Raw genomic sequence first — 40,895 nt, forward strand, 5'->3', positions numbered from 1 at the left:
CGATGGTCGCCTTGCTGAGCGGCGATATTGCAGTGGCGATGATGCTGCCAGTCTCTAGGGCTGGACGGGAGGCACAGGTCTTGCATGCGGCATCCGCCGATTCGAACATACCCATGTTGTAATGGAACTCTCCGGATCTCACCTTCTCAGGCAATGGCACCATGCCGAGTGCGGATGCGCCTACCGGGCAGGCCTGCTTGGCGGCCGGGACCACCAATTTCTCTCCCTTCCTCGCCCTCATGATCGATTGGCAATGCCGGAGCGGCGTTTCGGTGACCAAATAACCTTCGGGTATGGATTGGCCCTTCTTGATCAGGGTGACCGCCACCGGTTCGGTCTTCAAACCGAGAATATCTACCAACTTCCTAGAAAGCTCAGCGTAGTCGCTCATTCTTAACCCCTCTTAACATTCAGAGCATTCTTGATTTATTTAACCATGTCGTTATTCAAACATCAATATTCTTATCGATAATATTGACGAACATTTACCGATTTTCCGGCGAACCTGCGTAACGTAATCTTAACGATCGAAATGATAAAAATGTCGATTACAAAGAGAATCGATTGTGCCATACAATTTCGCACAGCAGGCTGATGAGTGTTCCGGAGATCGGGACGGACCAGACCTGTTCGATCAAGAGATGGAACAGACCCATCTGTCATAGAACGCGTCGCGGTTGTTCTCGAACAGATCTACCTTGCGGCCATTGGTGACGCACCAACCCTTTACCCTCTCCGCTTCATCCTTGGTCTCCACGGTCATAAGGGTCTCAACGGTCAGCTTGAGGGTCTCTTCGATGATCGCCCTCCATACGTACTCGTTGAAGTTGTTGATGGAACCCGCCATCAGGACCAGACCGAGCGGGGCTTTGGGAGCCAGTATGCCAGCCCTGGTCGCATCGATGCACATCGTACCCTCTGGCATAAGACGGCCCTTCATCATGCCCAGGGCCAGAAGGCCGGGATCGTTGTCGTAGGCGATCGGGATCAAGCCCAATTGTCGAAGTGCGGCGGAACCAAGACCAGACCCGCAGGCCACATCCAGGCAGCCTTGGCCGATCCTTTCTCCCCACACCTCGTTGATCAGTTCCTGCACCATCGTGCACCGCTCGGGTGAAAAGTCCTCGATCGCCGGAGGAACTTGCTGGAGAAGCTTCTCGGAGAAATGTTCCCGCATCGCGGCGGCGAACTCCGCCTTGTCGGTCTGGAATATCTCGCCGCCCAAGGCCTCGTACCGTTCGACGATCTCCACCTTCGGTCTCCTGAGGAGAAAACTGGTCGCACGCCATCCCTTCGGGGTCTTTACGGCGAAGGACAGAGGCCATTCCTCCTCGTCGATCAGCATACGGCTCTCGATGGCCTCGATGATCCTGACCTCTTCGGTGAATCGGTCATCGAGCATTTGCTCATATGATTGCTCAAGGAAGTCCATGCCATCGAAGAGCTCGAAAAGATCGGATGCCCAGGTCATTCTTGATCGGACCCTGGAAGCTTTGCGCCCCTATAAGCCCATCGAATTATCCTTGTCTTCAAAGATATGGCAACTGCCTTCTTTCATATTCGTCTATAAGGGCCATGCGGTACTCCTTTTCAAGGGCCTCGTTGATCCCGTTGTTCTCCAGGAACCTGGTCATCAGCTCATCGGTGATCCTGTTCCTGTCCTTGAGGTGCAAACGGAACACATCCTCCATTATGTCGTCGATGCCCAACGCATCGACAAAACGGTCCTTGACCCACAGTTTGTACGAAGTCAGACCGATCCCGGGATCCCCACATTCTGCGCATTCCAGCTTCTTTTCTTCCTCTGCCATCAGCTCACCTCGGTCGTTGGTTAGAGACGTCCCATTCTGGTCCTATATCTATACCATTCACGTACGTTGAAGATATACTGTTCGATTGATGGACCGATCAGATCCCGTCCAAGGCATCCATCGAACGCATGAACCTGATCCCGACCTGATGCAGCTCAACCATCCATTCCATCAAGCGGGGGTCGCCAACGGAAGGGGTCAGGTCGAAGAGTCTTGCCTCATCGATCCGGTCGCTATCCAGGGGGTCAAGATCTGATGTTGCCGTTTCTGCCACGACCACGAAATACCATCTCAGGCAGGTCATATCATTGTATAGACAGGTGATCCTTTGACATTGGGGGACCCCTAAAGGTATGATCTTTACCCCGGCCTCCTCCATCGCCACCCGGATTGCGGCTTCGATGATCCCTTCGCTCGATCCTATCCGACCCATGGGGAGAAGCCAATCTGACGCTTCTTTTCTTTTGACGAAAACGCAGGATCCGGCCAAATTGAAAATGAGGAGGACTACCGTGCCTGAGGAATTGAGGGAACCGGTTCTCTCTGCAGGCCCCTCAATGGGCCAGACCCGGTCCACGAACGACGGATTGCCGTAAACAGCGACCAGTTCCTGCCACCGTTCATCGTCTGGCTTTTCCTCTATCATGCCGCATGGATGTTGGTCGGAACGAGGATAAAAAGGCTCGGTCCGAGAGAACGGATTCAGATGGTGATCTCACTGCCGGAAGGCAGCATGTCGAACCCGACGAACCGGTCGGACATCATCTTCAGTGCCTCGAAACCGGTGCAATGGGTTGGGGCGATCCGATCCACTCCCAGCGCCTTCAGCCCATCCATCGTCTTGAGGATGCGGTCCTTGCCGGCGGAGCTCAGGTGGAACCCGCCTATGACCATGTATATCCGCTTGTCGAAGGACTTCTTTGCCTGGGTGACCACGTTCACTATGCCCGGATGGCCGCATCCGGAAACGATCACCAGGCCCTTCTTGGTCTGGATGAAGAGCGCCTGCTCCTCGTAGACCTCGTCGTTGACCGGACAACCGGGCTCTTCCTCCCTGAGGAACCGGTCCTGGACCTCGAACTTCGATTCCCGCACGATCTGGCCGGACGTCTTCACTCCCGGGACGATCTCCACGCTGGAAGAGGACAGGTTGAGCTTTGCTCGGGGCAATGCGTCGATCAGCTCTTTAGGGGCGCTTATGTCCCTCTTGGTGCCGTCTATGGCGACGGCGAAGCGCTTCGAGGTGAACAGTTTGGGATCGCCATATATCGGCACTCCGGCCTCTATCATTGATACAAGACCGCCCATGTGATCATAGTGGCCATGGGAGATGAAGACGGCGTCGATGTCGCTTGGCCTGAAACCTAAAAGGTTGAGGTTGTGCGCGAAGACCATCTGTGATGCACCGGTATCGACCAGCACCCTCTTCCCTTCGTCGGTCTCGACGAGGATCGACAGCCCATGCTCGGAAAGGAAGTGTCGGTCAGGCCGGTCAAGGCGCTTGACCACCTTGGAATAGTTGAACGACGTGCCCGAAGTGTTGTCAACGACTGATATTATCCGCACTTAATGGTCATCTCCTCTTCTTACCACCGCGAGTTTGCTGAACTGATAAACGTTCTCTGGACAGACTGTCTCACAATGCTTGCAGGCGGTGCCCAGACAGTACTCGGTCGCGATCCGGACCTTGAACTTGTCCTCACCCATCGGCAATATCTTCAGTGCGCGCTCCGGACACTCAAGCTCGCATTTCTTGCATCCGATACAGCCCTCGAAGGACCCGATGAGATAGACCCCGACATCTTCCAATGTCTTGAGGCCCCCTTCCCCGATGACCGGGATATCGCTGCTCACTATGCGCAGCATCTCCTTCGGACGAACTATATCTGGCATGGGTCGATATCCTCCTTGTTCCAGCAAGGTGTTGAACAGTTCGAAGGGCATGCCCTCATCCCAGTAGGCCAGCTCATTGACGTAATGATCCTCGAAAACCTTGCTGGTCGCGAACATTATGTGTTTGGAGGCGATGGAGTTGGCCACGTCCTGCATATGGTCCAGTCCGTTGTCGTCGACCAGGATCTCATACGCCATCATCAGGGAGGTGTTTCCCGCCTGCACCGTTCTTTCCAGCACCCGCGGCACCAGGCCCACGGTCTGCGCCTTGAGCGGGTCCACGTAGGTGCCCGATGCCCCTGCCAGGTACATGGTCTTGACCTCCGCATCATCTATGCCGACGTCTTGGATGAGCGTCCGGTGACCGGCTCGGATGGCGCCCATCGCCTTTCCCGCCTCCTTTAGGTCGTGCTCCGTGAAGGTTATCCCATTCATCATGTGGATCATATGGTCCGGAGTGTCGATCCGAGGCAGTTTGATGATGCCGGTTTCCAGACCGACCGCCACAGCGGCCACGACCCCTGTGCCGGTGATGCCCCGCGCCCTCAGGTTCTCGATGATCTTGACCTGGTTGTTCCTTGGCCCCACCAGCGCCGCCTTGCGCGGATGGAGGTGCTCGTCCAGCACATAGTTGTACCACATGTCGTCCGGCCCGATGGCCAGGTCAGAGACCGCTTCTGGTGCCGCCAGCATTCCGAACTTGATCGACTGGCCCTCCATGGCCGGTCCTGCCGCGGCCGAACCCGTGTAAAGCTCCCCATTATGGTAAAGGCCCATCTCGGCGTTGGTGCCGTAATCAGTGACCATACAGGTCTCCTTCTTCTCCAGGAGCTTGGTCTTGATGATCATCGCCAGGGCATCGGCCCCGATCTCGTGACGGATCGAGGGCGGGATCCGAACATCCGCGGTCTGCCTCACTGACTTGAGGCCTAATTCCTCTGCCTTGATGACGTGGGCCCGACGTTCCGGGACCTTGATCTTGAGCCGACTGAGAAGAGATTGTCCGGCGAATGCCAGGTCCCTGATCTCAATGTTCTCGAACATGGACAGCTGGGCGGGATTGCCACAGACCGCGATCCTTTCGATATCCTCCGGCCTCGCCCCATGCAGTTCGATCAGATGGTCGACCGTCTCCATGATGATGCTGTGCCCGACCTCATTACCGTTCTCCATCCAGAAATGCAGATGGTCCATGATGTTGGCCCCAGGGAGCGGGTGCCTCATGGTGATGGAGGTGGAAACGATCTTGCCTTTCTTTGAAAGATCCACCAGGTGCGAACGGTAGCCGCTTGTTCCCAGGTCTAGAGCTACACCGTATGCCATGGAATCATGGCAGGAATTGTATACTGTCTATTTATCAACTATCTCGAAATTGCCTACTTCCCGGAATGACTGGATATATCAACAATCGTTCCATCGGTGAAGGCCACAATAGACTTTTATCGGCCACACTGCGTAGGTCTGTCCATGAGCCCGAAACAAAGGTTCCATGCGGCCCTGGATCTTCGACCGGCAGACCGGGTCCCTGTATTCTATCAGCACCTCGGCGCAGCCAAATGGATCCTGGAATCCTCTGGGCTCAGGATATATGATGGTTTTCATGATCCGGAGGTCTTCTCCAGGCTGGCCCTGGAAGCCTACCGCCTGTATGGCTATGACACGGTGATGGCCGGTTGGGGGGACCTCTTGGTGGAGGCACAAGCTCATGGTATGGAGTGGAAATTCCCGGAGAAGGACTTCTATCCGCGGGCGGTCAAGTACCGTTCTCTCACAGAAGCGGATGGATTGGCTCCGGTCGAACCCCTGAAGGACAGGTTCTGGTCCGTGCCGATCAAGGCCGCGAGCAGGATGGTGGAGAAGGTGGGGGAGGAGGTTGCCGTCGTCGGGTGCACCAACGCCCCGATGCTGGTCGTCTATGAGACATTTGGAATGGAAACGGTCCTGATGGCGATGTTCTCGGACCCTGGACCGATCGACAAAGCTCTGGGTACGGTCACTGATTCCTTGCGCCTTTACGGAGATGCGATCCGTGCGGCCGGAGTTGATTCGGTCTTTATCGACTCCAGCTCGGCCGGCATGGAGATGGTGAGCAAGGAGATGTATGAGGCCCATGACCGCCCTTGTCTCGGCTCGCTGATGGAAACGTTCCATCGACAGGGGTTGAGGACGATCCTGCATAACGATTCATCGATGCCGCTTTGGCTGTCGCAGATGGACCTTCTTCCGGACGCTCTGCATCTGCACTTGAAGAACGTCGATCTCCAGACCCTGATAGACAAGGTCAAAGGACGGACCTGCCTGTTCGCCGGGATCGATCACCAGGAACTGCTGTTCAAACGCACTCCCGAGGAGATATCAGGGGCGGTGGAGGGTTTCCTAAGCATGTGGGGCGATACGCCAGGCGTGGTCATAGCGCCGGGTTGCGAGCTGCCATACAAGACGCCGAAGGAGAACATAAAAGCCCTGAAGGACGCGGCGATCAAGTTCAGCCACCGCAAAAGTCCCTGATTGATATTCGAGTCGTTCAAGAAGTTAAAAAAATCGTTGATAGGGGGATCTCTCCCCCTTAAGAATTTACTCTTTGGCGCCCTTGACCATCGCCTGGATATTGGCCAGAGGCACACGTGCCGCCAGTCCGCATCCCGGTGCGATCAGGTTGAAGCCGGCTTCCTTGCAACGCTTCCCTGCAGCCTCGCACTCTTCCGGTGTGCCCTGCAGCAACGGCCTGACCACTCCGACGTTTCCGACGAGAGCGACCCTTCCGCCTACGAGCCTGACCGCTTCTTCCGGCTCGACCTTCTCCTCGATCGACAATCCGTTCACGCCGGTGTCGATCATGTGGTCCAGCAGGACGGTGGTGTTGCCGCAGATGTGCAGGACGGTCTTGGTCTCCCCGACGTCTTCGAAGCATGCCTTGATGGACGGCTTGCTGTACTGGTCGAACAGTTCGGCGGACATCATGTCAGTTGACGACGACGGGTCGCTCATGACTATGACATCTGCGCCGGCGGCTGCCAGTGCGGTACAGTAGGCCTTCTCGATCTTGGTCGCGATGTCCACGAACTTCTGCACGGCGTCCGGGTTGACGATCATCCACAACAGCAGGTTCTCGGTTCCGACCAGGTGTCCGGCGATTGTGACCGGTCCGGTGGTACCGACAACGATCGGGTATTCCTTTCCGACCTTTGCCTTGGCGATCTTTACTGCCTCGATGACGGTCTTCATCCTGCCCAGTGAGGTTATGTTGTCCGGGATCACTACCTCGGAGTCCTCATTGAACGCGTGCTTCTTGACCATCGGGGTCCTGTCCTGGCCACCCAGGTTTACGACACAACCCATGATCTCAGCCTCGACGGTAAGGCAGTATGGCATCCTGACGGACTCTAGACCCAATACCTTCGGGACACCCATGGCCAGTTCGGCCATCTTATGGGCGTCGGTGTGGGCTTCGGGCCAGTATACCTTGACCGCGTCCATCACATCAACAGTTGCGCTCTGCGTGAAGCATACAACTGGAGGCCTGTCAACTTCCTTCAAATCAAGAGCGGCGAGAACGCGCTCCCTCGGAGTCATTTTGCTAGCCACTAAATTCCCTCCAATAACATCTTAAATAAGATATTCGTCCGCATTATCTAGATTATATTACTTCAATGTTTCTCCGGGTCAGATTGGGTCCCCGGTGGCCCTGGCCCGAATCTCCGTCCAGTTGGAAGTGGGGGTGGTGGTATTTGAGCCCGGCGCGAAACGCTTCTCATCGACGTCGACCATGACCTCGACGTTCTTCGCTCCTGCGGCCACCGCCCTTCCTTTGACATACTCGCATGCCACCTCTTTGGCCTTCTCGATCGCCTCCTCCCGATGGTGGAACTCCAACGGATCGGCGAACGGTGTGAAGACCCAGTATTTGAAGTCCCTGGGATAGACCTGGATGGATATCATCTCCGACACCTTGCTGCATACCGCTCCGACTGCGTTCCCCACATCGTGGTTCGGAGGGATGATGACCTTTACGTTCATCCTCTTCTCCAGTTCGGGTACGAACACGTAGGCTGGCGCCCCGAGCCCCACTATGGGCCGGTCAAGGGAGGCCTGTATGGACATGGTACGGAAACCGGCCGCCCCCAAGGTCGCCTTGATGAGATAGTCCAGGGCCCGCGACGGCACGATGTCGCCCGCCTCGTCAGAGATTATCTTCTTGATCACCTCGCCTCCGATCATGGTGACCATGACATCCATGAAGTTCTCGATGAAATGGTCCACCGTGACCCCTGCCAGGTTGGAGAATATCTCCACTCCCTCTCTGGAGGCCTGTACGTCACCTGGGGTGTAGATCCCTTTCACATGCATGACATCGGTCGGAGTGAGCCCGGTCTGAACGATGAAACCCTTGGCCTTTAAAGATTTGAGAGTCTCGAGCACATAGTATAGCTCGGGCAGGCCTTCGTTCGCCTCGTTCAATGTGCTTACCTTGTTCTCCTTTAGGAAATTATACACCAGGCGGTCCTCATGGCTCAGCTTGGAAGTGTCCCTTTCATAGACCATATAATAGGTGGTCTGCCTGCTGAGCCGCAGCTTGTCCAGGATAGCGGGGCTCATCTTGGAAGCAACTGCCAGGGGCATGACCCGTTCAGGCCCTATATCCAGATGACCATAGCGATCCACCTGCATATCGGAATCCCCTCCAAGACCGCTGGTCCAGATATCGATGGCCCGCACCCTGGTCCTCCAATTCCCGACCGAGGCGCCTTCCCGGTTGATTCGGGGAAATCCCTTGTCCAGATATGCTATGTCGGTGGATGTGCCGCCTATGTCCAGCACGATGCAGTTCTCCTGCTTGGACAGCAGCCTTCCTCCCATCAGGCTGGCCGCCGGACCGGACAGAATGGTGTCCACCGGTCTTCCCCGGGCGACCGAGATGTTCATCAGCGATCCGTCACCTTTGTACACCATTATCTGACCCTTGATCCCCCGCTTCTCCATGGAAAGTTCCACGCTGCTCAGGAAATCCCCGATGATCGGTATCAGCTTGGCGTTCAATACCGCAGTGATCGTCCTTTCCTTGATGCCGAGGGAGGTGGTAAGGTCATGGCCGGTCACGGTGAGCATGTTCGCCTTCTCCAAGATCGCCTTCCGGGCGCGTTCCTCGTGATCCGGATTGTATACGCTGAAAATACTGGATATGGCTATGGCATCGACCTTGTTGGCCATCGATGCTATCGCCTTGTCCAAGGCCGCCACGTCCAGAGGCTGGTGCTCATACCCCCTTACGGTGTGACCGCCCTCGACCGTCTCGATTATGGTTGTCCCCATGTCCCATTCCCGATCCGGGGACCAGCCAATGCAGATAAGACCCACCTGACCGCCTTTGCCGGTCAGGATCGAGTTGGTGGCCAGCGTGGTGGAAAGCCCCACTATCTTGATCTCGTCCACTTCAAACTTGCCCGAAGCGATGACCCCGTCGACCGCCCCCAATAGACCTATGGATAGATCCTGATAGGTTGTGGGAGACTTCGCCTTCGTCAGGACCTCCATGGTATCCATGTCGATGACCGCCGCATCGGTGAACGTTCCTCCGGTGTCGATCCCCAGCCCCAAGGTCCTTTTTTCTCCAGGTTCCATAGAAGAATACTCCCTGTTATGATGAGGGTAAAAAGGAGCAAGAAGGTCAATAAGGTTTCTAGAACGATTCACGAACCCTCATAGTGATTGCTGGCGGGATGAGGGGATCAGTAATAAGGCCGCCATGCAGGACCCGCGCCTCATCCTGTCCGCTATCCCCCCCGGAAGGCCCACATCGAGACCATGGCAGGACCACGAGTATCGGCTGGACGCGTGCGCGGCCGAACTTCGCCGGATTGCTGCCGACCCCTGACCTGACCACCCTGGCGGACAATGCAGACATGATCGCGCTCCGATACCGGTTATCAGGCCGAAGACCGTCACGAAGCCGTCCAACCTCATCATCGATATAAAAAAATCTATCTAATTCAATTCATGATGGATTTGTATGGGTCGATCTTTCCTCGCTGCATAATTGATTCGGTTCTCCTTTTATAGCTCGCTACGGATTGCCATCGCCATGCTCCTGATGTGCCATCTTTTCATAGGCCTGGTGATAGGGATGGTCATCTTCCATTTCCTGGAGTATCGGATGGTCATCATCCTTTCTGCCTTGGGCAGCATATTACCGGACCTGATAGACAAGCCGTTGGGGCACATCATCCTGACCGGCTCCATTGACTTCGGCAGGATCTACGCCCACAGCGGACTGTTCTTCACCGCCATATTGGTCCTGGGGGTTGCATATCGAAGGAAGAAGGGTTCGTGGATCATGATGGCATTGGGGGCAGGCCTTCTTTCCCATCTCGTTCTGGACTCCATGTGGGAGTTGCCGGTGACCGTATTCTATCCGTTCTTGGGCGATTTTGGTCTGCATCACTTTCCAAACTATGTCGGGGATTCGTTCACAAAGGAGATCGAGAGCACCTATGAATGGACTTTCGGGGTCACTGCACTTGCGATGCTGATGTTCATCTGCCAAGACCGGCTGGGTCGAATGAGGGTGACGGCTGTGAAGTATATTCCCCAGGTGGTGAAGAGCCTGTCATTGCTCCTGATGTTGATGGGGATGGTGGCGATCATCTATGCGGCAATGTCCGCATACAATCCGTTTTCAGGGGACTCCGCACCGGACCAGAACCTCATTCTCGGACTATCTGCCTCGGTGGGAGGGATGATAGCATATCTTGTTTGGAGAGACATGAGAAAACCGGTAGGTACAGAGCACTTGCTGGATCAATGACCTTATAAAAAAAGGAAGAGATTTGGAAAGTGAAGGATTATTGCTTCAACAGTTCCGTAACGACCTTGACCGCTTCGTTGGCGTCGTACGCCCAACCGTCGCAATGGATCTGGTTGGCGAATTCCCTGGAGGTAGCGCCGCCGCCGATTATGGTCTTGATCTTCGGCTTCAGGTTGCCTTCCTTGGCCATCCTCTCGATCTCCTTCATTCCAGCCAGGGTAGGCGTCATGAGGGTGGAGGTCGCGATGATGTTTACGTTCTCGGCCTTGGCCTTCTCGACGATGTTCTTGACCGGGATATCCCTTCCCAGATCGAAGATCGTGAGCCCTGAGCCGGTCAACATCGCCTTCACGATGTTCTTGCCGATGTCATGAACGTCTCCTTCAACGACGGCCATGACTACCCTTCCCTGAGCTCCAGCGGAGGTCTTGTCTAGCTTCGGCAGGGCAACATCGAGCGCCTGATATAGGGTCTGAGCAGAGAGAAGAACTTGGGGTAGGAAGTACTCCTTCTTCTCGTACTTTTGCCCAACGATCTCCATCGCCTTGTTCAATCCTTCGAAGATGATTACCTTGGCGGTTATTCCTTCTGCAAGGGCCTTCTCTGCCAATGGCTTGGCCTCTTTTATCTTGCCCTTTACAACAACATCAATCAAATTCTGCAGTGTCTCACTCATGCACTATCCTCCCAAACGGAGAAAGAATTGAAACATCCGATGCCTATGGTTTATATTAAAAGCCTTTTATGGATGGATGTACCATCCACAATTCGTATGATACAATCGTTAAGTCTTCCCAGATAGCTCTTACACCTGAATCGGTAAGGACTTACCACATCGAGGACAGCATCCATCGACCGTCAGATTCTGTACCTTAGCGAAGGTCGGACAGAAACGACTTACCTGCTCCTTCTTTATGAATATCTTCTCCGTCGTCTCTTCTGACCTGCGTGAGACCACCAGGGCGCCACAGCTTGGACACAGGGTATCCTGGCCCTCTCCTGTCACTCCCCCTAGGTAAACGTATCTCAAACCTAATCCATGCAGAAGACGACGGACCTCATGCAAACAGGAGATCTCCGGAGGGTTCAGTTCCGACAATCGATATGCCGGTTGGAATCGGAAGAGGTGGACCGGCGTGTCCCTCCCCAGCTCATTCACCACCCAATCCCCGAAATTAACCAGCATTGTCCGGTCATCGGTCCATTCGGGTATCAATGGATAGGCAAGCTCGAGGTGTATACCCCTTTCTTTGACATCCTTGCATGTTTCCAACACTGGAGCCAGTTCTGCTCCGCAAAGTTTACGATAGATCCTCTCGTCGAATCCCTTGATGTCCACCTTGACGACATCCACATTCTCAAGAAGCTCTTCCCTGGCCTTGGGTTCGATGTATCCGTTGGTGTTCAACAGGTTGAACAGTCCCTTCGAATGAGCCAGGCCTGACACGTCGATTATATATTCTGACCATACCACTGGATCGTTGAACGTCCATCCGATTCCGTTGACCTTCTTTTCCAATGCGATATGGACCAGTTCCTCTGGCGGGACATATTGTGAGGGGATGTCGTCGGATCTAGAACGGGCCATCACCGCATTCTGGCAGAACCCGCAGTCAAGGTTGCATCCGAAGGTGCCTATCGAATAAAGCATCGCTCCGGGACGATAGTGGAAAATCGGTTTCTTTTCGACCGGATCGACCGCTGTGGCGCATATACGACCGTAGGTCAAGGTCACCAGTTTGCCAGAACGGTTGGCCCGCGCGTTACAGAATCCGACCGATCCATCTGGTATGCGGCACCGGCGCGGACATAGCGAACATTCTACGATCTTGCCGTCCCCATGCCACCATCTTGCCTGATGGACTTGTGACGATACGTCAGTAGTCGTCATCCTCATCCTGCGATGCGCCGCAGTTTGGGCACTTTTTCTGATTCTTTTTCATGACCGAACCGCACACGATGCATTCTGACACTCCATGACCTCGTTCCTCCATCGCATTATGGTCTAATTAGACTTACGACAAGGTTATTTTACCGACCACGGTTCTGGCCAGCAGAATTGAATCACGGTCTTCGATGACAAGAATAATATGTGTGGGACTGGAATGGTGTTCCGGTTGACATGCAGGTCCCTACCTTGTACCTATTCCTTTTGATCACGGTCCCTACCTTGGGGGGCCTGTTGTGCATGACCCGAAGGCGGGGGACCTCACCCTGGGTGCTCGTGGCTGGGACATCGATGATCACGGTGGTGCTGGCGCTCGGCCTTCTGCTGTACATGGCGACCAAAGGCTTGGAATCTATCGCGGTTAACGCAGACGAACTGTTCCCCATGGAATGGGCCATAATAGCTCTGGACCTTATGCTGATGGCATATTTCGTCTACGTGGGGGTCAGGGACAAGAGCCGTTGGATCGTGGCTTTCTCATTCTTGCAGATCGTTCCGATGGTCATCTTCCAATCGATGGTGATGGGGAAAACCGCGGATCCGGTCATTTTCGCCGATTATCTGAGCGTCGTGATGATGCTCATCACCTCACTGGTCGGATCGGTCATCATCCTTTACGCGGTCAGGTACATGAAGGGCGATGGAAACCAGCCCCGTTTCTTCGCCGTCATGCTGATCTTCGTGGGTGCCATGAACGGCGCCGTCTTCAGCAATGATCTTCTGTGGCTCTTCTTCTTCTGGGAGGTCACCACGCTGACCTCCTTCCTGCTGATCGGACACAATAAGACCGATGAGGCAAAACGGTCCGCCCGGATAGCCGCCGAGATCACTCTAGGCGGAGGCGTGCTCCTGCTCGCATCCATCATCCTGTCCTATTACTACTTCAACACCCTGACCATCTCTGCTCTCCCGTCGGGAACCAGCATCGTGGGGCTGCAGTTATTGCCGTTTGCCCTGATGGCTGTAGCGGCTTTCACCAAATCGGCCCAGGTCCCGTTCCAGAGATGGTTGCTGGGAGCCATGGTCGCGCCTACACCAGTTTCCGCACTGCTTCATTCCGCCACGATGGTTAATCTGGGAGTGTATTTCCTATTGCGGCTCTCGCCAAATCTCGTGGGCCAGGATATCATTTCCTGGATCGTCGGTATCATAGGGGCCACCTCGTTCCTCGCAACCTCCTTGCTGGCCATCGCCCAAAGCAACTCAAAACGCGTTCTGGCCTACTCTACCATCGGAAATCTGGGCCTGATCATCGTCTGTGTAGGATTGAATACGCCGCTGTCGATCACCGCGGGGATAATCATCCTCATCTTCCATGCCATCTCAAAGGCCATCCTATTCATGTCCGTCGGTGTGGTCAAAGAGGAGACCGGTTCCGAGGACCTTGACGTTATGGCATATCTACGGGACAGGATGCCTTTCATTACCGTTTCGATCTTCGTTGGGGTGTTCATGCTCATGCTTCCGCCCTTCGGACTTTTCGCAGGCAAGTGGATCGTCTCGGAAGCAGCTGCCGGTTTTCCGTTCATCTCTATCCTACTTGGTGTGGGCTTCGCCGGTACAATTGTCTATTATGGTAAGTGGCTAGGCCGCCTTTTCGAAACAGGTCCTAGGGTCTCTAGATTACCGGCATTGAGTCAGAAGTTGCCGGTTCTATACAAGTACACCATCGGCGCGCTTCTCGGGGCAGGCATAGTCCTTTCCCTGGCCATAGGCCAGGTGATAACATATCTAATTGACCCATATCTCTCGCTCCACTATGCTCCGGCAGTGAGCGGCTCTTCACTGGGCTTGAACACGGAATTTGGGTCATTCCCCGCATTCTACTTCCTATTGATCATAGGGGTCTTGTTCTTGGGATTCGGTTTCCTGCTCAAATTAGACAAAAAGGAGCTCACCCAGGCATATGCCGGCGGTGAGGATCCGGTATTTGACCTGGGAGGTTTCTATTATCTGGACGAAAAGGTGGAAGGGCACTGGAACAAGATAATTCTGGCCCTTGCCTCGGTACTGCTCGCCGTGCTATTATTGATGCCTGTGGCATTGGAGGTGTTCAGTTGAGCGATCTCGAACTGATGGTCCTTACCATTCTGGTTGGGATATTGACACCATTCGCCATAGGTCTGTTGATCGGTATCGACCGGAAGATCACGGCCAGAATGCAGAACCGAGTAGGGCCGCCTGTGCTACAACCATATTATGACCTGATCAAGCTGTTCGGAAAGGAACGCAGGGCGATGAATAGCTCCCAGACCGTATTCGCCATCGCCTGTATGTTCCTGCAGCTGGCCGCGTTCGTCCTCCTGGTCACGGGAGGAGACCTGCTGGTGGTGTTCTTTGTTTCAAGCACGGGTTCCTTTTCGCTGGCTCTGGGCGCCTTCAGTGCACATTCGCCCTTCTCCTATTTCGGGGCACAGAGGGAATTACTTCAGATACTGGCCTACGAGCCTATCGTTTTCATGGTGATCGTGGCAATAGGGTTCAGGGAGAGGACCTTCCTCGCGGGAAGCGTCGCCCATGACCTACTGTTCGTATTGCCCCTGGCGTTGATTGCACTGTTACCTGTACTTGTGATAAAGATGGAAAAATCCCCATATGATATTGCCACGGCACATACGGAACTCATCTCGGGTCCATATGTGGAATATTCCGGTACCTACCTGGCGATCACCAAAATAGCCCATTGGTTTGACTTGGCCATCCTCTTCGGCATCATGACCCTTTTCTTCTGGGACCAGAATATCTGGATATCCATCGGGATTAAGTTGCTCATAATACTGGCCTTCTTCTTCACCGCCATCGTTATCGACAACACCACGGCAAGGCTGACTCGAAACCGGATGGTGAAGTTTACCCTGGCCTTTGGTCTAGCGCTGACGGCAGGTAATATGCTGATCCTTTTCCTGGCGGACCAGGGGGTGTTCAGATGGCCTTGATGGAGAACATGAGGGTGAGATCCCCATGGATACTGCATTTCGACACTGGCAGCTGCAACGGATGTGACCTCGAGGTCTGGGCCCTACTGACCCCGAAATACGATGTGGAAAGGTTCGGCATGGTCAACAAGGCTAACCCAAAGCATGCGGACATTCTGTTGCTGACCGGACCGGTCACAAAGAAGTCGGAGGATCGGCTCATGACCCTGTACAATCAGACCCCAGGACCTAAGGTCGTGGTGGCATGCGGTAATTGTGCCACGAACGGAGTACCGTTCTTCGACTGCTACAACGTGGAAGGGGGCATAGACCGGGTGATCCCGGTCGACGTCTATGTTCCTGGATGCGCCTGCCGTCCCGAGGCGATCATCGACGGCGTGGTGCTGGCCATATCCAAATGGAAGGAGAAGGTGGCTGCCGAAGTGCCCATATCGGCATCGGAGGCAGGGCCGAAAGAGGAGCAGGAGACGGTCGAAGCTCCGGAGGCGAAGCCATGAACGACGAACCAACCCACAAGGAAGCGAAACCGGTCAATGATATCAAGTCCAAGATAGACCGGATGGACTTGAAGTACCCCAAACCGAGGTTGATCACCATCATCGCCATCGACAATGCTGACGGGACCTTCGAATTGATCTATGGGTTTCATTACAACAACCAGTATACCGATGTCCGTTACACTGTCAAGGCCGATGACGAACTTGAAAGCCTCTCGTCATACTATGCCGGCGCGGTGAACATGGAACGGGAGATAGTGGACATGATGGGACTGCATTTCAAGGGGATAGAAGGAGGCTTGCTGCTGACGCCGGAAAAGGGCATAGTCACGCCTCTCAGGAAACCGCTCAAGCCGGCCGTAACGGCCCCGCCAGCGAGCGCCGCTGCAGTGTCAACGGCAACACCGGCACCACAGGCTGAACCAAAAGAGGTGAAACTTTGAGCCGCACCAGCGTGATACCGTTCGGTCCTCAGCATTCCAGTTTCCTGGAACCGATGAACCTCAAGCTCGTCCTGGAAGAGGAGAAGGTGGTAGGGGCCACCATAAACATCGGCTATAACCACCGGGGCATGGAACATGCCATGGCCCAGGATTACAAACGAACGGTCTTCCTGTGCGAGCGTGTCTGCGGGATCTGCTCCTTCCATCATTCCTCGGCATATGTCCAGGCGATGGAGAACGTATACAACATAAAGGTCAGCGACCGGGCCAATCTGGTCCGCACCATCATGATGGAATGCCAAAGGCTGACCTCTCACCTGCTGGCCCTAGGCCACACGGCAGAAGCGTTGGGCTATGAGAACCTGTTCATGCAGTTCTTCCGGGAAAGGGAGGACATCATGATGCTGGTGAACCGGGTCTCGGGGAACCGGGTCCACTACAGCATGAATGCGATAGGTGGATTGAGGAAGGACGTGACCTATGAGCAGCTCAGGGACATCGAGAAGACCATGGACATCATGGAGCCTAAGTTCCTGGAGCTGCAGAAGGTGATCCGCAGGGACAGCACTTTCCGTAAAAGGACCAGGGGGGTTGGCGTCCTCAAGAAATCAGATGCGGAGGACTACTGCGTGGTGGGGCCGGTGGGGCGCGGAAGCGGCATGCCCCATGACATCCGTCTGACCGGATTCGCCGGGTACGGAGTGGACGGAATGAAGTTTCAGCCGGTCTTTTATGAGGAGGGCGATGTGTATGCGCGCAACATGGTCCGCATGGACGAGGTCATCCAGTCCGTCGACCTGATCCGTCAGGCCTTGAACCTGATCAGGGACGAACCGTTCCTTACGCCGGTCAAAGGGAACCCGACCGGGGAAGGGGTGGGCAGAGTGGAAGCGCCCAGAGGGGAGCTTTTCTATTTCGTCAAGGCCAAGGGAGAGGTGAGGCTCGACCGGATCAAGCTCCGTACACCGGCCTTCATGAACATACCAGCCATCGCCGCGATGATAGGCGGGGCACAGCTGGCGGACGTGGCGCCGATAGCGGTGTCGGTCGATCCATGCATATGCTGCTGTGACAGGTGATCCATATGTCGATGTTGAAGAGCACCCTGAAGAATCTGTTCTCCCGACCGGTCACCGTCCTCTATCCCACCGAAAAGGCGGACATCCCCGATACCAACCGGGGCCGGGTGGTGTGGGAAATGAAGAAATGCATCTGGTGCCGCCTGTGCGAGAAGAACTGCCCCACGATGGCGATCACCACCGACAAGGCTCTCAAAACCCAGACCATAGTGCGGGCCCGGTGCATCGCCTGCAACACCTGTGTGGAAGTCTGCCCGACGAACACCATCTCCATGGAGCCTAAGTACTCCGAGGCGGTGTACCTACGGGAAACGCACGTCTATGATCTGGCCCTGAAACCGTTCGAGTACCGGGTCATACAGACGCTTCCGAGCGAGAGGGTGATACTGAGGAAGAGGCCGGGCGAACCTGAGGTCGCGGAAGAGGCTTCCCCTCCTCCTTCCGAGAAACCGGTCCAAGGTTCCGGCTCGACCTAGGTGCTTCGATGGCGATCACATTCACACCACTGACGGATATCACGAACTACCTCACCCTGATCTTCAGCGCAATCGGCGTGGTGATAGTGGCGATCGGTGGGTTCTGGGCGGCCGGCAGGCTGCTCAACAACGCCCTGCGAAAAAGGTCCATGGACTACACCGCTGTCAAGCGTGATTTCACTCAACTGATCGTGCTGGGCCTGGACTTCTTCATCGCCGGGGACATCCTGACCTCGTTCGTGGCCCCGACCTTCAATGACCTGATCCTGCTGGCCGTGGTGGTTGGGATCAGGACGGTGTTGAGCGTTTTCCTGGCATGGGAAGTAAGGACCGCTTCCAAGGGAGAGGCCGTCTGATGGCCTGGATGGTGCCGGTCAGAACGTTCTGATCCGTCCGAGATCGCGGATAGTGCCTAGAGCAAGCAGACCTATCTCTGTGCAGGCATAGACCTTAGCATCCTCGATGTCAGCCTCCTCCAGGACCGGGGACATCGTATCGGCGCGACCCAAGTTCGTGAAGTCTGTGCCGGCCGCCAACGGCGAGAATGCCGGCAGCACCAATATCTGCTCATCACTGAAATGGAGGAAGCAGGGGAGCTTCAGGAACGCCCCGACCCGGTCGAATATGCGCACCGATGGATGTTCATGCCCTATGACCAGGGGCCGATGCGTGCTTTGTGCATGCCCATGCATGAAGGCGATCCCATCGATCTCGAAGCTGTCGGCCACCTCGATCCCAAGCCTTTGGGAGATGTTCGCCAAATAGTTGTCATGGTTCCCTTTCGCCACCTTGACCGTGGCGGTGTCCCTCAGCATCGAAAGTATGTCCCGGACATCCTTCCATTCCTGGTCCAGATTGCCGGAGAACTCGTGCTTCAGATCTCCCAATATCAGGACGGTGTCGGGATCATATCGGTCCATGATGCGGATCAAGGATTCCTTCATGGTGGCGGACTGGATCCTCGGAAGATGCACTCCGGTCTGTTCCAGCGCCGCCTCCAGACCGATATGCAGATCGGCCATTGCCAGGGTTCCCCGTTCCTCCATCCAAAGACAGAGGTCGTTGGTGACCTTGACCCCGGGAAAAATCTGGACGTTGAACATCGGCACCCCTTTTGGCACGGAACGAACGAACGTTCAGGACTTGAACCTTTTGAACATCGAAGGACCGGTTCCGGTTCGATCGGATCGGTCATTTTCGTGTGACCTATCGAAAACGATTTGACTAGGCAGAGCGTCCGCCAAGATATGATACGCCGTTCCTTTGTGTTCCTGCCTAGCGTCGGCAAGACCACCGAAAGGCGGATATGGAGCAGGGGCGCGACTACCTGGAGCGAGTTCCTTTCGGCGAGCACGATACCGGGTTTCTCCCGGAAAAGGAAAGAGGACCTTGACATCCGCCTCAACGAGGCTGAGGATTTCCTCAACCAGGAACGCGCTGAGTATTTTTGCGGCCTGCTGCCCTCAACGGAACAATGGCGCCTCTTCGATGAGCTGAAGCAGGGCGCCGCCTACCTGGACATAGAGTCGGATGGGATCGGACCGGGGCATGTGGTGACCATGGTGGGCATTCTCCGCAACGGCAAGATGACCACCCTGGTTCGAGGGCAAGGCCTCGATCAGACAGCGATCAAGGATGCGCTTGACGGGGTGAAGATGCTGGTCACTTTCAACGGCAGCTCTTTCGATCTGCCGATGATCGAACATGAATTCCCCTTCAGCGTCCCCCGGGTGCCTCATTACGACCTGCGCCACGTCTGCCCGAAAGCGGGTTACCACGGCGGCCTGAAATCGGTGGAACAGCAGATCGGGATATCCAGACCGCAGGAGGTGGAGTATGTCACCGGAGAACAGGCGGTGTATCTGTGGCATCTCTGGAGCAGGAAAGGCAATCAGAATGCCCTGAACCTGCTTACCAGGTACAACGCCGAGGATGTCAAGAACATGGAACCTCTGGCCGACCTCGTGTACGACATCATGAAAGAGAAGATGATGAGGGACATCAATGCCGGATACGAACGAAGAACATAGAGACCTGGCAGGATTCGACGGTCAGGCCAAGGAGATCGCGGACTTCCTTCTCACCTGCAAGAAGGTCACGGTGGTGGGCCACATCGATGCGGACGGCATCACGGCGACCTCCATAGCGTTCAAGTCGCTGCAGGACCAGCGCATGGACGTCAAATACAATTTCATCAAGAAGATAGACGAGAACGAGATCAAGCGGATCAACAAGATCGATTCTGACGGGGTGCTGCTGGTGGACCTAGGCAGCGGCTACGCGTCAAGGCTCGAACATCCAGGACTTTGCATCGCCGATCATCACGAGGTGGATCCTGTCGGGCCATCGCGTTCAAGGAGGAAAGGACAGGTGAGCCTGCTGGACTTCGACAATGAGGGCAGCAGGCACCTGAACCCGCATCTGTTCGGTTTCGACGGTTCAAAGGAACTGAGCGGGGCCGGGGCGGCGTACGCGATCGCCAAGGCCATGGACGGCAGGAACCGAAACCTGGCCCACCTGGCCATAGTGGGAGCGGTGGGAGATTTTCAGGATTCATCGGAATGCCGGCTCATCGGGCTGAACCGCAGGATCCTGGAGGACGCGGAAACGGTCGGTTCGGTGCGGTCCGCGACGGACGTGCGCTATTTTGGCCGCGAGACCAGGCCGCTGGTGAACTTCCTCAGATACTCCTCGGACCCGAGGCTCCCCCGCCTCACCAACGAAGAGGACATGTGCTACGAGTTCCTGAGGGAGCAGGGAATTCCGCTCAAAGAGGATGGCCACTGGAGATGCTGGGCAGACCTCAGGCAGGAAGAGAAGGATCGGATCGTAGCGGTCCTCAAGAAGATCCTGGCCGGATCCGATCAGGGACCAGAGGCGGCGTCACGCCTTATGGGGGAGGTATATTCCCTGGTCCGGGAAGAACCCAGGACGGTCATGCACGATGCCAAGGAGTTTGCCACCCTGCTCAACTCATGCGGCCGTTATGAAAAGGCACCCACCGGGCTGGAGGTGTGCATCAAAGGGCCACAGCTGAAGCGGGAGAAGATGAACGCCCTGCGCAACCTGCAGAACCACCGGGACAATCTGAAAGGCGCCATTGAGATGGTCAAGGGAAAGGACCGGGTCGTGCTTGGCTCGGTCCAGTATCTGAGGAACGGGGAAGGCTCCTTCTGCCTGCCGGTCGAGGACACCGTGGTGGGCATAGTGGCCGGCATGCTGCTCGGTTCTGGGGACATTCCTTGCGACCGCCCGCTGATAGCGTTCGCGCTGAGCGTAGACGAGAACAACGTCGAGATGACCAAGGTCTCCGCCCGGGGGACCAAGGAACTAGTGGAGAAAGGTCTGGACCTGTCCTCGGCGATGCGGCGCGCCTCCGAATCGGTGGGAGGCACCGGGGGCGGGCATAACATCGCCGCCGGCGCGACCATCCCCCAGGGAAGGGAGGACGATTTCCTGGCCGAGATCGACCGGATCATCGGCGCTCAGCTGGGCTGACCGATCAAGGTCAGGATTATCGCCTTCTGTGCATGCAGGCGGTTCTCCGCCTCGTCGAAGACGACGCTCCTCTCGCCATCGAACACTTCGGCGGTGATCTCCATGCCGCGGTGCGCGGGCATGCAATGCATGACGATGGAGTCGTCCTTGGTCAGCGAGACCAGGTCGGCATTGATCTGATAGGGTTTGAACACCCTCTCCCTCTGGGCCGCTTCGTCCTCCTCGCCCATGGATACCCAGACATCGGTGTAGAGCACGTCCGCATCCTTGACGGCGACCTTGGGGTCCTCAACCACTGATACGGTACGACCCTTCTCGCCGGCGATCTCCTTCGCCTTCCTGGTGAGTTCCTGGTTAGGCTGATATCCCTTCGGGCAGGCGGCCGCAAAATCCATGCCGGTCATCGCGGCGCCGAGCATCAGGGAGTTACAGACATTATTGCCGTCGCCCACGTATGTGATCTTTAGACCGTCCAGCTTACCTTTCCGTTCCATGACGGTCTGCAGATCGGCAGTTATCTGGCACGGGTGCTCGAGATCGTCGAGCGCATTGACCACTGGGACCCTGGAGTGCTCGGCAAGCTCCATCATGATCTCGTGCTTGAAGGCGCGGTACATGATCACATCGACATAGCGGCTCAATACCTTGGCCGTGTCCGCCACGGTCTCCCCCCTTCCGAGCTGCATGTCCTTTGGATTCAGGAAAATGGCATGTCCGCCAAGCTGCGTCATGCCCGCTTCGAAAGAGACCCGGGTGCGTGTGCTCGCCTTCTCGAATATCATGGCCATTGTCATATTCTTGAGGGGCTCGGCGTTGCGATACTTCCCTTTCTTGAGCTGCGCTGCCAGTTCAAGGACGTCCTCCAGATCGTCCTTAAGGTCCATCATCGAGATGACGTCACGTTTCTTTACCACCATTAGTATTACCTTCGAATCATCATGGCCATTGGTATGGCCGAGAGGTAGTGTCAATGCCAGGAAATTATTATAATAACTGACACCAGGGAGACAGAAGTCCTCGGTTGTGTCGTTTCGGAAACTAAACAGCCATTCCGGCCACTCGATGGACGGCCTAGGTAAATATCGTCCATCCATTGGGCAGGAACGAGAACAGGAAGAAGTTCAGGATCCCGTGGATCAGGGCGACGAAGACCAGGCTCCGGGTCTTCCAGAACAGTGATGCCAGTATCAATCCGACAAAGAACACGTAGATCATGTAGGGAATGCTGTGGTAAGGGGAGTGCATTATGGCGAATGTGGAGGCCGAAACGAGCATCGCCAATCCGGATCCCCAGTGACGTTCGATCCTGGCCTGAAGGAAGCCTCTGAAGATCAGCTCCTCTCCAAAACCGACGAACACCACCATGACCACCGCCAGAAGGGTCAGATTGTACAGGCTAATGTCCGGGATGAGCGAGATGCGGCCTAGCACGATGTACTCGGTGTTCGCCAGAATGAGTCCGATTACGATCGCGGCCGGCACATACAGACTATTCCACTTGGATGCCTGTTCCATTCCACCCCTGTTGATGAACTCCCAGGTCCTGCGCGCCTGGACCGATAGGAACGCCTTGAAATCCCTGATTCCTCCGGCGTTCTTGGCGATCGTGTTGTAGGTCAGCCTCCACAGGATGTACCCAGCGAGAATGGTTGGGCCATACATGAAAGGCATCGAGTATAGCGTATAGGTGAAGAACGTCGGCATCCCGATGTTCAATACCCGGAGCAATGAAATGAGCATGACTGCCTGGAATATGTCCGAGTAGCGCTCTATAAAGATGGCCAACAGCACGCATACGAAGATGTTCAGGAGATGCAGCGAGAGAGTGGTGGAGGGGTCGCTGAAGAAGGAGAACGTCTCAGCTGAGACCAACAGAATGAATGGGATCAACACCGAGGCCTTATCCCGCATCCCCCTAGGATTCGAATGTCTTTATTAAACCGTTCGCTCGGTAGAATAAATATGTAGAAAAAATGGTCAATGGACCGAACAGCATATCTGTCATCAAAGGCCAGGAACTGATCTCTTGGTCACGTGGGGAGTTGGAAAGCATCGGGAATCCATCCTTGGTTGGCGGAATCACGCCATTTCCGGCTCCTTGGAGCGGACAAGGATCGTGACCATCGACGAAGCACCATTGAATGAAGCGAACATACAAGGAAGGTTAATATGAGGGGTCTGAAAGGAAAAAATCTTCACCGTGCATTCGGTGTTCCCTTATGAATGAGACACGCAACATTTATTAATTGAAACGCGTTCCACAACTTCCAGCATGGCCGCGTTGGGGTAGCCTGGCATCCTGTGGGACTGTGGATCCTTTGACCCGTGTTCAAATCACGGACGCGGCCCTTCTTATCATCTTCTGACCACCTCGAAGTCCCTTTCGAAGAACGCTAGCTCCTTTTCATCGAGGATCTTGGGGTTCAAGGTAACGATCATGCGGGATTGGTTCATTAGGATCTCATCCCTCAGACCGTATAGCAAGCGCAATACCTTAGGTGAACCGTTGTTCGATATCAGATACTCGATCCCATCGATGGCCACCACCGTGTTGTGACCCACTTTGAGGAACTCGGTGATGGTATGCTCCAGGATCGAGAGGTTGGTGGGATCGATCCAATCCTGACCTGGATGGGATGACAGCCATATCACCGGGGTGCGCTTGAGCCCGTGCCGCTCTCGCAGATCGTCCGGGTAGGTACGGGTCACGATCAGACCCTCCACTCCGTTTGAGATCTGAGAGAGCAAGGTCTCGTACATGCCGTCCGCCCTGGTCTCCTCAAAAAGCAGGTAGCTTCCAGGCGCAAGCACCTCCTCCTCTCTGGCACCGATCATGCTGGTCAGGTCCTCCGATACCGGCATCACGGTGAACAGCCGCTGCCGGTATACGGAGAACGCCATCATCACTATGGAGGCAAAGAATCCGGGGGAGAGCTCGCTTGGCACCTTGATGTCATAAAGGTCCAATATGAAAAGGACCAGACCCCATAGATAAGGCATCAGCACCGCCAGCGAAAGCAGGAAACACTCTCTTCGCATCTGTTCGTCGTCTGACTGGCGCCAACGACGGACAAGCAGGGCTAGGGTCATAGCGGTAAAGGCTGCGGCGACCATCAACACTATCAGAGAGGCCAAGGAGGCCGGCAATCCATACCCGAACTGGTTGAAATCGACACTGCTCAGATTGTAAGCGATCAACAGGCCGATCAGCAACGAAAACACCGTGTAAAGTACCCGGTTCTTCTCCAACCATTTGCTGAGGGGGATAAAGGCCAGATTGGTGGACACGTATAGGAAACCGGCAAAGATCAAGACCACGAAAAGGACAAGGCCACGGGCGAAGAGCAGAGCCGAGGCCGGGTCCGAGGCGTTGATCATCAGGAAATCGGATATGCCAGCGGCCGTGAACATCAACATCAGGATCAGGAAACCCTTGGCGATCGCTAGTTGGCGATTCTTACGAAGGACCGAAATTCCCAACACCAGCGCGATTATCCCCGTGATCAGGGGGAGGACAGAATTCCACATCAGATTCTGGATCATCGAGGCCTAGGCTCCCTTCCCGATGCCCATATACGCTAATTATGCTTTCTTCGGTTGTGCATTTGAAAACTTTATCTAACCCCCGCCATGTACGTGGTTCGGTGTGACATTTGGCTTGGAAGGGTACCATCAACAAGATCGACGATTACCGCTGGGAAATACCCCAGGACTACAAACCGGGAATGCGCACCAGCGCCGTCATCTATTCCAATGATAAAATGATAGAACACGTCCTGAGCGATAACTCGCCGGAGCAGGCGGCCAACGTCGCCACGTTGCCAGGCATCGTCGGGAAATCCTTGGCCATGCCGGATATCCACTGGGGATACGGGTTCCCCATCGGCGGGGTCGCGGCCATGGATTCCGAGGAGGGAGTGATCTCCCCCGGCGGCATCGGCTTTGATATCAACTGCGGCGTCAGGCTCCTGAGCACCAACCTGGAGGTCAAGGACGTCGAGCCCCGGATCAAGGACCTGATCGGGACACTTTTCAAGAACGTCCCCTCGGGGGTCGGTTCGGAAGGCGTGGTCGATGTGGCCGCCAGCGAGATCGATGCCATCCTCACCGAGGGAGCCGAATGGGCGGTCCGCAAGGGCTTCGGATGGCAAGAGGATCTGGATACCACCGAAGAGGGGGGCAGGTTGAAGAATGCCGACCCGACCAAGGTATCCCAGAAGGCCAAGCAAAGGGGGATACCGCAGGTCGGTTCGTTGGGGTCCGGGAACCATTTCCTGGAGATCGACAAGGTCGATAAGATCTTCGACCCGGCCGCCGCCAAGGCGTTCGGCCTCACCCATGAGGGCCAGATAACAGTTACCATCCATTGCGGCTCGCGGGGCTGCGGGCACCAGATCGCCACCGATTACCTGCAGGTCATGGAACGTTCTCTGAAAGCCATGAACCTTAACCTACCGGACCGACAGCTGGCCTGCGCGCCGGTCAATTCCCAGGACGGGCAGGACTACTTCAATGGCATGAGCGCCGGGGCTAACTTCGCCTGGGCGAACCGGCAGATGATCATGCACTGGGTGCGGCAATCGTTCGAGAGCGTGCTCCATAGAAAGGCCGAGGACATGGAGATGAGGCACGTGTACGACGTGGCACACAACATCGCCAAATTGGAGGACCATGAGGTCGACGGAAAGAGGAGGAAGGTCTACGTGCACCGGAAGGGAGCCACACGGGCATTCCCGGCCGGACATCCAGAGGTCCCTTCCAAGTACCGCTCCGTAGGCCACCCGGTCATCATCCCGGGGGACATGGGCGCCGGTACCTACGTCCTGGTGGGAACGGACCGAGGCATGAAGGAATCGTTCGGGTCCACCTGCCATGGCGCAGGCCGCATGATGTCAAGGGCCACTGCCATCAGCACATACAATGCCTCGACGGTCAAGCAACAGCTTGAGTCCAAGGGCATCTACCTGAAGGCCAGCACCAAGGATGGTATCATAGAGGAAGCGCCGGGGGCATACAAGGACATCGACGATGTCATTGCGGTGGTCAGCGGTGCTGGGCTATCAAGGCCGGTCGTCAAGCTTACGCCAATCGGTGTGATGAAAGGCTGATACCTACCATATCGGGCCTATCGGAGCATCCATTGGACCGGAAGAGGACCGGAAGCCCCATACGGTCCAGCACGACCATGTCCCTCATCAGCAATGCAAGGTCACGCTCGGACAGCCCCTTCGGGTCGAAGGAAAGGATAAGCCTCGATCCCCTGACCAAAGCCTCATCCTCCAGGGCGAACAGGAACCTCATCGCCTTCTCGCTGGATGTCTCCAGTATCAGCTTGTCAAGTCCTTCGACCAGGACCACCGTGTTCCTTCCCTCGCTCATGAAGCGCATTATGGTCCTTTCCAGAAGGGGAAGGTTGGAAGGAGAGACCGCTTCCTTGACCGGGCGGTGGGCCAACCATATCATTGGGGTGTTCCTCAATCCGAACTCCTCACGTATCTGTTCTGGATGCCTGGGGGAGATTATCAAACCCTTACGTCCTGCATTGAGCTCGGAGGCAAAGATGCTGAACGACGTGTCCGTGCCCTTTTCCTCGATGGCATAGGAACGCCCCTTCTCCAGTTTCGTGGATATCGGTTTGAACTTCTTCCTTGAGAAGTCGTCCGAAGGTCTGATGTCGAAGAGCCGCTCCCGGATGATGGCATAGAAGAAGACGGATGATGTTATGAGGTTGGCAGGAGCCATGGGGGACGGGAATCCTATCCCAAACATCTCTAGCAGAGATATCATCAGCGGATAGGCGAAAGGCACCACCATGGCCAAGGATAAGACCGCCGCCAGCTTCCCGAATGAGGGATCGCGGCTGGCATGGTGAGCGGACCTCAGCAACTGCAATGTACAGCCTAAGAACGCCAGCATGACGAATCCGATGCCCAGCATCTCCGGGGAGTTGGGAATGAACCATCCGTAGTCGCCCATCCTGACCTTGACGAATATCAGGGCCGAAACGGTTCCGGACACGATCACCAACACCATGTACTTGACGCAATTCCTCTTGATCATGGCACTGTCGCTCTGGAGCGAAAAGAATGTGGCCAGGTAAAGGAACCCCCCGAACATGCACACCAGACAGAATATCAGCAGCCTGACGATCAGCGTAGCCTGCTCGATCGTCGGAGCGGTAAGGAACAGATAGTCCAGAGCCGATGACAACGAAAGCAGCATCATGACGATGAAGAACGTTCTGGATATCCACTGATGTGGGTTTCGGAAGAGAACGTAGGCTCCCATGGCCAATGCCATTATGGAAACCACGGCTGAAAGGGATAGGAACAAAGGTTGGATCATCGCGAGCATTGAGAATACGATGGCCGATTTGAAGCGTTTTTCTATCCAGATATCAGCAATGGTATCTCTGATCTATCCAGTCATGTTCCTCGATACGGATGTTCAGGAGAAAAGCACCTTTTCGGCCGCTTTTCGCACCTTCTCCTGGTTCGTCCCGGGGGTCGAGACCATGACCGCCCAATCGTTGACGCTCCGGGTCTGTATCGCCTTGGCCAGTGGACTATATTTCGATAGCGCCCTCACCCGGTCGCCGTTGATGATCGGCACTTCGGTCTTGCCTATGCGCGGTTCGGTAATGAGCAGCTCTCTTTCCGGCATATCAAGGATTACCTCCGATTCATCCACCTCTGCCCTATCCGCTATCTGTCGTTCCACCTCCTTGCGCTTCTCATAGGAGGTCAACGGAAGCAGTGAGTCCAGCTGTTCCGAATCGAGGTCGGAGATGAGCATTGAATAGGCCCGCTTGTACAGATGCCGATACCTCAGCAGGGTCATTATCCGGCTGGCCTTTCCGCCATCCTTGAGGATCCGCTCCGAAAGGCTGCCGTCGGTCTGTATCTGGATGTCCTCGATAACGCTCTCGCTGGCGTTCTCCACCGCCTTGCACAGCATCATTTCGGCGATCCTTACCGTGTGATGGAAGTAGACCGAAGTATACATGAGGGCCCGGGCTACCATCAATCCCTCGATCGCCACCACTCCGCTCTTGCGTACCGCTATGTCCCCATGATGCAGCTCTATGGTGTCCATGATCCTGTCGATATCGATGGTCCCATGGGCCACCCCGGTGTAGTAGGCATCCCTAACCAGGTAATCCATCTGGTCCGCGTCCACCGGTCCATGGATGACCTGCCTGAGGTAGTTGTTCTCGTTGAAATACGTCTGGACACCTTCGAGTGGCAGTCTCTTCTGGCCGCTGAGGTCTGGTCCTCTAGGGGAGACAATCAGGTCCGTCACCAGATCGGAAGATATGCCTTCCGCATCTAACAGGTCGGCAATGGTTCCCTGTTCGCCGATGATCATGCCCTCCTTCGGGTCGATGGTCCTTATCTCGCCCTTTATGAGAGCCTTACCGATGTCCGTGTGGGTCATTCCGGTCCGCTCCTCAAGGACGCATTCCAGGGTGTGGGAGTAGGGAGCGTGGCCGATATCGTGGAGCAGTGCCGCCGCCAGGACGCACTTCCGTTCGTGATCCGGGATGTCCAGCGCCGTGGCCATCCTGCTGGCGAGCTGATAGGTGCCGAGGGAGTGCTCCATGCGGGTATGGTGAGCCCCGGGGAACACGAGGTAGGCCAATCCGAGCTGGTGCACGCCATGGAGCCGCTGGACCTCTGCCCTTTGCAATAGGTCCAGATAGATGCCGCTCAGCTTGACACTGCCATGGACGCTGTCATGGATGACCTTATAATCTGGCACGGAGGGAAAATCAGGATTGGACTATATATTGGCTTTGAGACCAGGAACCCGGGGATCGGCCCCGGGAGCATGTGTTTAGTTGAAGCCGCCCTTTATCTTGTGCCGGTCGATCTTGATGCCGTTGGGCGCGACCACGATCAGGTTGTTACCGATCGCCGCCACATCGCCGCCGGTGTCGCGAGCGATGTTCTTCAGCTCATTGGTGATCTTCTTCAGGGTCTGCTGGTCGTTCTCGATCGGCGAGTAGTCGATGAGGACGATGTTGCCATTGTATACCGGCTGGCTGACAGATGTGACGTCCTCGAAGCGGTAGACCTCAGCGACCTTGATCATTCCGTTCCCGGCGAGCGGGCTGTCCTCTTGGAAGTACAGTGCCCCGAGGTCGATGTATTGATCTGTCTCAACGGTCTGAACGTCATCCTTCCCCTTTCTCAACGGCTTCTTCAACAGCGGCAAGTTGCATCCCTCTTTGATTGGTCCAGAAATGGGGTGACATAATATTAACATTTCGGCCTAAGAATATCTGGATTGCCAAGAAGGGTGCATCGCCCCGGTAGATCGCCTTGACGAAAATCGTTGAGCGACCCGTGAAGATCTATTCATATTATATGTGTCTCTCATATTTAAATATGATAATTCAGTATCGTATCACATGCCGATGTGAGCTATCTCTATGGGTGATGCATGTGGACGCCAGTGTCCGTTACGCACGACCTCAAAAGGTCGGTGTCTTCCATGTTGAAGGTGACGGTGCATTGCACCAGATTTCATGATTTAGGCAATAAGCGACAAATTTGATAAGGGCCCATAGTATCCTCTGTCCAATGGAATTCAAGGGGAAGGGAAGCTTTTTCAAGACCGGTTCTGTTGGCGTGATACTTGGTGTGGTCCTCAATATGATCGGTTTCATTTATACGACCAAATATCCATTCAGCACGACCTACCCCCAGGACATCTACTGGACTGGTACCCTTAACCTTCTCGGCATCGGGCTTGTCCTGATGGGCCTGGTCATAATCGTGATCGGCTCTCTCAGAGCGGATTGAAATATTTCACGCTTAGTCAGGCCACCGGCATGGATCGTCCGCATTCCAGTGTTCCACCTGATCCGTCACTATCCATCACCAGGTTCTCGTCGACGGTTGAAACAATACCGTCGGGTCAATGGTTCACCTTTTGGCTTCACATGAACGGTCTATGCCTTTCTTCTCCGGCGCACCACCATGAATGCCACTAGCACCGCGGCGACCGCTATGATCGCTATGACCAATATCAGTAACATGTTATCGTTCGATGTTCCCGGCGTTCCGGCGGTGGATGTCGTGTTGATGGTGAACGATACCTGTTGGTAGGCCAAGCCGCCTTGATCGTCTGCCGCAGTGACGTTCGCCCGGTGCATCCCGTCTCCCGCGCCGACGATGGTGTAGTTGTTCACGTTCGCCGACAATCTGGCCTGGGGTCCGCCGTCGACGCTGACCAGGAAGTAGGAGACCACGAACGAGTTACCGCTTAACGTCCATGTCAGCTCGGCGTTCTTCGTCGTTAACTGAGAGTTCTCCAATGGTGCGGTGATGTTCACGCTGACGGGGAACAGGGCATATACCGGCCCTGCGGCCAGGGATGTGGAGTTGATACCGAGGACCGTGGGCGCGTGCGCGGAGACCTGGTAGTAGTACGTACTATCTGCATTCAGTCCCGAGAACTTGATCGAATTCCCGCTCACATGCTTGACGTCCACCCCATCCTGGTAGACGACATAGTAGTCGACAGGGGCGTTGGCGTCGACGTTCAGTCCGCTCCATGAAAGGGTGATCGACTCTGGACCGAGAACGGCTGTCAGGTTATTGGGCGCGGCCAATTTGGTCAGGTTCATTTCCGCAGGGACCCCCTCCCACAGCGGTGTCGTGAAACCGTTCGCCCCGGCGTAGAACTCTAAGGCTAGGCTCGCGTTATGCTTGGCGATCCAGTCATTCGCCACAGATGGAGCTCCGCTCCTGAAGGCGACCGAGGTTAGAGAAGAGCAGTTCTCGAACGCCGACATGCCGATGGTGGTGACGCCGCTGCCGATAACCGCCGATCGCAGGGAGCTGCAGTTGAAGAACGCACCATACCCTATTGACGACACTGTATCGGGTATCTCGACGGACATTAATGAGTGGCAGTTCCAGCATGTGAGGGTTCCGATGCTGGTGAGCTCCTTTCCCAGGTTCAGAGTGGTTAAGGCGGTGCAATTGTAGAAAGCCCCATAACCGATCGCGATCACTCCATCCGGTAATGTGATCGATGTGAGTGAGGTACATTCATTGAAGGCGGACGAACCGATGGACGTAAGACCTGGACCGATGGCCACCTGGGTCAATCCGCGGCAGCCCTCGAACACGCTGTTGCCTATCGAGATGACGTTGCCTGGGATGATGATCGAGGTCATCGAGGTACAGTTGTAGAAAGCCCCGTCCCCGATGCTGATGACGCCTTCAGGGATCGTAATGGAGGTCAATTTGTAGCATTCCCCGAACTCTCCGGTCCCCAGGCTGGTCAGCCCGCTGGGGAGAGAGACAGATGTCAGGTTCTGACATCCTTGGAACGCGTTGTTCCCTATGTTGCCTACACTGTCCGGTATCGTTATCGACGCCAGATTGCATTGGTAGAAAGCATAGGCATCGATGAACGTGAGACCGATGGGAAGTGCGATCGATGTCAGGGATAGGCAGCCGTAGAACGCTCCGTTGCCTATTATGTTGACCGTGTTCGGTATCGAGACCGACCTCAGGGCCGTACAGTCATAGAACGCGGCGTAACCGATGCTCGTCACTCCCTGTGGTATGATCACTTCGGTCAGGTCGGTGTCTGAGTAGAACGCGAAACCCCCGATCGAGACCACGGCGTATCCGTCTATGGCGGCAGGAATGGTGACCACGTTCGCCGATCCAGTGTATGATGTGATCTCCGCCGCCGTGTTGTCATTGATGATCGTATAGCCGTAGTCCCCGCTGGTTTCTGCGACCGCGGGACTTGGGATAGATACGAAAGATGAGAAGACCACCAATGTGATCATGACGATTATAGCTGCCTTGTTCCGCATGTGAAAACCTACTGGTAACAACGATCGCAACTATGATATGAAGTTGGGCGGGCCTATTTAGACTTTACATCGTGTCGTTCGACCATGCTCCAGGAGGATCACGTCGATCGCCTCGGAAGGGAGGGCCGGTGGAACCTTCACCTCTCGTCGTATTTCCAGAGCTTATCGCCGACATAGTGAAGGTTCTTGATGGACTTGCCGGATTTCTTTTCCAGCATCTCTGCGCCTGAGACCAGCGCCTCACCGATGGCCAGCGCGCGCTTGTTCTTGACATCCCTGACCCACACAAAATCACCCGGTTTGATGTCCTTGTCTGCGTCGACGATCCCCGGTCCCATTATGTCCGCGCCCTTGACCACATAAGGGACCGCCCCCATATCGACAGTGACATAGGATTTTGGAGGATCGTATTTCAGTACGCCTTTTACCGTAAGGAAGGCCTTTCCAGATATCACCAAGGCCAGAATCTCGTTGTTCACGAAGATGACATCAAAATCCGAACTTTCCGCCTTATCAATGGTATCCTTTGCAGTGAAGACCTGCATGCCGACCTTTGAGGATATCTCCTCCGATAACGATCTGATCTCCTTCTCCCGGAGCCTTCCCCTCTTCTTGATCCGGATCTCGCTCATGGTTCAGGTCACTTCTTCTTCCCGAACAATTTCGAGAATAAGCCCTTTTTCTTCCCCTTCTCATCCAGGCCGTCTTCCTCTTCCGCCTTTGCCTCTTCCTTCAGTTCATCCTTCTGGGGAACCATTGACGGTGATTCCTCTGTCTTCGGCTCGGATTCCTTCTTTGGTTGCATGACCTCAGGTTTTGGCTCATCCTTCGGAGTAGCCACGACCTCTTCCTTTATGGTCTCCGGCTCTGGTTCCATTTCATCAGCAACATCCTTTTCAGGAGGCGCTTCGGAATGATCCCTGCCTTCGGATATGTCGTTGGCCAGGTTTTCTAGGTCCTGAAAGTCGGCCATGCCCAGGTCGGCGCCGCATTTGGGGCACGAACGAGCGTCTATGCTTAGTTTTGCATCGCAGACCGGACATTCGATCTCGAGCTTCTGTTTTGCCATAACGGTACGTCAGATAAAACAGGACAGTCGATTTAACCATATCGGTACAAATGGCGACTGGAACATCTGATATGGTCAATATTATGGCCAATGACCTGGCCTCCAGACATGGATAGAGATAATTCAAGTCAGGATGTTTTCATGGTCGATAAAACGGCCCTATGAATCCGATTTCTCCCGGATGATCATCGCCCGACAATCAGGTTATATAGCTAAGAAAAGAATCGATAATGTCGGGGGAGTAGTCATAGAAGGTTCGAAGGTTCAGGTAACAAGGATGTTGTCTCTCCTAAACTCAGGTCTAGCTCCTTCCAGCCCTCACACCCTGTCATAGTTCCAGGTGCCGTCATTGAAGGTGACCATTCCCCCATCCCAATCTGTTTGTGGGAACCGACATGACCACGATCTTTCGACGAGCTTTCGATCCCTTATCGATGTTATGCCGAGAGTGGTTGGTCACAAAAACGGAAGCCTAGGTACGAGGAGTTTAATATTGAATGATAAATTGGTTTTCAATGCGATGGGGGTTATTCTCGGTCAGGATCGGCATCCTGGTCGTCACCATCATCACCACGATGTTGTTGTTACTGGCAGTGATCCCTCTTGCCGTTGGGGGGCTGGACATCAAGTTCCCACAGGACCAGACGACCGGTTGGACCTATGACAATTCCACCAACACGATCTCCTTCGTGGCACCGGTGCAGATAAACAACGGCGGTTTCTTTGACATTCAAGAATTCTCGGTCGGGATCAAGCTCACCGACCAGAACGGAAGCTTGATGGCCGAGTCCAAAAGCCCGCCCACCGACATCTTTGCCGGACGCACCAATCATGTGAACGTCGTGATGGCCTTGGACCTGGATAGCATCGCGCCATCCGCGATGAGGGAACTCGTATTCAATCAAACAACCTTGAACATGTCCCTGACCGTGTCCTCTTATTATATGGAGCATCTTGTGAACCTGCACATCGGAGCGAACCGGACAATGGACTGGACGCCTCTGATCGATAACCTGCAGTTCGATCTTCAAGGCCTTAAGATGCAGCAGAACGGCCCCTCATACTCCGTCCAGGTGCCGTACAGTTTTGATGCGGGCGACCTCGTTGTCGGAAAGCAGGTCAACGTAAGGGCAACGCTCCGCGATCAATCGGGCATACTTGGCATCGGTTCGGACAGCGTCATCATCACGAAGCACTTTGCTGGGAGGATGGGCATGGAGATCTCACAGACAGCAGCAGAGAGATTGATGATGAGCTCTGACAACCTGACGATAGAAGTCGCGGTCGATCTCCAAGGTGCGGAGTTCAACCAGACATATACAAGACAGTGGGAACCGTTGGTCTCTGACCTTCAGGTCGGTACCCCATCGATATCCTCTGTACCGCAGATGGCAGTGAAGGTTCCTTTCAGCTTCAATGCTTCCAGCACCGTCACTGGCCAACGTGTCCAGGTGGAATGCACCCTGAAGAACGCGACCTCCAACATATCACAGGGTTCCATTAATGTCATCGTTCAACCCCAGACCCAGGGACTTGTCCCTATGTCATTCACCAATGGACAGTCGTCCTGGTTCCTAAGACATTCCGAGGATTGGACGATCGTCCTCAAGGCGACGGTCATGGGGATAACGACCACGCAAACCCGGGCCTATCACTGGAATGCGCCGATGGGAGGACCATGAGCGCCCTGTCCCCCAGGTATGGTGAGCTAGCGAACGGTCTTTACGGCAGCGCCCGGGCCGTGGCCCAGTTCATCATCCTTCCCGTGGTACTGATAATGATCCTATCGTCATTGCTGGAAGGTACAGGCAACGGGTCCTTGCATGACCTGGACCTGGCCCTAACCGGGCTTAAGCTGACGTTCGTCATCTTCGGGTCCATCCTGGCGATCCTGTCGTTCTTCACCGAATTCTATCCGGCCGGCTCGATCTCCAGGCTCCTGTTCGGCCAGGTGCGCGCAGCTACGATCATTGTCCTGGGGTATACGCTGCTCATCAGCTTTGGAATGCACGAAGCCTTTAGGGCGGTCGGTCCCGACGTTGACCTGGTGTCACTCTTCTATCTGTTCGCCTTGCTCATCGTGTTGGGCATGCTTTACCTGGTGTGCGAATGGATAGATTACCGCTGGGTCTGGAAGAAGTCAAAGGCGGCCATCGATCGAACTCCCTATGTACCGAGGAGAAAGCATGAACCAGAGGACCCGAAAGCGCACCGGGTATGGCACGACTTCCGGTTCCGCTATGGCCGTCTGACAAAGGGAATGCGCATGGCCAAGGGGGCCCTGCTTCGCTACGTCATCCTGCCGATCGCCATCGTTATCGTGTGGAAGGCCCTGATCTCTTCGATGGGCAACACTATGACCGACCAGCTATCCGGGACGCTCGGCACCACGGTGGCTCTGTTGTTCCTCGTGGGCATTCCGATCGCGGTCATGAGCTTCTTCAAGGGTTTCTACAGTAAAGGTTCCGTCTCAAGGCTGAGCTTCAGCCTCATCATCGTAGCCCTTCTCGACGTATGGATCTGGTATGCCACGCTACAGGGAAGGTTCAAAGCGGACCTGGGGATGATCCAAGTGGACGTGGACTATCAGCCCTACGTCCTGCTCCTTATCTTCGGGGTGAGCCTGTGGGCGCTCTACTATGTGGTCGAATTCATATCATACAGGAAGGACTGGATCTCCCAGGGTTTCCAGCCAGTGGACGAAGGGAAAGCGGCCGAGCGCAGACTGCGAGAGAAGGCGCTGCGGAAGGCGAAGAAGAACAAGCAGAGGTCCTGATCATCGAATGTCGTTGGCGACCCGATCGGTTGATGGGCCCGAATCGTTGCGGGTCGCCCTCAACCGATATGAGCCGTTATTATTCCGTTCAATTGTCTGGCCAGGGAATTGTCAAAAGGGATAGAAGGATCTCCAAGCATCATCTCGATCGCTCTTTCGAACTTCGCCAGACATACATTTTATTGGTTTCCATCCTTAACATCCGAGGGTCGAGAAAAGAGATTAAATAATGCCCGTCGTCTAACTCAGGCTCAGGAAGGGATACAATGGGAGTAAGCATTGCAATCTGTGAATTGGACACTGATGCGTCGACATGCAAGAACGCCAAGACATCGATCCTGAAGGTCAACCTGAAAGATGTGACCGGTTTCGAGTCCTGCGCCGAATTCGACCTGATGGTCCCAATCGCCGCGGCCAAGACAGCTTTCGGGGCAGATTTCGAGGCCTTCGCTAAGCGCAACCGTGTGGACGCCGAAGCCGAGAACATCTACCTCGAGAAGGTAAAGAACGAACCCGATAAGCAAAAGCTTACACCACTGGCCAAGAAACAGTACACTGGATGGGTGGCGGTGGACAACGCATCCGCCGATACGCAGAAGAGGCTCCTGGAACTGGCAGACCCGGACAACCGGCTCACCAAGTGGGACATGCTTTCCTTTGACGAGATGGGAGAGACGTGCAAGAAATGTGCGGTCTCATGGGATGAAGGCAGGGGATGCATCGGAACCTTCGGTCCGGACAACTCGGCCCTTCCGGAGATAGCCGCCAAATATGGGTGCACCATAATAGCCAGCGTTCCTACTGCGGTCAAGAACAAGACCTTGTTCAACAAGGAGGATGCGGTCAGGATGCTTGAGGAGATCAAGGTCCTTAGGGAGAAGCTGCCCCTCGAGAGCAAGATGATGGTGAGACGCTACTCGGGAGTGCTGGACAGGCTCGAGAAGGTCGCCAACATCAGCGTCAAGTACGGGACCAGATACTACTTTTTGTGATCTGATACAATGGAAGACGGACCAGTCAATGAAGGACCAACGCTCTTTCCGGACATCCCGGAAGCAGTCCATTTGAAAAAGGCGTTCCATAAATATGGATTCAAGACCGGGTTCCTGAAGCTAGCCATCCTGAGGCTGGTCGCAGAGAAACCGATACATGGCTACGCCCTGATAAAGGAGATAGAACGTATCACTTCAGAGGATTGGAAGCCGTCTCCGGGGTCGATATACCCGGCATTGCAGACGCTGGTGAAGAACGGACTTATCACGTCCGAGGCCGACGGGAGACGGAGGATCTACGACATAACCCCGGCGGGGCGGGTGGTGCTCGAGGCGGCCATCAAGCATGCCAACATCGTGCTCGAGCACATCACCATCCTGCTGAACTACAAACCTTCCGAAGAAGTACCGGAGTAGGTTTGATCAGGACGGGTCCCTACTCTGATCTTCAGGCCTGCGGGCCGATGAAACGTCCTTGATGACGATCACCGGCTCGTTCAACCTTATCCTCATGTTCTGTTTTCTTAGGGCTATCTCGATCCGGGCCATCCTGAAGTTCATTTCCTCCACGCCCATGCACATCCTGTCCAATGACGCCTCAAGGTCCATGCCATTTCACTCCTGGTAATATCGGGAACAACGTCTGGAGATGTACTATCAGATCACTGCTACAATCATGCTTGATTCAGTGCCCGCAGCAAACGGGGCATCTTTTGTTACGTTCCACCTCGATGGTCTCCCAGTAGTTGACGGAGAGATCGCATGCCAACAACCTATTGGTCAACGGAACGCCCACTCCCGTGATCAGCTTGACCGCCTCAGCAGCCTCCAGGCAACCGAACACCCCGGCGGTATAACCGATGATCGGAATGATGGGTTTCTTGGCAGGGGGAGTTGGAAAGAGACATTCAAGACAGGGGGTCTGGCCCGGTATGATCACCGTGAGCTGCCCCGAGAACCCTTCGACCGCCGCGTGGACGAACGGAACATCTTCCGAGATGCAGTGGGCGTTGAGCAACTTCCGGGCATCGAAGTTGTCCAGACAGTCCAAGATCACCACGCTATCTTCCACGATTCCGCGGATCCCATCGATGCCGATCTTCGCCGCCTTGGGGATTATCTCTATCTCAGAGTTCATCTCCCGAAGCTTGTTGGCCGCCGAAACCGCTTTCTTTGTTCCATCCTTAACGTCGCCCTCCCAATGCAAGACCTGCCGATTGAGATTGGACAGATCTGGTGACTGAAAATCGACCAGGATAATCTTGCCCACACCAGCCGCCGCAAGATACATGGCGGCGGGAGACCCCAGTCCTCCCACTCCCATGATGGTGACCGTTGATCTCTTCAAAGAACATTGACCGGACTCCCCAAAACCTTCGATCGCCATCTGTCTGAGGTAACGGGTCCGATCGGTTTCGCTCAGGTTCTGGCATTGTGAATTCATGGACTCAGGACGTTGAGCACCATACCTTGTGATAATACTTTCATGTGGCTACTCGGTCAGACCTTGAAAAAAAGTCGATGTTCGAGGGCCTACCAACTCCGAACGACCTGAACAAATGTGATAACAGAAAACGGACAAAACAAGAAACAGGAAAGAAAGGTGAAAGGGGGGAGTTGCCTCCCCGTTATGGTTTGGTCGGTCCTTTCTTAAGCCAGGATCACCGGGCGCGATCCGACACCGAGGTCGGTGGTCGTTTCCGATGGGGCCCGGTCTACGGACAGAGGCTCAGAGCAGAGATCGCTCTCCGAGGGCAGGTAGTTGCAGTCACCGTTGTATACTGCCTTGAAGAGATACTCTCCAGCTGCGAGCGGCATGTACCACTCCGACTGTGCCTTTCCGTCCGCGTTCAGAGCCACCGGTCCATTTCCGACCATTGTCCAGGAAACTCCGCCGTCAGCGCTGACGTAGAAGGTCACAGTGCCGGATGGCACCGCGCACCCCGCTGCGCCGTAGACCGTGGCGTTGTCCCTAACAGACTGGCCGAGGACTATGGACTCGGTCCCGAGGCAGGTGGTCGTCATCGTTGCGGCCTTCAGGACCTTCAGGGGCTCTTCGCACACCGCGCTGCTCGAGCAGCGGTAATTGACATCACCGCTGTAGACGGCCCGGAAGTTGTAGTTTCCGGCCATCGTGGGCATGTACATCTTCGATGTTGCCTTACCGTCCACCAGTGCTACGCACGGGTCGTAGGTGTACCAGTTGCCGCCATTGTACCTAACCTGGAAGTCGACCGTCCCGGTCGGGTTCGGGAACATTCCGCCCAGCCCCTGGACCGTGGCGTTGTCGGACACTGACTGTCCCAGGACGATCTCCGTCGCACCGAGCTCGGTGTGAGTGGCCGACGCGGCCGGGTTGACCACGAGCTTCTCATCGCACATTCTGCTTTCCGAGGGCAGGTAGTTGCGGTCGCCACTGTAGATCGCCTTGAACAGATACATTCCGGTTGCCAGCGGGGTGTAGAACTGCGACGATGTTGCGGAACCTGCACAGAGCTTGACCGCGCATCCATACTGGGTCCAGCTGACACCATTGTCAGCCGAGGCCCAGAAGGTCACGGATCCGGTCGGGGTCGGGAATATCCCGCCTAGGCCGGTAACGGTCGCATTGTCCTTGACCGACTGTCCGAGGATGATGCATTTGACACCAAGCTCAGTCGTCGTCACGGAGTTGGCCGGATTGACCAACAGCCTCTCGTCACATTTCTGGCTCTCTGATGCAAGGTAGTTGCAGTCTCCGCTGTAGACCGCCTTGAACAGGTATATTCCGGTCGCGTACGGAGTGTAGTATGTGGACGATACCGCCGATCCTGCGCAGTCCAGTTCAACCGCACAGCCATACTGTGTCCAGCTGGCACCATTGTCAGCCGAGGCCCAGAAGGTCACGGATCCGGTCGGGATGGGGAATTCCCCGCCGAGGCCGGAGACGGTCGCATTGTCCTTGACCGACTGTCCGAGGATGATGCACTTTGCACCGAGCTCGGTGGTGGTAGAGGATGGGCCCTGGACGACCTCCAGCGGTTCATCCTTATCGCCGTCTGCCGACATCTTGTAGTTGATGTCTCCGCTGTAGACCGCCTTGAAGTAGAACGTTCCGGTCTTCAGGGGCATGTAGATGTCCGAGGTGGCCTGCCCGTTGCAGTCAAGGGTCTTGACCCCCCCATACTGGACGAAGTTCTCCGCGCCCGGTACCAAGACGTAGAAGGTCACGGTGCCGGTCGGCATCGGGAACTCTCCGCCGAGGCCGGAGACGGTCGCGGTGTCGAAGGTCGACTGTCCCAGGCTGATGCTCTCGGAGTCCAGCTGGGTAACGGTGGTGCTCTCGGCCGGACAAACGCACAGCGGCTCTTCTGTCTCCCCGCTCTGTGAGGGGTAGTAATTGTTGTCGCCGCTGTAGATCGCCCGGAAGTTGTAGTGCCCGGTCTTAAGGGGCAGGAACCAGTCCGAAAGGGCCTTGCCCTCTGTGTTCAGGGTCTTGACGGTTCCGTACTGTTCCCACGGGCCGTCACCATATCTGACCTCGAAGGTCACGGTGCCGGTCGGCATGGGGAATGGCGCACCCTTCCCGTTTACCGTCGCGTTGTCGGTAACGGACTGTCCGAGGGTGATGCACTTGCATCCGTCGCAGCTACCAACGACATCGAGCTGTTCGGTCCCAAAGACGCTTGTGGACGGCTCGAAGATGCTGTCACCGCCGTAGACCGCCTGGAACTCATAGTGTCCCGGTGCGGCCGGGGTGTAGGTCTCGGAATATGCCTTGCCATCGACCAGGATGACCGGGGATCCGATCATCTCCCAGCTAACACCGTTGTCGGTGCTGACCTGGAACGTT

The 40,895-nt window shown here is 55.4% G+C and carries 41 protein-coding genes and 1 tRNA gene; 18 read left to right on the top strand and 24 right to left on the bottom strand.

Annotated features, from left to right (window positions below):
* From VGK23_04455 to VGK23_04480, 6 genes are all read right to left on the bottom strand, one after another.
* A partial coding sequence (locus tag VGK23_04455; GenBank protein ID HEY3419785.1) for a DUF169 domain-containing protein occupies positions 1-391 on the bottom strand: 391 nt, incomplete at its 3' end.
* Between the two features lie 243 nt (positions 392-634).
* Positions 635-1,471: a hypothetical protein gene (locus VGK23_04460; GenBank protein HEY3419786.1), complete on the bottom strand. Its 837-nt coding sequence runs from the start codon at positions 1,469-1,471 to the stop codon at positions 635-637.
* A 58-nt stretch (positions 1,472-1,529) separates the two neighbouring features.
* Positions 1,530-1,811 carry a hypothetical protein gene (locus VGK23_04465; protein HEY3419787.1) on the bottom strand — a complete coding sequence of 94 codons (282 nt, stop codon included), beginning with the start codon at positions 1,809-1,811 and terminating at the stop codon, positions 1,530-1,532.
* A gap of 97 nt (positions 1,812-1,908) precedes the next feature.
* The gene (locus VGK23_04470; GenBank protein ID HEY3419788.1) at positions 1,909-2,457 is read right to left on the bottom strand and encodes an NUDIX hydrolase; all 549 of its coding nucleotides are present in this window, start codon (positions 2,455-2,457) and stop codon (positions 1,909-1,911) included.
* A gap of 56 nt (positions 2,458-2,513) precedes the next feature.
* On the bottom strand, positions 2,514-3,377 hold the full coding sequence (locus VGK23_04475; protein HEY3419789.1) for an MBL fold metallo-hydrolase: 864 nt from the start codon (positions 3,375-3,377) through the stop codon (positions 2,514-2,516).
* Positions 3,378-5,027: a methylamine methyltransferase corrinoid protein reductive activase gene (locus VGK23_04480; protein HEY3419790.1), complete on the bottom strand. Its 1,650-nt coding sequence runs from the start codon at positions 5,025-5,027 to the stop codon at positions 3,378-3,380.
* Positions 5,028-5,171: 144 nt separating this feature from the next.
* On the opposite strand from VGK23_04480, the gene VGK23_04485 reads away from it, so the two are divergent.
* Complete coding sequence (locus VGK23_04485; GenBank protein HEY3419791.1) at positions 5,172-6,212, top strand: uroporphyrinogen decarboxylase family protein; 1,041 nt, start codon at positions 5,172-5,174, stop codon at positions 6,210-6,212.
* 66 nt (positions 6,213-6,278) lie between these two features.
* On the opposite strand, the gene VGK23_04490 is transcribed toward VGK23_04485, so the two are convergent.
* From VGK23_04490 to VGK23_04500, 3 genes are all read right to left on the bottom strand, one after another.
* Positions 6,279-7,289: an MtaA/CmuA family methyltransferase gene (locus VGK23_04490; protein ID HEY3419792.1), complete on the bottom strand. Its 1,011-nt coding sequence runs from the start codon at positions 7,287-7,289 to the stop codon at positions 6,279-6,281.
* 78 nt (positions 7,290-7,367) lie between these two features.
* Positions 7,368-9,323, bottom strand: coding sequence for a hydantoinase/oxoprolinase family protein (locus VGK23_04495; GenBank protein HEY3419793.1), 1,956 nt, complete (start codon positions 9,321-9,323; stop codon positions 7,368-7,370).
* Between the two features lie 58 nt (positions 9,324-9,381).
* Positions 9,382-9,606, bottom strand: coding sequence for a hypothetical protein (locus tag VGK23_04500; GenBank protein HEY3419794.1), 225 nt, complete (start codon positions 9,604-9,606; stop codon positions 9,382-9,384).
* Positions 9,607-9,783: 177 nt separating this feature from the next.
* Here VGK23_04500 and VGK23_04505 point away from each other — a divergent pair, with 177 nt between their 5' ends.
* Positions 9,784-10,506, top strand: coding sequence for a metal-dependent hydrolase (locus VGK23_04505; GenBank protein ID HEY3419795.1), 723 nt, complete (start codon positions 9,784-9,786; stop codon positions 10,504-10,506).
* 37 nt (positions 10,507-10,543) lie between these two features.
* On the opposite strand, the gene VGK23_04510 is transcribed toward VGK23_04505, so the two are convergent.
* Positions 10,544-11,182 (bottom strand): cobalamin-dependent protein, encoded by a 639-nt coding sequence (locus VGK23_04510; protein HEY3419796.1) that lies wholly within the window; start codon positions 11,180-11,182, stop codon positions 10,544-10,546.
* A 129-nt stretch (positions 11,183-11,311) separates the two neighbouring features.
* Positions 11,312-12,403: an AmmeMemoRadiSam system radical SAM enzyme gene (gene amrS, locus VGK23_04515; GenBank protein HEY3419797.1), complete on the bottom strand. Its 1,092-nt coding sequence runs from the start codon at positions 12,401-12,403 to the stop codon at positions 11,312-11,314.
* A gap of 225 nt (positions 12,404-12,628) precedes the next feature.
* On the opposite strand from amrS, the gene VGK23_04520 reads away from it, so the two are divergent.
* The 7 genes from VGK23_04520 to VGK23_04550 are packed head-to-tail and all read left to right on the top strand — an operon-like array spanning position 12,629 to position 18,241.
* Positions 12,629-14,515 carry a proton-conducting transporter membrane subunit gene (locus VGK23_04520; protein ID HEY3419798.1) on the top strand — a complete coding sequence of 629 codons (1,887 nt, stop codon included), beginning with the start codon at positions 12,629-12,631 and terminating at the stop codon, positions 14,513-14,515.
* The gene (locus VGK23_04525) at positions 14,512-15,390 is read left to right on the top strand and encodes an NADH-quinone oxidoreductase subunit H (GenBank protein ID HEY3419799.1); all 879 of its coding nucleotides are present in this window, start codon (positions 14,512-14,514) and stop codon (positions 15,388-15,390) included. Before VGK23_04520 ends, VGK23_04525 begins: the two co-directional genes overlap by 4 nt.
* Complete coding sequence (gene nuoB, locus VGK23_04530; GenBank protein ID HEY3419800.1) at positions 15,381-15,887, top strand: NADH-quinone oxidoreductase subunit NuoB; 507 nt, start codon at positions 15,381-15,383, stop codon at positions 15,885-15,887. Before VGK23_04525 ends, nuoB begins: the two co-directional genes overlap by 10 nt.
* The gene (locus VGK23_04535; protein HEY3419801.1) at positions 15,884-16,330 is read left to right on the top strand and encodes an NADH-quinone oxidoreductase subunit C; all 447 of its coding nucleotides are present in this window, start codon (positions 15,884-15,886) and stop codon (positions 16,328-16,330) included. The genes nuoB and VGK23_04535 overlap by 4 nt, the downstream gene beginning before the upstream one ends.
* On the top strand, positions 16,327-17,409 hold the full coding sequence (locus VGK23_04540) for a nickel-dependent hydrogenase large subunit (GenBank protein ID HEY3419802.1): 1,083 nt from the start codon (positions 16,327-16,329) through the stop codon (positions 17,407-17,409). Before VGK23_04535 ends, VGK23_04540 begins: the two co-directional genes overlap by 4 nt.
* Positions 17,410-17,414: 5 nt before the next feature.
* Positions 17,415-17,885, top strand: coding sequence for a 4Fe-4S dicluster domain-containing protein (locus VGK23_04545; protein ID HEY3419803.1), 471 nt, complete (start codon positions 17,415-17,417; stop codon positions 17,883-17,885).
* Positions 17,886-17,893: 8 nt separating this feature from the next.
* A complete protein-coding gene (locus VGK23_04550; GenBank protein ID HEY3419804.1) occupies positions 17,894-18,241 on the top strand; it encodes a DUF1622 domain-containing protein in 348 nt (115 codons plus the stop codon).
* A gap of 18 nt (positions 18,242-18,259) precedes the next feature.
* Here VGK23_04550 and VGK23_04555 read toward each other — a convergent pair whose 3' ends face one another.
* Complete coding sequence (locus VGK23_04555; protein ID HEY3419805.1) at positions 18,260-18,988, bottom strand: metallophosphoesterase; 729 nt, start codon at positions 18,986-18,988, stop codon at positions 18,260-18,262.
* Between the two features lie 144 nt (positions 18,989-19,132).
* On the opposite strand from VGK23_04555, the gene VGK23_04560 reads away from it, so the two are divergent.
* The gene (locus VGK23_04560; GenBank protein ID HEY3419806.1) at positions 19,133-19,915 is read left to right on the top strand and encodes a ribonuclease H-like domain-containing protein; all 783 of its coding nucleotides are present in this window, start codon (positions 19,133-19,135) and stop codon (positions 19,913-19,915) included.
* The gene (locus tag VGK23_04565) at positions 19,890-21,383 is read left to right on the top strand and encodes a DHH family phosphoesterase (GenBank protein HEY3419807.1); all 1,494 of its coding nucleotides are present in this window, start codon (positions 19,890-19,892) and stop codon (positions 21,381-21,383) included. The genes VGK23_04560 and VGK23_04565 overlap by 26 nt, the downstream gene beginning before the upstream one ends.
* On the opposite strand, the gene argF is transcribed toward VGK23_04565, so the two are convergent.
* Complete coding sequence (gene argF / locus VGK23_04570; GenBank protein ID HEY3419808.1) at positions 21,371-22,300, bottom strand: ornithine carbamoyltransferase; 930 nt, start codon at positions 22,298-22,300, stop codon at positions 21,371-21,373. The two genes, VGK23_04565 and argF, sit on opposite strands and share 13 nt — an antisense overlap.
* Before the next feature lie 154 nt (positions 22,301-22,454).
* The gene (locus VGK23_04575) at positions 22,455-23,294 is read right to left on the bottom strand and encodes a CPBP family intramembrane glutamic endopeptidase (protein HEY3419809.1); all 840 of its coding nucleotides are present in this window, start codon (positions 23,292-23,294) and stop codon (positions 22,455-22,457) included.
* A gap of 364 nt (positions 23,295-23,658) precedes the next feature.
* Here VGK23_04575 and VGK23_04580 point away from each other — a divergent pair.
* A tRNA-His gene (locus VGK23_04580) sits at positions 23,659-23,731 on the top strand.
* Positions 23,732-23,738: 7 nt separating this feature from the next.
* On the opposite strand, the gene VGK23_04585 is transcribed toward VGK23_04580, so the two are convergent.
* Positions 23,739-24,926 carry a DUF835 domain-containing protein gene (locus tag VGK23_04585; GenBank protein HEY3419810.1) on the bottom strand — a complete coding sequence of 396 codons (1,188 nt, stop codon included), beginning with the start codon at positions 24,924-24,926 and terminating at the stop codon, positions 23,739-23,741.
* A 110-nt stretch (positions 24,927-25,036) separates the two neighbouring features.
* Between VGK23_04585 and VGK23_04590 the strand changes: the two genes are divergently transcribed.
* Positions 25,037-26,491: an RtcB family protein gene (locus VGK23_04590; protein HEY3419811.1), complete on the top strand. Its 1,455-nt coding sequence runs from the start codon at positions 25,037-25,039 to the stop codon at positions 26,489-26,491.
* On the opposite strand, the gene VGK23_04595 is transcribed toward VGK23_04590, so the two are convergent.
* The 3 genes from VGK23_04595 to sepF form a co-directional block, all read right to left on the bottom strand.
* The gene (locus tag VGK23_04595) at positions 26,463-27,728 is read right to left on the bottom strand and encodes a DUF835 domain-containing protein (GenBank protein ID HEY3419812.1); all 1,266 of its coding nucleotides are present in this window, start codon (positions 27,726-27,728) and stop codon (positions 26,463-26,465) included. The genes VGK23_04590 and VGK23_04595 overlap by 29 nt on opposite strands.
* Before the next feature lie 102 nt (positions 27,729-27,830).
* Positions 27,831-29,144, bottom strand: a complete 1,314-nt coding sequence (locus VGK23_04600; protein ID HEY3419813.1) for an HD domain-containing protein — start codon at positions 29,142-29,144, stop codon at positions 27,831-27,833.
* Between the two features lie 75 nt (positions 29,145-29,219).
* Complete coding sequence (gene sepF, locus VGK23_04605; protein ID HEY3419814.1) at positions 29,220-29,600, bottom strand: cell division protein SepF; 381 nt, start codon at positions 29,598-29,600, stop codon at positions 29,220-29,222.
* A gap of 368 nt (positions 29,601-29,968) precedes the next feature.
* Here sepF and VGK23_04610 point away from each other — a divergent pair, with 368 nt between their 5' ends.
* On the top strand, positions 29,969-30,190 hold the full coding sequence (locus VGK23_04610) for a hypothetical protein (GenBank protein ID HEY3419815.1): 222 nt from the start codon (positions 29,969-29,971) through the stop codon (positions 30,188-30,190).
* A gap of 149 nt (positions 30,191-30,339) precedes the next feature.
* Here VGK23_04610 and VGK23_04615 read toward each other — a convergent pair whose 3' ends face one another.
* From VGK23_04615 to VGK23_04625, 3 genes are all read right to left on the bottom strand, one after another.
* Positions 30,340-32,226, bottom strand: coding sequence for a fibronectin type III domain-containing protein (locus VGK23_04615; GenBank protein ID HEY3419816.1), 1,887 nt, complete (start codon positions 32,224-32,226; stop codon positions 30,340-30,342).
* 137 nt (positions 32,227-32,363) lie between these two features.
* The gene (locus tag VGK23_04620; protein HEY3419817.1) at positions 32,364-32,858 is read right to left on the bottom strand and encodes an RNA-binding protein; all 495 of its coding nucleotides are present in this window, start codon (positions 32,856-32,858) and stop codon (positions 32,364-32,366) included.
* A gap of 8 nt (positions 32,859-32,866) precedes the next feature.
* Complete coding sequence (locus VGK23_04625; GenBank protein ID HEY3419818.1) at positions 32,867-33,295, bottom strand: zinc ribbon domain-containing protein; 429 nt, start codon at positions 33,293-33,295, stop codon at positions 32,867-32,869.
* 515 nt (positions 33,296-33,810) lie between these two features.
* Between VGK23_04625 and VGK23_04630 the strand changes: the two genes are divergently transcribed.
* The 4 genes from VGK23_04630 to VGK23_04645 all read left to right on the top strand — a co-directional run bounded on the left by VGK23_04630 (position 33,811) and on the right by VGK23_04645 (position 37,480).
* The gene (locus VGK23_04630) at positions 33,811-34,977 is read left to right on the top strand and encodes a hypothetical protein (protein HEY3419819.1); all 1,167 of its coding nucleotides are present in this window, start codon (positions 33,811-33,813) and stop codon (positions 34,975-34,977) included.
* Complete coding sequence (locus tag VGK23_04635; GenBank protein HEY3419820.1) at positions 34,974-36,071, top strand: hypothetical protein; 1,098 nt, start codon at positions 34,974-34,976, stop codon at positions 36,069-36,071. Before VGK23_04630 ends, VGK23_04635 begins: the two co-directional genes overlap by 4 nt.
* A gap of 266 nt (positions 36,072-36,337) precedes the next feature.
* Positions 36,338-37,063, top strand: coding sequence for a hypothetical protein (locus tag VGK23_04640; protein ID HEY3419821.1), 726 nt, complete (start codon positions 36,338-36,340; stop codon positions 37,061-37,063).
* 9 nt (positions 37,064-37,072) lie between these two features.
* Positions 37,073-37,480, top strand: a complete 408-nt coding sequence (locus VGK23_04645) for a PadR family transcriptional regulator (GenBank protein ID HEY3419822.1) — start codon at positions 37,073-37,075, stop codon at positions 37,478-37,480.
* Positions 37,481-37,486: 6 nt separating this feature from the next.
* Here VGK23_04645 and VGK23_04650 read toward each other — a convergent pair whose 3' ends face one another.
* The 3 genes from VGK23_04650 to VGK23_04660 form a co-directional block, all read right to left on the bottom strand.
* Positions 37,487-37,672 carry a hypothetical protein gene (locus tag VGK23_04650; protein HEY3419823.1) on the bottom strand — a complete coding sequence of 62 codons (186 nt, stop codon included), beginning with the start codon at positions 37,670-37,672 and terminating at the stop codon, positions 37,487-37,489.
* 76 nt (positions 37,673-37,748) lie between these two features.
* Entirely contained in the window at positions 37,749-38,507 is a 759-nt protein-coding gene (locus VGK23_04655) for a HesA/MoeB/ThiF family protein (protein ID HEY3419824.1), read from the bottom strand.
* Positions 38,508-38,713: 206 nt separating this feature from the next.
* A partial coding sequence (locus VGK23_04660; GenBank protein ID HEY3419825.1) for an Ig-like domain-containing protein occupies positions 38,714-40,895 on the bottom strand: 2,182 nt, incomplete at its 5' end.

The sequence above is a fragment of the Methanomassiliicoccales archaeon genome (genome assembly GCA_036504055.1).
Classification (GTDB): Archaea; Thermoplasmatota; Thermoplasmata; order Methanomassiliicoccales; family UBA472; genus DASXVU01.

What these genes read in the sequence shown, in the direction of transcription:
- VGK23_04460 (HEY3419786.1), bottom strand. Translation starts at nt 1,471, where the DNA reads ATGACCTGGGCATCCGATCTTTTCGAGCTCTTCGATGGCATGGACTTC.
- VGK23_04465 (HEY3419787.1), bottom strand. Translation starts at nt 1,811, where the DNA reads ATGGCAGAGGAAGAAAAGAAGCTGGAATGCGCAGAATGTGGGGATCCC.
- VGK23_04470 (HEY3419788.1), bottom strand. Translation starts at nt 2,457, where the DNA reads ATGATAGAGGAAAAGCCAGACGATGAACGGTGGCAGGAACTGGTCGCT.
- VGK23_04480 (HEY3419790.1), bottom strand. Translation starts at nt 5,027, where the DNA reads ATGGCATACGGTGTAGCTCTAGACCTGGGAACAAGCGGCTACCGTTCG.
- VGK23_04485 (HEY3419791.1), top strand. Translation starts at nt 5,172, where the DNA reads ATGAGCCCGAAACAAAGGTTCCATGCGGCCCTGGATCTTCGACCGGCA.
- VGK23_04495 (HEY3419793.1), bottom strand. Translation starts at nt 9,323, where the DNA reads ATGGAACCTGGAGAAAAAAGGACCTTGGGGCTGGGGATCGACACCGGA.
- VGK23_04500 (HEY3419794.1), bottom strand. Translation starts at nt 9,606, where the DNA reads ATGTCTGCATTGTCCGCCAGGGTGGTCAGGTCAGGGGTCGGCAGCAAT.
- VGK23_04505 (HEY3419795.1), top strand. Translation starts at nt 9,784, where the DNA reads ATGCTCCTGATGTGCCATCTTTTCATAGGCCTGGTGATAGGGATGGTC.
- VGK23_04510 (HEY3419796.1), bottom strand. Translation starts at nt 11,182, where the DNA reads ATGAGTGAGACACTGCAGAATTTGATTGATGTTGTTGTAAAGGGCAAG.
- amrS (HEY3419797.1), bottom strand. Translation starts at nt 12,403, where the DNA reads ATGAGGATGACGACTACTGACGTATCGTCACAAGTCCATCAGGCAAGA.
- VGK23_04520 (HEY3419798.1), top strand. Translation starts at nt 12,629, where the DNA reads ATGCAGGTCCCTACCTTGTACCTATTCCTTTTGATCACGGTCCCTACC.
- nuoB (HEY3419800.1), top strand. Translation starts at nt 15,381, where the DNA reads ATGGCCTTGATGGAGAACATGAGGGTGAGATCCCCATGGATACTGCAT.
- VGK23_04535 (HEY3419801.1), top strand. Translation starts at nt 15,884, where the DNA reads ATGAACGACGAACCAACCCACAAGGAAGCGAAACCGGTCAATGATATC.
- VGK23_04545 (HEY3419803.1), top strand. Translation starts at nt 17,415, where the DNA reads ATGTCGATGTTGAAGAGCACCCTGAAGAATCTGTTCTCCCGACCGGTC.
- VGK23_04550 (HEY3419804.1), top strand. Translation starts at nt 17,894, where the DNA reads ATGGCGATCACATTCACACCACTGACGGATATCACGAACTACCTCACC.
- VGK23_04555 (HEY3419805.1), bottom strand. Translation starts at nt 18,988, where the DNA reads ATGTTCAACGTCCAGATTTTTCCCGGGGTCAAGGTCACCAACGACCTC.
- VGK23_04560 (HEY3419806.1), top strand. Translation starts at nt 19,133, where the DNA reads ATGATACGCCGTTCCTTTGTGTTCCTGCCTAGCGTCGGCAAGACCACC.
- VGK23_04565 (HEY3419807.1), top strand. Translation starts at nt 19,890, where the DNA reads ATGCCGGATACGAACGAAGAACATAGAGACCTGGCAGGATTCGACGGT.
- argF (HEY3419808.1), bottom strand. Translation starts at nt 22,300, where the DNA reads ATGGTGGTAAAGAAACGTGACGTCATCTCGATGATGGACCTTAAGGAC.
- VGK23_04575 (HEY3419809.1), bottom strand. Translation starts at nt 23,294, where the DNA reads ATGCGGGATAAGGCCTCGGTGTTGATCCCATTCATTCTGTTGGTCTCA.
- VGK23_04585 (HEY3419810.1), bottom strand. Translation starts at nt 24,926, where the DNA reads ATGATCCAGAATCTGATGTGGAATTCTGTCCTCCCCCTGATCACGGGG.
- VGK23_04595 (HEY3419812.1), bottom strand. Translation starts at nt 27,728, where the DNA reads ATGATCCAACCTTTGTTCCTATCCCTTTCAGCCGTGGTTTCCATAATG.
- VGK23_04610 (HEY3419815.1), top strand. Translation starts at nt 29,969, where the DNA reads ATGGAATTCAAGGGGAAGGGAAGCTTTTTCAAGACCGGTTCTGTTGGC.
- VGK23_04615 (HEY3419816.1), bottom strand. Translation starts at nt 32,226, where the DNA reads ATGCGGAACAAGGCAGCTATAATCGTCATGATCACATTGGTGGTCTTC.
- VGK23_04620 (HEY3419817.1), bottom strand. Translation starts at nt 32,858, where the DNA reads ATGAGCGAGATCCGGATCAAGAAGAGGGGAAGGCTCCGGGAGAAGGAG.
- VGK23_04625 (HEY3419818.1), bottom strand. Translation starts at nt 33,295, where the DNA reads ATGGCAAAACAGAAGCTCGAGATCGAATGTCCGGTCTGCGATGCAAAA.
- VGK23_04630 (HEY3419819.1), top strand. Translation starts at nt 33,811, where the DNA reads ATGCGATGGGGGTTATTCTCGGTCAGGATCGGCATCCTGGTCGTCACC.
- VGK23_04635 (HEY3419820.1), top strand. Translation starts at nt 34,974, where the DNA reads ATGAGCGCCCTGTCCCCCAGGTATGGTGAGCTAGCGAACGGTCTTTAC.
- VGK23_04640 (HEY3419821.1), top strand. Translation starts at nt 36,338, where the DNA reads ATGGGAGTAAGCATTGCAATCTGTGAATTGGACACTGATGCGTCGACA.
- VGK23_04645 (HEY3419822.1), top strand. Translation starts at nt 37,073, where the DNA reads ATGGAAGACGGACCAGTCAATGAAGGACCAACGCTCTTTCCGGACATC.
- VGK23_04650 (HEY3419823.1), bottom strand. Translation starts at nt 37,672, where the DNA reads ATGGACCTTGAGGCGTCATTGGACAGGATGTGCATGGGCGTGGAGGAA.
- VGK23_04655 (HEY3419824.1), bottom strand. Translation starts at nt 38,507, where the DNA reads ATGAATTCACAATGCCAGAACCTGAGCGAAACCGATCGGACCCGTTAC.